The sequence below is a fragment of the Palleronia salina genome (assembly GCF_900141995.1).
Classification (GTDB): domain Bacteria; phylum Pseudomonadota; class Alphaproteobacteria; order Rhodobacterales; family Rhodobacteraceae; genus Palleronia; species Palleronia salina.
Genome location: NZ_FQZA01000003.1, coordinates 223463 through 279303 on the forward strand (window position 1 = coordinate 223463; position 55841 = coordinate 279303).

General features: G+C 68.2%; 56 protein-coding genes (2 of these 56 running past the window's edge). 24 read left to right on the forward strand and 32 right to left on the reverse strand.

What is annotated here, in order from left to right:
• Positions 1-2289, reverse strand: partial view of an ABC transporter permease gene (locus BUB76_RS06410; protein ID WP_073127921.1) — the 5' portion only. The gene continues 234 nt to the left of window position 1, outside the view; 2289 of the gene's 2523 nt are visible here — the first part of the coding sequence; its start codon is at positions 2287-2289; the stop codon falls past the left edge of the window.
• A 91-nt stretch (positions 2290-2380) separates the two neighbouring features.
• A complete protein-coding gene (locus BUB76_RS06415; RefSeq protein WP_073127922.1) occupies positions 2381-3073 on the reverse strand; it encodes an ABC transporter ATP-binding protein in 693 nt (230 codons plus the stop codon).
• On the opposite strand from BUB76_RS06415, the gene BUB76_RS06420 reads away from it, so the two are divergent.
• From BUB76_RS06420 to BUB76_RS06450, 7 genes are all read left to right on the forward strand, one after another.
• Entirely contained in the window at positions 3072-3770 is a 699-nt protein-coding gene (locus BUB76_RS06420) for an arylesterase (RefSeq protein WP_073127923.1), read from the forward strand. The genes BUB76_RS06415 and BUB76_RS06420 overlap by 2 nt on opposite strands.
• A 73-nt stretch (positions 3771-3843) precedes the next feature.
• A complete protein-coding gene (locus BUB76_RS06425; protein WP_073127924.1) occupies positions 3844-4719 on the forward strand; it encodes a LysR family transcriptional regulator in 876 nt (291 codons plus the stop codon).
• A 96-nt stretch (positions 4720-4815) separates the two neighbouring features.
• Positions 4816-5673 (forward strand): putative hydro-lyase, encoded by an 858-nt coding sequence (locus tag BUB76_RS06430; RefSeq protein ID WP_073127925.1) that lies wholly within the window; start codon positions 4816-4818, stop codon positions 5671-5673.
• Positions 5670-6701, forward strand: a complete 1032-nt coding sequence (locus BUB76_RS06435) for a TRAP transporter substrate-binding protein (protein ID WP_073127926.1) — start codon at positions 5670-5672, stop codon at positions 6699-6701. The genes BUB76_RS06430 and BUB76_RS06435 overlap by 4 nt, the downstream gene beginning before the upstream one ends.
• Before the next feature lie 27 nt (positions 6702-6728).
• Positions 6729-7280, forward strand: a complete 552-nt coding sequence (locus BUB76_RS06440) for a TRAP transporter small permease subunit (RefSeq protein ID WP_073127927.1) — start codon at positions 6729-6731, stop codon at positions 7278-7280.
• Positions 7277-8557 carry a TRAP transporter large permease gene (locus tag BUB76_RS06445; RefSeq protein WP_073127928.1) on the forward strand — a complete coding sequence of 427 codons (1281 nt, stop codon included), beginning with the start codon at positions 7277-7279 and terminating at the stop codon, positions 8555-8557. The genes BUB76_RS06440 and BUB76_RS06445 overlap by 4 nt, the downstream gene beginning before the upstream one ends.
• 62 nt (positions 8558-8619) lie before the next feature.
• Positions 8620-9246 (forward strand): hypothetical protein, encoded by a 627-nt coding sequence (locus BUB76_RS06450; protein ID WP_073127929.1) that lies wholly within the window; start codon positions 8620-8622, stop codon positions 9244-9246.
• Here the strand turns inward: BUB76_RS06450 and BUB76_RS17600 are convergent.
• Positions 9165-10031, reverse strand: coding sequence for a hypothetical protein (locus BUB76_RS17600; RefSeq protein ID WP_139250797.1), 867 nt, complete (start codon positions 10029-10031; stop codon positions 9165-9167). The genes BUB76_RS06450 and BUB76_RS17600 overlap by 82 nt on opposite strands.
• Positions 10032-10524: 493 nt before the next feature.
• Here BUB76_RS17600 and BUB76_RS06455 point away from each other — a divergent pair, with 493 nt between their 5' ends.
• The 12 genes from BUB76_RS06455 (at position 10525) to BUB76_RS06510 (ending at position 21472) form a co-directional block, all read left to right on the forward strand.
• Positions 10525-11109: a hypothetical protein gene (locus tag BUB76_RS06455; RefSeq protein WP_073127930.1), complete on the forward strand. Its 585-nt coding sequence runs from the start codon at positions 10525-10527 to the stop codon at positions 11107-11109.
• Complete coding sequence (gene ybgC, locus BUB76_RS06460) at positions 11106-11486, forward strand: tol-pal system-associated acyl-CoA thioesterase (RefSeq protein WP_073127931.1); 381 nt, start codon at positions 11106-11108, stop codon at positions 11484-11486. The genes BUB76_RS06455 and ybgC overlap by 4 nt, the downstream gene beginning before the upstream one ends.
• Before the next feature lie 112 nt (positions 11487-11598).
• Positions 11599-12294: a protein TolQ gene (gene tolQ, locus BUB76_RS06465; RefSeq protein ID WP_073127932.1), complete on the forward strand. Its 696-nt coding sequence runs from the start codon at positions 11599-11601 to the stop codon at positions 12292-12294.
• Between the two features lie 3 nt (positions 12295-12297).
• The gene (gene tolR, locus BUB76_RS06470; RefSeq protein WP_073127933.1) at positions 12298-12768 is read left to right on the forward strand and encodes a protein TolR; all 471 of its coding nucleotides are present in this window, start codon (positions 12298-12300) and stop codon (positions 12766-12768) included.
• An 8-nt stretch (positions 12769-12776) separates the two neighbouring features.
• Positions 12777-13934, forward strand: coding sequence for a cell envelope integrity protein TolA (gene tolA / locus BUB76_RS06475; RefSeq protein WP_073127934.1), 1158 nt, complete (start codon positions 12777-12779; stop codon positions 13932-13934).
• A gap of 98 nt (positions 13935-14032) precedes the next feature.
• On the forward strand, positions 14033-15364 hold the full coding sequence (gene tolB, locus BUB76_RS06480; RefSeq protein WP_084140570.1) for a Tol-Pal system beta propeller repeat protein TolB: 1332 nt from the start codon (positions 14033-14035) through the stop codon (positions 15362-15364).
• Positions 15365-15455: 91 nt separating this feature from the next.
• Positions 15456-15998, forward strand: a complete 543-nt coding sequence (gene pal / locus BUB76_RS06485; protein ID WP_073127935.1) for a peptidoglycan-associated lipoprotein Pal — start codon at positions 15456-15458, stop codon at positions 15996-15998.
• A 1-nt stretch (position 15999) separates the two neighbouring features.
• Entirely contained in the window at positions 16000-16836 is an 837-nt protein-coding gene (gene ybgF / locus BUB76_RS06490) for a tol-pal system protein YbgF (protein ID WP_073127936.1), read from the forward strand.
• 28 nt (positions 16837-16864) lie between these two features.
• Positions 16865-18106: a tRNA lysidine(34) synthetase TilS gene (gene tilS / locus BUB76_RS06495; protein WP_073127937.1), complete on the forward strand. Its 1242-nt coding sequence runs from the start codon at positions 16865-16867 to the stop codon at positions 18104-18106.
• A gap of 72 nt (positions 18107-18178) precedes the next feature.
• Positions 18179-20095 (forward strand): ATP-dependent zinc metalloprotease FtsH, encoded by a 1917-nt coding sequence (ftsH, locus tag BUB76_RS06500; RefSeq protein WP_073127938.1) that lies wholly within the window; start codon positions 18179-18181, stop codon positions 20093-20095.
• 115 nt (positions 20096-20210) lie between these two features.
• Positions 20211-20852, forward strand: coding sequence for a hypothetical protein (locus BUB76_RS06505; RefSeq protein WP_139250798.1), 642 nt, complete (start codon positions 20211-20213; stop codon positions 20850-20852).
• A 2-nt stretch (positions 20853-20854) separates the two neighbouring features.
• Complete coding sequence (locus tag BUB76_RS06510) at positions 20855-21472, forward strand: MOSC domain-containing protein (protein ID WP_073127939.1); 618 nt, start codon at positions 20855-20857, stop codon at positions 21470-21472.
• A gap of 3 nt (positions 21473-21475) precedes the next feature.
• On the opposite strand, the gene folD is transcribed toward BUB76_RS06510, so the two are convergent.
• The 5 genes from folD to BUB76_RS06535 form a co-directional block, all read right to left on the reverse strand.
• The gene (folD, locus tag BUB76_RS06515) at positions 21476-22366 is read right to left on the reverse strand and encodes a bifunctional methylenetetrahydrofolate dehydrogenase/methenyltetrahydrofolate cyclohydrolase FolD (RefSeq protein WP_073127940.1); all 891 of its coding nucleotides are present in this window, start codon (positions 22364-22366) and stop codon (positions 21476-21478) included.
• Positions 22367-22418: 52 nt separating this feature from the next.
• Positions 22419-24095: a formate--tetrahydrofolate ligase gene (locus tag BUB76_RS06520; protein ID WP_073127941.1), complete on the reverse strand. Its 1677-nt coding sequence runs from the start codon at positions 24093-24095 to the stop codon at positions 22419-22421.
• Between the two features lie 355 nt (positions 24096-24450).
• A complete protein-coding gene (locus BUB76_RS06525; RefSeq protein WP_073127942.1) occupies positions 24451-24855 on the reverse strand; it encodes a PaaI family thioesterase in 405 nt (134 codons plus the stop codon).
• Positions 24852-25520 carry a ligase-associated DNA damage response endonuclease PdeM gene (gene pdeM, locus BUB76_RS06530; RefSeq protein ID WP_073127943.1) on the reverse strand — a complete coding sequence of 223 codons (669 nt, stop codon included), beginning with the start codon at positions 25518-25520 and terminating at the stop codon, positions 24852-24854. The genes BUB76_RS06525 and pdeM overlap by 4 nt, the downstream gene beginning before the upstream one ends.
• A gap of 37 nt (positions 25521-25557) precedes the next feature.
• Positions 25558-28005, reverse strand: coding sequence for a ligase-associated DNA damage response DEXH box helicase (locus tag BUB76_RS06535; protein ID WP_073127944.1), 2448 nt, complete (start codon positions 28003-28005; stop codon positions 25558-25560).
• A 65-nt stretch (positions 28006-28070) separates the two neighbouring features.
• On the opposite strand from BUB76_RS06535, the gene BUB76_RS06540 reads away from it, so the two are divergent.
• Positions 28071-28721 carry an NAD(P)-dependent oxidoreductase gene (locus BUB76_RS06540; protein ID WP_073127945.1) on the forward strand — a complete coding sequence of 217 codons (651 nt, stop codon included), beginning with the start codon at positions 28071-28073 and terminating at the stop codon, positions 28719-28721.
• An 18-nt stretch (positions 28722-28739) separates the two neighbouring features.
• Here BUB76_RS06540 and BUB76_RS06545 read toward each other — a convergent pair whose 3' ends face one another.
• Positions 28740-30047 (reverse strand): DUF8689 domain-containing protein, encoded by a 1308-nt coding sequence (locus BUB76_RS06545; RefSeq protein ID WP_073127946.1) that lies wholly within the window; start codon positions 30045-30047, stop codon positions 28740-28742.
• A gap of 128 nt (positions 30048-30175) precedes the next feature.
• Between BUB76_RS06545 and BUB76_RS06550 the strand changes: the two genes are divergently transcribed.
• A complete protein-coding gene (locus BUB76_RS06550) occupies positions 30176-31828 on the forward strand; it encodes a hypothetical protein (RefSeq protein ID WP_073127947.1) in 1653 nt (550 codons plus the stop codon).
• On the opposite strand, the gene BUB76_RS06555 is transcribed toward BUB76_RS06550, so the two are convergent.
• From BUB76_RS06555 to BUB76_RS06625, 15 genes are all read right to left on the reverse strand, one after another.
• Positions 31804-32301, reverse strand: a complete 498-nt coding sequence (locus BUB76_RS06555; RefSeq protein ID WP_073128092.1) for a prepilin peptidase — start codon at positions 32299-32301, stop codon at positions 31804-31806. The two genes, BUB76_RS06550 and BUB76_RS06555, sit on opposite strands and share 25 nt — an antisense overlap.
• Positions 32302-32322: 21 nt before the next feature.
• Positions 32323-33177, reverse strand: coding sequence for a tetratricopeptide repeat protein (locus BUB76_RS06560; RefSeq protein ID WP_073127948.1), 855 nt, complete (start codon positions 33175-33177; stop codon positions 32323-32325).
• A 39-nt stretch (positions 33178-33216) separates the two neighbouring features.
• A complete protein-coding gene (locus tag BUB76_RS06565; RefSeq protein ID WP_373280046.1) occupies positions 33217-33759 on the reverse strand; it encodes a tetratricopeptide repeat protein in 543 nt (180 codons plus the stop codon).
• Between the two features lie 28 nt (positions 33760-33787).
• Positions 33788-34765 carry a type II secretion system F family protein gene (locus tag BUB76_RS06570; protein ID WP_073127950.1) on the reverse strand — a complete coding sequence of 326 codons (978 nt, stop codon included), beginning with the start codon at positions 34763-34765 and terminating at the stop codon, positions 33788-33790.
• A 10-nt stretch (positions 34766-34775) separates the two neighbouring features.
• Positions 34776-35741, reverse strand: a complete 966-nt coding sequence (locus BUB76_RS06575; RefSeq protein WP_073127951.1) for a type II secretion system F family protein — start codon at positions 35739-35741, stop codon at positions 34776-34778.
• A 5-nt stretch (positions 35742-35746) separates the two neighbouring features.
• Positions 35747-37222: a TadA family conjugal transfer-associated ATPase gene (locus tag BUB76_RS06580; protein WP_073127952.1), complete on the reverse strand. Its 1476-nt coding sequence runs from the start codon at positions 37220-37222 to the stop codon at positions 35747-35749.
• Positions 37223-37236: 14 nt separating this feature from the next.
• A complete protein-coding gene (locus BUB76_RS06585) occupies positions 37237-38496 on the reverse strand; it encodes a CpaE/TadZ family protein (RefSeq protein ID WP_073127953.1) in 1260 nt (419 codons plus the stop codon).
• 190 nt (positions 38497-38686) lie between these two features.
• Positions 38687-39355, reverse strand: coding sequence for an OmpA family protein (locus BUB76_RS06590; RefSeq protein WP_073127954.1), 669 nt, complete (start codon positions 39353-39355; stop codon positions 38687-38689).
• A gap of 5 nt (positions 39356-39360) precedes the next feature.
• Positions 39361-40809 carry a type II and III secretion system protein family protein gene (locus tag BUB76_RS06595; RefSeq protein WP_073127955.1) on the reverse strand — a complete coding sequence of 483 codons (1449 nt, stop codon included), beginning with the start codon at positions 40807-40809 and terminating at the stop codon, positions 39361-39363.
• A 198-nt stretch (positions 40810-41007) separates the two neighbouring features.
• The gene (cpaB, locus tag BUB76_RS06600; protein WP_073127956.1) at positions 41008-41859 is read right to left on the reverse strand and encodes a Flp pilus assembly protein CpaB; all 852 of its coding nucleotides are present in this window, start codon (positions 41857-41859) and stop codon (positions 41008-41010) included.
• A 152-nt stretch (positions 41860-42011) separates the two neighbouring features.
• Complete coding sequence (locus tag BUB76_RS06605; RefSeq protein ID WP_073127957.1) at positions 42012-42224, reverse strand: hypothetical protein; 213 nt, start codon at positions 42222-42224, stop codon at positions 42012-42014.
• Between the two features lie 107 nt (positions 42225-42331).
• Positions 42332-42529 carry a pilus assembly protein gene (locus BUB76_RS06610; protein WP_073127958.1) on the reverse strand — a complete coding sequence of 66 codons (198 nt, stop codon included), beginning with the start codon at positions 42527-42529 and terminating at the stop codon, positions 42332-42334.
• 218 nt (positions 42530-42747) lie between these two features.
• Complete coding sequence (locus BUB76_RS06615) at positions 42748-42942, reverse strand: hypothetical protein (RefSeq protein ID WP_073127959.1); 195 nt, start codon at positions 42940-42942, stop codon at positions 42748-42750.
• A gap of 107 nt (positions 42943-43049) precedes the next feature.
• The gene (locus BUB76_RS06620) at positions 43050-43247 is read right to left on the reverse strand and encodes a Flp family type IVb pilin (protein WP_073127960.1); all 198 of its coding nucleotides are present in this window, start codon (positions 43245-43247) and stop codon (positions 43050-43052) included.
• Between the two features lie 240 nt (positions 43248-43487).
• Positions 43488-43685 (reverse strand): pilus assembly protein, encoded by a 198-nt coding sequence (locus BUB76_RS06625; RefSeq protein WP_073127961.1) that lies wholly within the window; start codon positions 43683-43685, stop codon positions 43488-43490.
• 73 nt (positions 43686-43758) lie between these two features.
• Here BUB76_RS06625 and BUB76_RS17905 point away from each other — a divergent pair, with 73 nt between their 5' ends.
• From BUB76_RS17905 to BUB76_RS06635, 3 genes are all read left to right on the forward strand, one after another.
• Entirely contained in the window at positions 43759-43896 is a 138-nt protein-coding gene (locus tag BUB76_RS17905) for a hypothetical protein (protein WP_175550273.1), read from the forward strand.
• A 106-nt stretch (positions 43897-44002) separates the two neighbouring features.
• Positions 44003-44851, forward strand: a complete 849-nt coding sequence (locus tag BUB76_RS06630; protein WP_073127962.1) for a lytic transglycosylase domain-containing protein — start codon at positions 44003-44005, stop codon at positions 44849-44851.
• Positions 44844-46274, forward strand: a complete 1431-nt coding sequence (locus tag BUB76_RS06635; protein ID WP_073127963.1) for a UbiA family prenyltransferase — start codon at positions 44844-44846, stop codon at positions 46272-46274. The genes BUB76_RS06630 and BUB76_RS06635 overlap by 8 nt, the downstream gene beginning before the upstream one ends.
• Before the next feature lie 14 nt (positions 46275-46288).
• On the opposite strand, the gene BUB76_RS06640 is transcribed toward BUB76_RS06635, so the two are convergent.
• From BUB76_RS06640 to dprA, 8 genes are all read right to left on the reverse strand, one after another.
• A complete protein-coding gene (locus tag BUB76_RS06640) occupies positions 46289-47023 on the reverse strand; it encodes an SDR family NAD(P)-dependent oxidoreductase (protein ID WP_073127964.1) in 735 nt (244 codons plus the stop codon).
• Entirely contained in the window at positions 47020-48327 is a 1308-nt protein-coding gene (locus tag BUB76_RS06645) for an FAD-binding protein (RefSeq protein ID WP_073127965.1), read from the reverse strand. Before BUB76_RS06645 ends, BUB76_RS06640 begins: the two co-directional genes overlap by 4 nt.
• The gene (locus BUB76_RS06650) at positions 48308-49309 is read right to left on the reverse strand and encodes a lysylphosphatidylglycerol synthase transmembrane domain-containing protein (RefSeq protein ID WP_084140585.1); all 1002 of its coding nucleotides are present in this window, start codon (positions 49307-49309) and stop codon (positions 48308-48310) included. Before BUB76_RS06650 ends, BUB76_RS06645 begins: the two co-directional genes overlap by 20 nt.
• A gap of 95 nt (positions 49310-49404) precedes the next feature.
• On the reverse strand, positions 49405-49695 hold the full coding sequence (locus BUB76_RS06655; protein WP_073127967.1) for a GNAT family N-acetyltransferase: 291 nt from the start codon (positions 49693-49695) through the stop codon (positions 49405-49407).
• Between the two features lie 79 nt (positions 49696-49774).
• Positions 49775-50398 (reverse strand): 3-oxoacid CoA-transferase subunit B, encoded by a 624-nt coding sequence (locus BUB76_RS06660; protein WP_073127968.1) that lies wholly within the window; start codon positions 50396-50398, stop codon positions 49775-49777.
• Positions 50398-51114 (reverse strand): CoA transferase subunit A, encoded by a 717-nt coding sequence (locus BUB76_RS06665; protein WP_073127969.1) that lies wholly within the window; start codon positions 51112-51114, stop codon positions 50398-50400. The genes BUB76_RS06660 and BUB76_RS06665 overlap by 1 nt, the downstream gene beginning before the upstream one ends.
• A gap of 109 nt (positions 51115-51223) precedes the next feature.
• Complete coding sequence (gene topA / locus BUB76_RS06670; protein WP_073127970.1) at positions 51224-53959, reverse strand: type I DNA topoisomerase; 2736 nt, start codon at positions 53957-53959, stop codon at positions 51224-51226.
• Positions 53960-54584: 625 nt separating this feature from the next.
• Positions 54585-55841 carry the 3' portion of a DNA-processing protein DprA gene (gene dprA, locus BUB76_RS18130; protein WP_373280047.1) on the reverse strand. The gene runs 150 nt beyond the window's last position, so 1257 of the gene's 1407 nt are visible here — the last part of the coding sequence; the start codon falls outside the window, past its right edge; it ends in the stop codon at positions 54585-54587.

Here is a 55841-nt window from a genome sequence, read left to right on the forward strand (position 1 = left end):
GAAGCTGCGCAGGATCAGCGGGCGGCCCGCGCCCAGTGTCTTCAGCACCGACGCCTCGTAGACCCGCGCGCGCGTGCCCGCCGCCGCCGCGCCCAGCAGGACCACCCCGCCGGTCACCAGCGTCGCCCCCGCGCCATAGGTGACGGCCGCCGCGATCCCGGCCAGGATGTCGGTCACCCGGTCGATGGCGTCGCGCACCCGAATCGCGGTGATGTTCGGGTAGGCGTCGGCCAGGTCGCGCAGGATCGCGGCCTCGGCGTCGGGCTCGGCGTAGATGGTCGAGATGAAGGTATGCGGGGCGCCCCGCAACGCGCCGGGGTTCATCGCCAGCACGAAGCCGATCCCGGCCGTCGAGAAATCCACCTCGCGGAACGACGTGATCTCGCCCTCGATATCGCGGCCCAGGATGTTCAGGGTCAGCCGGTCGCCCAGCGACAGGCCCAGCTCCTCGGCCTCCTCGGCGGCAAAGCTGATCTGGTTCTCGCCCTGGTAGTCCGGGGGCCACCATTCGCCCGCGGTGATGACGGTGTCCTCGGGCGGGCGGTCGGAATAGGTCACGCCCCGGTCGCCGCGCAGCACCCAGTGCTCGCCTGCCACCTCGGTCGCGTCCTGCCCGTTGATCTCGGTGATGATGCCCCGCAGCATCGGCGCCGTGCGGACCTTCTCGACGCCGGGATCGGTATCAAGTCTCTCGCGGAACCCGTCGATCTGCGCGGGCTGGATGTCGACCATGAAATAGCTGGGCGCCACGTCGGGCAGATCGCGCGCGATGGCGCCGCGCAGGTTGGTGTCGATCTGGCCCACGGCCGCCAGCACCGTCAGCCCGAGCCCCAGCGACAGGACCACGGCCGTCGCCTCGCCCCCCGGCCCCCCCACGGCGCCCAGGGCCAGCCGCAGGGCAGGGTGCCCCCTGACGGCGCGCTTGCGGGACAAGGACCGGCCCAGCAGCCGGGCCAGCGCGGCGACCCCCACCAGCGCGGCGAAGGCGGCGGCCAGCCCGGCGGCGGCATAGAGGCTCAGCTGCGGCAACCCCGACAGGGCCGCGGCCGCGCCCACCAGCAGCGCCAGCAGCACGGCGCTGGCGGCGATGAAGGCGGGCCGCGGCAGACCGGCGGGCATGCCGCCCGTGGCGCGGAACAGGCTGGCCGCGCGAATGCCCTGCGCCTTGGCCAGCGGCCACAGGGTGAACAGCGCGGCAGCCAGCGTGCCGTAGAGGGCGGCCTCGGCCAAGGGGCGCCAGTAGATGCCGATATTGGCGGGCACCGGCAGCCGATCGGCGATCACCGGGGCGAACAGCAGCGGCAGGCCCGCGCCCAGCACCAGCCCGATCAGCAGGCCCAGGCCTGTCAGCACCGCGATCTGCAGCGCGTAGATGGCGAAGATCGTCCCGCCACTCGCCCCGAGCGTCTTCAGCGTCGCGATGGTGGCGGTCTTCTCGACCATGTGCGCGCGCACCGCCGACGCGACGCCGACGCCGCCCACCGCGAGGCCCGCAAGCCCGACCAGCACCAGGAAAGACGACAGCCGGTCGACGAAGCGCTGCACCCCGGGCGCGCCGTTGCGCCGGTCGCGCCAGCGATAGCCGGCCTCGGGCAGCGCCGCATCCAGCCGGGCCTCGGCGCGATCCAGGTCGGTCTCGGGCGGCAGGGCCAGCCGATACTCGGTCTCGAACAGGCTGCCCTCGGTCAGCAGCCCGGCGCCGTCCAGCGCCTCGGTCCGCAGCAGCGTGCGCGGACCCAGTCCGAAGCCGCCGCCGGCGCTGTCGGGCTCGGTCTCGATGGCGGCGCTCAGCCGGAACGTCTTGGTGCCGAGACGGAATTCATCGCCCACCGACAGGCCCAGCCGGTCGATCAGCACCCGGTCCATGGCCGCGCCCGGCACCTCGCCCGGGGCCAGCGCCTCGTCCAGCGGCATGGCGGGGTCCAGCACCACCGAGCCGTAGAGCGGATAGGCGTCGTCCACGCCCTTGATCTCGGTCAGGCCGCGGCGCGTGTCGTCGCCCTGGCCGACCACCGCCATGGAGCGGAATTCGACGATTTCGGACACCCGGCCGAGATCTTCCAGCGCGGCGCGCTCGGCGTCCTCGGCGAAGCGGTAGGTGAACTCGACCGAGGCGTCGCCCCCCAGGATGCGCGCGCCCTCGCGGCTCAGCCCGTCGGAAATCGCCTCGCGCACCGACCCCACCGCCGCGATGGCGGCGATGCCCAGCGCCAGACAGGCCAGGAACACCCGGAAACCCTTCAGCCCGCCGCGCAACTCGCGCCGTGCGATCGTCCAGGCAACGCTCATCGCGGCGCCCCCGGCTTCATCTTTCCGAAAATACCTCCGGGGGAGTCCGCGCAGCGGACGGGGGCGGCGCCCCCCGAAACGGTGCCGCCCATCATTCCGCCGCCTCGCGGGCGGGCCCTTCCAGCCGTCCGTCGCGCAGCCGGATGGTGCGGTCGCATTTCGCGGCCAGCGCGGGGTCGTGGGTCACCAGCACCAGCGTTGCGCCCCGTTCGGCGTTCAGGCCGAACAGCAGGTCGACGATGGCCTGTCCCGTAGGGCCGTCCAGGTTGCCGGTGGGCTCGTCGGCCAGCAGGATGGCGGGGCGCGGCGCGGCGGCGCGGGCCAGCGCCACGCGCTGCTGCTCGCCGCCCGACATCTGCGAAGGATAGTGATCCAGCCGGTGCGACAGGCCCACGCGGTCCAGCTCGGCCGCGGCGCGGTCGAAGGCGTCCGACGCGCCCGCCAGTTCCAGCGGGGTCGCCACGTTTTCCAGCGCGGTCATGGTCGGGATCAGGTGGAAGGATTGGAACACCACCCCCATATGGTCCCTGCGGAACCGCGCCAACGCGTCCTCGCCCATGGCGGTCAGGTCGCGGCCCAGCGCGGTGACGCTGCCGCCCGTGGCCCGTTCGAGCCCGCCCATCACCATGAGGAGAGACGATTTGCCCGACCCCGAAGGCCCCACCAGCCCGACCGTTTCCCCGGCCGCGACCTCCAGCGTGATGCCATGCAGGATGTCGACCCGCCCCGCGTTGCCGTCGAGGCTGAGCGCGGTGTCGGTCAGTCTGAGAACCGGGTCTGGCATGGCGGTGTCCTTGTTGCGTAGGGCGGCATATGGGGTGCGGGGCGCGCTTTCCAAGGCGGCGCTTTGCCTCGCTCTGGCCGTGCCCGCGGCGGCGCAGGAGGGTGATCCGGTGGTGATCGCCGCGCTGGGCGATTCACTGACGCAGGGCTATGGCCTGTCGCCGGACCAAGGCTTTGTCCCGCAGCTCGAGGCGTGGCTGGCGGAACGGGGCGTGGAGGCGCGGCTCATCAACGCGGGCGTGTCGGGTGACACGACCGCGGGCGGGCTGTCGCGGGTGGACTGGACCCTGGGCGACGAGGTCGACGCCATGATCGTCGCGCTGGGCGGAAACGACATGCTGCGCGGCATCGACCCTGCCACCAGCCGCGCGAACCTGGACGGCATCCTGGCGCGGGCCGAAGAGGCGGGGGTCGAGGTCCTGCTGGTCGGCATGTCGGCGCCCGGCAACTACGGCCCCGACTACAAGGCGGCATTCGACGGGATGTATCCTGCGCTGTCCGAGCGCTATGGCACGCTCTACGCCGACGATTTCCTGGGCGCGCTGGCCGACCTGCCGGACCGGCGCCAAGCCATGGCGGATTACATGCAGCCGGATGGCATTCACCCGAACGCCGACGGGGTGAGCCTGATCGTCGAGGACCTCGGCCCCGAGGTGGCTTCACTGGCGGAGCGGGTTCGCGACGGCGACGGCGACTAGCGTCTGGTCGCGCCCGGGACGCGCGGGTCTTGGCTTGGTGCGTCCGGCCGTGCAAACCTGACGCGGGCGGCGCATGAAAAACCTCAACCTCGACCAGCTTCGGACCTTTCTCTTCGTGGTCAACCACGGCGGGGTGAACCGTGCGGCCAAGCTTCTGAACCTGTCGCAGCCCGCCGTCACCGCTCGGATCAAGGGGCTGGAGCGGACGCTGGGCAAGGCGCTGTTCCAGCGCACGCCCACCGGGCTGCGCCCCACCCGCGATGGCGAGATCCTGTTTCGTCACGCCGAGCGGTTCGAACACCTGGCGTCGCTGGTCGAGCGCGACATCGTCGATCCGCGCACGCATGAGGGCTACCTCAGGATCGGCGCCTCCGAGACCGTGACCCAGACCTGGCTGCCCGATCTGGTGTCGCGTCTGCATCGCGACTATCCCGCGCTGATGGTCGAGATCACCGTCGACATCTCGCCCGACCTTCGCCGGTCGCTCTTGGAGCGCGAGATCGACCTGGCATTCCTGCTCGGCCCCATCTCCGAGCCCAGCGTCGACAATATCGCGCTGCCGGCCTTCGACCTGGCGTGGTACGTGGCGGCGGACGCGGTGCCGCCGAACGGCGACCCGGCATCCCACCTGACCCGCCCCGTCATCACGTACCTCCGCCAGACGCGCCCCTTCCGCGAACTGCGCGCAACGCTGATCGACCTCGTCGGCCCCGGGGTGCGGATCTTCACCTCGTCCTCGCTTTCGGCCTGTTTCAGGCTGGTCGAGGCGGGACTGGGCGTCGCGGCGCTGCCCCGCGCGATGGGCGCGCCCTATGTCGCGTCCGGCAACATCGTCGAGTTCGACCCGGGCTGGCATCCCGCGCCGCTGCAATTCACCGCGTCCTGGGTGGCCGAGCCGCCCGACCCGCTGGCCGCCATGGTGGCGCGATTGGCCCTGGAGGTCGCCTGAGGGGGTATAAAATTCCTCGATAGGCTGGGCCAAATTCATTCGATTTGATTTGATATCCGATCCTCGCAACACTCGATCCCGAGAGTGGAGGGTCCAATGCTCAACACCTATCAGGATCTCAGGCGGGCCACGCTGGCGGATGTGCGGGCCGAAATCCGCGCCGGTCGCTATGCCAAGCACACGGCCGGCCTTGGCGCCGGCTATCTCCAGGCCAACCTGGCGATCATGCGCGAATCCGCGGCACTGGACTTCATGCGCTACTGCCAGCGCAATCCCAAGCCCTGCCCGCTGGTGGGTGTCAGCGATACCGGCAACCCGATGATGACGACGCTGGGCGATATCGACATTCGCACCGACGTTCCCGCCTACAACATCTATCGCGACGGCAAGCTGGCCGGGACGGCCACCGATATCGTGGACCTGTGGGAAGACGATTTCGTGGCCTTCGCGCTGGGCTGTTCCTTCACCTTCGAAACGGCGCTGATCGACGCGGGCATCCCGCTTTGGCACATCGACAACGACACGACGGTTCCGATGTACCGCTCGGGGATCGAGACGGTGCCCGCCGGGCCGTTCGGCGGCCGCATGGTCGTGTCGATGCGCGCCATCGACGCCGGCCAGGTCGACCGGGCCCGCGACATCGCCGCCCGCTTTCCGCTGGCCCACGGCAAACCCGTCCATCACGGCCCGCCCGAGGAGATCGGCATAAAGGATGTGTCGCGTCCCGATTGGGGCGACCCCGCGCCGGTTCCGAAGGGACAGGTGCCGGTCTTCTGGGCCTGCGGGGTGACGCCCCAGGTCGCGCTGGAACGCGCCGGGCTGGACCTGTGCATCACCCACAAGCCCGGTCACATGCTGATCACCGACGTGGCCGAAGACGCCGAGGTTCCGGTGCTGGGCAACGGCACCCCCGCAATCAAGACCACCGAAAGCCAAACAGGGAGCAATCCATGAAACTTGCACTTACCCTCGCCGCCACCACCGCGCTCGCGGCGCCGGCCCTTGCCGAGAACCTGAACGTCGTCGGCAGCTGGTCGAGCCTGCCGCTTCACCAGCAATACGAGGCGCCGTTCTGGTCCGAGACCCTGCCCGAGGCGTCGGGTGGCGAAATCGAGGTGGCGCTGACCACCCACGACCAGATGGGGCTTGGCGTGGGCGACGTCTATCGCCTGCTGGGGCAGGGCGTCTACGACGTGGCCATGACCGTGGCCGATTACGCCGTGGCCGACGCGCCCGAACTGGAAGGGCTGGACGTGCCGCTGGTCGCCACCGATGCCAGCACCGCGCGCGAAATGGTCGAGGCCGCCCGCCCGATGGTCGACGATATCTATGCCGACCGCTTCAACTCCAAGGTCCTCGCCATCGCGCCCTATCCGCCGCAGGTCGTGTTCTGCAACGCCGAGATCGGAAGCCTGGAAGATCTCGAAGGGCTGAAGGTCCGAGCGTCGGGCCGCATGACCGCGAAGTTCCTCGAGGCGCTTGGCGCCGAGGGCATCAACGTGGCCTTTTCCGAGGTGCCGGGCGCGCTTCAGAAGGGCGTCGTCGACTGCGCCGTGACCGGTGCCGGCTCGGGCTATTCCGCCGGCTGGTGGGAGGTCTCGACCCACCTGATGCCGATCCCCCTGGGCGGCTGGGACTCGGTCGTCACCGCGATGAACATGGACAAGTGGAACAGTCTCGACGCCGAGACGCAGGAGCTGATCCAGACCCAGATCAAGACCGAGTTCGAGGATCCCGCCTGGGAAAGCGCGCAGGACGCGCTGGTGAATGACATCGCCTGCCTGACCGGCAACGGCGAATGCCCCTATGGCGACGCGCGCGACATGACCCTGGTCGAGGCCAGCGAGACCGACATCGCGAACGCCGAGGAGATCCTGATCAGCGAAGTGCTGCCGGAATGGTCCGAGCGGGCCGGCGACGACTGGGCCCAGCGCTGGAACGCCAGCGTCGGCGAGGTCGTCGGCGTGCAGATCGCCCAGTAACCGCAGCCGCGCAACCCGGAGAGCCCGATGACCGCCGAACGATTTCTCGCCTTCCTGCGCCGGTTGAACACCGGCGTCGCGATCCTGGTCGGCATCGGGCTTCTGGGCTGCGCCGCGTTCGTCCTGCTCGACATCGTGCTGCGCCAGGTGGGCACGTCCTTCGGCGGGACGGACGAGATCTCGGGCTACGTGATGGCCATCGCCACGTCCTGGGGGATGGCCTTCACGCTGCTGGAACTGGGGCATGTCCGCATCGACCTGTTGCGCACGCGCCTGCCGAGCCGGGGCCGCGCGGCGATGGACCTGTTCTCGATGCTGATCCTCGCCGCGGTCGTCACGCTGATCGCGTGGCAGTGCTGGCCTGTGCTGGCCAATTCGCTGCGCAACGGCTCGACCGCCAACACGCCGCTGGAAACGCCCCTGGCCTGGGTCCAGACGCCTTGGCTGCTGGGCTGGGTCTGGTTCGCGTTGGTGTCGTGGGCGACGCTGTTCGCCGCGGCGATCCTGGTCTTGCGCGGCGAGTTCGACAAATCCGAGGCCGCCATCGGCGCTTTCGCCGAGACGGAGACGCTGCAATGATCGCCTATGTCTCCATCGGCCTGCTGGGCCTTCTGACCCTGTCGATCCCGGTGGGGATCGTCCTGTTCATCCTGGGGATCGGGATCGACCAGTTCTTCACGCCCTTCCCGTTGCTGCGGGGGCTGGGCAACCTGGTCTGGTCGTCCTCGAACTCGGCCACGCTGATCGCGATCCCCTTCTTCGTGCTTTTGGGCGAGATCCTCGTGCGCTCGGGCATCGCCGAGCGGACCTATGCCGCGCTCGACAAGTGGATCTCGTGGCTGCCGGGCGGGCTGATCCACGCCAACATCGCAACCGCGACCATGTTCTCGGCGACTTCCGGGTCGTCGGTCGCCACCTCGGCCACCGTCGCGACCGTCGCCATGCCCCAGGCCGAGCGGCTGGGCTATGACCCCAAGCTGTTCTCGGGCGCGATCGCGGCGGGCGGCACGCTGGGCATCATGATCCCGCCCTCGATCAACCTGATCGTCTACGGCTTCCTGACGCAGACCTCGATCCCGCAGCTGTTCCTGGCCGGGCTCATCCCCGGCATCGCGCTGGCGCTGGCCTTCATCCTGGTGACGGTGCTGATCTGCATGGTCCGTCCCGACCTGGGCGGCGAGACGCGCAGCTTTCCTTTGGGCAAGATGATCCGCGCGCTGCTGGACCTGGTGCCGATCCTGCTGCTGTTCGCGGTCATCATCGGCACGATCTACAAGGGCTGGGCCACCCCGACCGAGGCCGCGTCGGTGGGCGTGGCGGGCGCCTTCGCCATCGCGCTGGCCATGGGCGGGGTGAACTTGCGTATGATGCGCGACAGCCTGACCGGCACGGTCAAGATCACGTCGATGATCATGCTGGTGGTGATCGGCGCGTCCTTCCTGAACTTCACCCTGTCCTCGGCCGGGCTGGGCGCGCAGCTGCGCGGGTTTCTCGAGGGGCTGGGACTGGGCCCGCTGGGCACCATCCTGGTGGTCGTGCTGATCTACATCGTGCTGGGCTTCTTCATCGAAACCCTGTCGCTGATGGTGGTGACGATCCCGATCATCGTGCCGCTGGTCGTCGCGCAGGGGTTCGACCCGATCTGGTTCGGCATCCTGATGATCGTGCTGATCGAGATGGCCCTGATCACGCCGCCCGTGGGGCTGAATCTCTACGTCGTGCAGGGCGCGCGCCGCAGTGGCAGCATGACCGACGTCATGCTGGGGGCGGTGCCCTTCGTGGTGGTCATGCTGCTGATGTCTGCGCTGCTGATCGCCTTCCCGCAGATCGCGCTCTGGCTGCCAAGCGTGCTCTAGCCGCCGCACGCGACCCGATTGCAACCTTGCCCTGCCGCCCGCCCATCGGATAGCGAGGCGGCATGACACCCGACGAGATCACCGAACTCTTCACCCGGTCGGATGGCAGCTACGCCTTCGCCCGCTGGGGCCGCCCCATCGCGCCCGTCGTCTTCGGCGTCGAGGACGCGACGCTGGGGGTGGTGAAGGGCGCGCTCGAGGCCGTGTGCCAGATGGCCGGACACACCATGGCCGAGACCGACCCCGAGCTGGGCGTCAATTTCATGGTCTTCTTCTTCCGCGACTGGGACGAGCTGCGCCACGTCCCCGACCTGGACCGGCTGATCCCCGACCTCGTGCCCCTGGTCGAGCGGCTCGAGACGGCGGACGCCAACCAGTACCGGATTTTCCGCTTCGACGAGAGCGGGGCGATCCGGGCGTGCTTCGTCTTCCTGCGGATGGATGACCACCTGTCGGCGGTGCCCGCCGATACCCTGGCGCTGAGCCAGGTGGTGCAGTCGATGCTGCTGTGGTCCGACACCGCCTTCACCGACCGCTCGCCCCTGGCCGTCACGCCCGGCGGCGCGACGGTCCTGCGCCCCGAGATCGGCGCCCTGATCCGCGCGGCTTACGATCCGGTGATGCCCGCCTGCGCCGACGACCCCAGCCACGCCCTGCGCCTCGCCGCACGGGTCGGGCAGGCGCAGTGAGGACGCGCCTCGCCGATTTCGAACCGCTCGACGCCGTGCAGAAGCGGCTGGTGGAAGAGATCGGGCTGGGCGAGGAGATCACCTTCGGCAAGGCCGCGGGGCAATGGGACTCCGGCGAAGGCAAATACACGCCCGCCCGCGACGATCGCACACCGCCGTCCGTGTCGGCGGAGTTTCTGCGCTACCTGATCCTTGGCGGTTGCGACGATCTGCCAAGGCCCGTGCCCGCCAAGGGCCTTCAACTGGCCGGGTTGCGGATCGAGGGCGCGCTGGACCTGGAAACCGAAACCGTCACCCGCGATTTCGCGCTGGTCGACTGCCTGTTCGACGCGCCGCCGGTCCTGCGCTCGGCCAAGCTGCGCAGCGTGTTCCTGAGCGGCTCGACCCTGCTTGGGCTGGTGGGCGACCAGCTTCGGGCCGAAGGCGGCCTGTTCCTGCGGCATGTCCGGTCCGCTGGCACGCTCCGGTTTTCCGGCGCGCGCCTCGGCGGGGATCTGGATTGCTGCGATGCAACGCTGGAAGGCGCAAAAGACCCCGGATCGGACGGCATTGGCGAGGCGTTCTCCGCAGACGGGATGGAGGCGGGCGGTAATGCGTTCTTCCGGTCGGCGACCGTGTCGGGGGAGATCAGCCTGCTCGGTGCAACGCTTGGCAGGGGGCTGGTTTGCCATGATGCAAAGCTGACGGCCGGCACGACTGGCGATGCGCTGAGCGCGGACAGGCTGCGCGTGACCGGCAACGCGGATTTTCGGGATGCGACGGTGGCGGGCGAGATCCGGCTTCACCGGGCTACGCTGGGTGGTGGGCTGGTCTGTAACACTGCAAAGTTGACGGCGGGGGAGACTGGCTACGGGCTGAGCGCGGACGGTGCGCACGTGGCTGGGGACGCGGATTTTCGGAATGCGACGGTGGCGGGTGCGATCCGGCTTCCCGGGGCGGATATCAGTGAGGATGCATATTTTTCACAGATGATACGCCCGGAGGTCAGCGCGGCGGACCTGATTGGTCAAGGGATGGAAGTGGGGTCTGTCCTCTGGCTCGACACGGCACCGGGCGTTTGGCGCGGAGTTGATCTGAGAAGTGCGAAAGCCGGATCGCTCCTCGACGGTCCCGAGGCTTGGCCAGAGCACGAGACACTTATCGACCGCTTCACCTACGGCGCCTTCGGCGGCAACGCATCGACGGACGCGAAAACGCGGATCGCGTGGCTGGACCGGCAGTATCCCCCCCCATCGGCACGCGGATTTCAGGCCCCAGCCATGGGAGCACTGCGCCAGGGTGCTGCGCGAGAGCGGGCACGCCAAGGCGGCGCGGGAGGTGCTGATCGCCAAGGATCACCGGCAGCGCTGGGCGCGGTACGACCAGTTGCGGGCCGTTCATCTTTACGAGGACGCGATGCTGTTGGGTCTGGCCAACCGGGTGCTGCGCGCGACGACCGCCTATGGGCGCAAGCCTCTGCGCGCGTTCTGGTGGCTGGCGGGCCTTGTCCTGTTGGGCTGGTGCGTCTTCGGCTGGGCCGGATCGCAGGCGCAGATCAAGCCCAACGCGGTCGTTGCCCTGCGCAGCGCCGAATGGACGGGCTGCGTGGCCGACGCGGGGGAGAAACCCGACGGCGTAGAGTGTTTCGAAACGTCCAAACAGGGCGCGTCCTATCCACGGTTCAATTCCTTCATCTATTCGGTGGACACGCTTCTGCCTATCGTGTCGCTGGAAATGCAGGGCTTCTGGCTGCCGGACGAGACCGCTGGGAGCATCGGCAAGCTGGCGCGGATCTATCTGTGGATCCATATCGCGCTGGGCTGGGCACTGTCGCTGTTGGCGGTCGCCGGATTCTCAGGGTTGATCAAGCAGGACAACACATGACCCACCGCTTCCCCGTCACCGTCTACTACGAAGACACCGACATGGGCGGGATCGTGTACCACGCGAATTACCTGAAATTCATCGAGCGGGCGCGGTCGGACTGGGTGCGTGGGCTTGGCGTCGACCAGAACGCCCTGCGCGAAGCCGGCGTCGTGTTCGCCGTGCGGCGGATCGAGGCGGATTTCCGCGCGCCCGCGCGACTGGACGACCGGCTGGAGGTGACGACCGAACTAGCCGAGAGCGGCCGGGCGCGGCTGACGCTGGCGCAGGCCGTGGCGCGCGGCGAAACGGTTCTTTTCACCGCGCGGGTGGAGCTTGCGGCGCTTGCGACGGCGAGCGGGCGGCCCGTGCGGCTCCCGGCGGAATTGCGCCGATAGCGCAGTGCTCACCGCATCGTGCGGCAGTGGTGGCTTTTGCCGCCGCGATCAGCTAAATATGACGCAACGAGGCCCGGAAAGCGGCCCGACCGAGGCATGAAAGAGCAGTCTAATGGAAACCGAGACCCTGGCGGCCGCGTCGCAGATGGATTTCTCTTTGTGGGGACTCTACGCCCGCGCCACGATCACCGTGAAACTGGTGATGCTGATGCTGATCCTCGCGTCCTTCTGGGCCTGGGCGATCATCATCCAGAAAGCCATCGCCTTCCGCGCCGCGCGGCGCGAGGCGGCCCGCTTCGAAGCGCAGTTCTGGTCGGGCGAGCCGCTGGATGATCTCTACCGCACGCTGGGGCCCGACCCCGACGGCCACGCCGCCCGGGTGTTCGCCGCCGGGATGGCCGAATGGCAGCGCTCGCACCGCGACGACGGCGCGATGATCCCCGGGGCCCAGTCCCGCATCGATCGCTCCATTGACGTGGCGATCCAGCGCGAGGCCGAGGATCTCGAGCGTGGGCTGCCCTTCCTCGCCACCGTGGGCGCGACCGCGCCTTTCATTGGGCTGTTCGGCACCGTCTGGGGTATCATGAACGCCTTCATCGAGATCGCGGCGCAGCAGAACACCAACCTGGCCGTCGTGGCCCCCGGCATCGCCGAGGCGCTGCTGGCCACCGGCCTTGGCCTTCTCGCCGCCATCCCGGCCGTCATCTTCTACAATAAGCTGTCGACCGACGCGAACCGCATCGTCGGCGGCTACGAGGCCTTCGCCGACGAGTTCAACACCATCCTGTCGCGCCAGCTGGACGCCTGAGCCATGGGCGCAAACGTAATCCAAAAAACCAGCGGCGGGCGCCGGGGCCGGCGCCGGGGCCGCGCGCGGCCCATGGCCGAGATCAACGTCACGCCCTTCGTCGACGTTATGCTGGTGCTGCTGATCGTGTTCATGGTGGCCGCGCCGCTGCTGACCGTGGGCGTGCCCGTGCAACTGCCCGAGACGGCGGCCGAGGCGCTGCCCACCGAGCAGGAAGAACCGCTGTCGATCACGTTGACCGCCGACGGCCGCACCCTGCTGATGGATAACGAGACGGAAAGCGCCGACCTGATCGCGCAGCTGCGGGCCATCGCCGCCGAACGCGAGAGCCGCAAGGTCTACGTGCGCGCGGACGGGGCGATCCCCTATGCCGACGTGGTGCGCGTGATGGGCGCGCTGAACGCCGCGGGCTTCAACGATATCGGCCTGGTGACCGACTCGGGCGGCCCGCGTCTCGACGGGTCGGACGGCTGAGCGCATCCATGCAGCCCGGGACCATCATATCGGGCGTGGCGCACACGCTTCTGATCCTGTTCGCCCTGTTCGGCGGGCTGTTCGAGCGTGATCCGCTGCCGCCCCCAGACGTGGCCCAGGTCAGCGTTCTGAGCGAAGAGGAATTCGCCGCCCTGACGCGCCCAGAGATGGGCGAGCAGCAGGCCGAAACCGAGCCGCCCACCGCCGCGCTGGAGATCCCCGAGCCCGCCCCGGCCCCCGAGCCCGAGCCGGCCCGGGAACCCACGCCTGAGCCGGACCCCGCACCCGCGCCCGAGCCGACACCGCCCGCGCCCCAACCCGACCCGGCCCCTCCGGCGCCCGAGGCCCCGCCGGCGCCGCCCACCCCGCAGGTGCGCGACGACCGGCCCGTGGCGCCGCAGGATGTGCCGCGCCCCGCGCCCCGCGTCTCGACCGAGGCGACCCCGCCGCCCCCGCCCGAGGCCGAGCAGGCGCCCGAGGTGGTCGAGGCCCCCGCGCCCGAGCCCGAGCCGGAAGAGCCCGCCGAGGTTGTCGAGGACCAGACACCGACCGCACCGCCCGAGACCGCGGACCAGATCGTCACCGAGGCCGAGCGCCCGTCGCAGCTGACCAACGCCGCGCCGCTGGGCACGCCGCGCCCGCGCGGCCGCCCCGAGCGTCCGGCCCCCGCGCCGCAGACCGAAACCGCGCGGGATCAGCCCGCGCCGACCGAGGCACCCCGCACCGAGGCCGACACCCAGACGGCGGCGTCCGACAACGTGAACAGCGCCGTGCAGGATACGCTGGCCGGGCTCGAGCAGCTGATCGAGCAGGCCCCGCAGCAAGGCATTCCGGCCGGCCCGCCGCTGACCGATGGCGAGAAGGAGGCGTTCCGCCTGTCCGTACGCCAGTGCTGGATCGTGGATACCGGCTCCGAGGCCGCCAACGTCACCGTCTCGATCCGCTTCGGCCTGAACCGCGACGGCAGCGTGCAGGCGGACACTCTGCGCCAGACCGGCGCGTCGGGCGGATCCGACGCGGCCATCCGCTCGGCCTTCGACGCCGGGCGCCGGGCCATCCTGCGCTGTGCCGCGCAGCAGGGCGGCTACAAGCTGCCGCCCGAGAAATACGGCCAGTGGCAGGAGGTCGAGGTGACCTTCAATCCCGAGGGCATGCGGCTGAGATGAGCCTGTGTTATTGCATATCCACGGGCGCCCGCGCACGGGAACCCCGGCGCCCCGCCGCCATTGACCACCCATCGCTGAAAGCAACCATCGGATTTCCCATGACCCTTCTGCGTTTCCTGATCGCGGCCATCCTGGCCACCGCGGCTTTTGCCCAAGTGACCGCGCCCGCGCGGGCGCAGGACGGCCCGCTGCGCATCGAGATCACCGAGGGCGTGATCGAGCCGCTGCCCTTCGCCCTGCCGACCTTCATCGCCGAGACACCCGAGGCGCAGAGCTGGGCACAGCGCATCACCGACGTGGTGGCCGCCGACCTGACCGGCACCGGGCTGTTCCGGCGGATCCCGTCCGACGCCTTCGTGACCCAGGTGACCGAGTTCACGCCCAGCGTCACCTACGCCAACTGGAAGGCGATCAACGCGCAGGCCCTGATCACCGGCGCGGTCAGCGTCACCGGCGGTCAGATCAACGTGAAGTTCCGCCTGTTCGACGTTTTCTCCGAGGCGCCGCTGGGCGAGGGCCTGCAATTCGGCGGGACCGAGCAATCCTGGCGCCGCCTGGCGCACAAGGTCAGCGACGCGGTCTATTCCCGCATCACCGGCGAGACGGGCTATTTCGACAGCCGCGTGGTCTTCGTCAGCGAGCAGGGGCCCAAGAACGCCCGGCAGAAGCGGCTGGCGGTCATGGATTACGACGGCGCCAACGTGCAGTACCTCACCGACAGCGGGTCGCTGGTGCTGGCGCCGCGATTCTCGCCCACCGGCGACCGCGTGCTTTATACCAGCTACGAAACCGGCTTCCCCCAGATATACGAGCTGAACGTCGGCTCGGTCAGCCGCACTCAGCTGCCCGTTCCGGCCGAATCGATGACCTTCGCGCCGCGCTACGCGCCCGACGGGCGGACCATCGTGTTCTCGGCCGCGATCAACGGCAACACCGACATCTATACCCTCGTGCCCGGGGCCGCGCCGCGGCAGCTGACCAACGCGCCGTCGATAGAGACCGCGCCGTCCTACAGCCCCGATGGCAGCCAGATCGTGTTCGAATCCGACCGATCCGGCAGCCCGCAACTTTACGTCATGCCCGCGGGCGGGGGCGAGCCGCGGCGCATCAGCTTCGGCGAAGGGCGCTATGGCACCCCGGTCTGGAGCCCGCGCGGCGACCTGATCGCCTTCACCAAGCAGAACGCCGGCCGCTTCCATATCGGGGTTATGCGCACGGATGGCAGCGAGGAGCGCCTGCTGACCGCGTCCTTCCTGGACGAAGGCCCCACCTGGGCGCCCAACGGCCGGGTCATCATGTTCACCCGCGAAAGCGCGGGCGCGGGCGGGCAGCCCGGGCTGTTCTCGGTCGACGTGTCCGGGCGCAACCTGAAGCAGGTGCCCACGCCCAACGCGGCATCGGACCCGGCATGGTCGCCGCTGCTGCCGTGAGGATGACGTGTTTCCTTGGGGCGTGCCCCCTGCTAGAATCGCCACAGCCAGACCCGCTCCAGCGGGCGTTCGCCCATTCGAGGATTGAGCCATGACCCTTCCCCGCGCAGCCCTGCTGCTGAGCCTTGCCCTTGGCCTCGCGGCCTGTTCCAGCCCGGCGCGCTTCGGCGCGGGCGGCCCCGGCGCCGATGGCGCCCCGCTTAGCGCGGGCGGTGGTTTCGGCTCGGGCGCCGACGGCGTGACCAGCGGCCCGCTGGATCCCGCCTCGCCCGAGTATTTCAGCCAGACCGTCGGCGACCGCGTCCTGTTCGCCGTGGACCAATCCACGCTGAACGACGAGGCGCGCCGCGCCCTGTCGGCCCAGGCGCAGTGGTTGATGTCCAATCCCGGCTACACCGCCATCGTCGAAGGCCATGCTGACGAGCAGGGCACCCGCGAATACAACCTCGCGCTGGGCGCACGCCGCGCGGCCTCGGCCCGCGATTACCTTGTCGCGCAAGGCGTGGCCGCAAGCCGGCTGCGCACGGTGACCTATGGCAAGGAACGCCCGATCGAGGTCTGCTCGACCGAGGCCTGCTATGCCCAGAACCGCCGGGCGGTCACGGTGATCGCGGCAGGCGCGGCGGTCAGCTGACATGCGCCGCCTTCTGCCGCTGATCCTGGCCGCCGGCCTTGCGCTGCCGCACATGGCTGCCGCGCAGGACACCGAGACGCTGGCCGACATCCGCCAGCAGCTTTCGGCGCTGTTCTCCGAGGTCGAAAGCCTGCGGTCCGAGCTGCAGACCACCGGCGCGACGGGAATCGACCTGTCCGGCACCTCGGCGCTTGAACGGGTGGACGCGATGGAGGCCGAGCTGCGCCGTCTGACCAGCCTGACCGAAGAGCTGGAATTCCGCATCAACCGCGTGGTCGCCGACGGCACCAACCGGGTGGGTGACCTGGAATTCCGCCTGTGCGAGCTGGAAGAGTCCTGCGACATCGGCAGCCTGGGCGAGACCCCGACTCTGGGCGGCGATAACGGTGCCGCGCCCCCGCCGCGCATCGCGCCGGCCCCGCGCCCCGCCACGGGCGGCGGCGGGGCCGAGCTTGCGGTGGGCGAGCAGGCCGCCTTCGACGCGGCGCAACAGGCGCTTGACGCGGGCAACACGCAAGAGGCCGCCGACCTGTTCCAGCAATTCGCCCAGACCTACACCTCGGGGCCGTTGACGACCCGCGCGCATTACCAGCGCGCCCAGGCGCTGCAGCAGCTCGGCAACCAGGCCGAGGCCGCCCGCGCCTATCTCGAAGCGTTCTCGGGCGCGCCGCAGGGGCCGATCGCGCCCGACGCGCTGCTGAACCTTGGCGTCATGCTGAACGAACTGGGCCAGCGCGAGGATGCCTGCGCCACCCTGAACGAGGTGACGGTCCGGTTCCCCGACAGCCCCGCCTCGATCGCCGCGCAGACATCGCGCGGATCCATCGGCTGCGGCTGATGCCCGCCGCGACCGACCTGCCGGGAATATGGCGCTCGAAGGACTTCGCCAGCGCCTGACGGATCTGCCGCAGGGTCGATTCGGTGTCGCCGTGTCGGGCGGCAGCGATTCCATGGCGCTTCTGCACGTGGCCGCCGAGACGCTGGCTCCCGCCCGCCTCTGCGCCGTGACCGTCGATCATCGCCTGCGGCCCGAGGCGGCGGACGAGGCGCAGATGGTCGCGCGGTTCGCCGAGGGGCTTGGCGTATCGCACGATGTTCTGAGCTGGGCGGATGGTCCGTTCGCCCGCGAGACCTCCGGCAACCTGTCCGAGCGGGCGCGCGAGGCGCGGTATCGCCTGATGGCCGACTGGGCGCGCGAGCGGGGGGTGGTCGGGGTCCTGCTGGGGCACACGGCGGATGACGTGGCCGAGACCTTCGTCATGCGCCTTGGCCGGCGCGCGGGGCTGAAGGGGTTGGCGGCAATGGCGCCGGTCACGCATTTTCACGGCGTCCCGTTTCACCGCCCCGCGCTCGACGAGCGGCGCGCAGCGCTGCGCGGCCACCTGTCCGGGGCAGGCCTGCACTGGATCGAGGACCCCAGCAACCGGGACCCGCGATACGACCGGACGCGGGCGCGGGACGCTTTGCGGCACCTGTCAGCGGCCGGCCTGGACCCGGACGACATCGCCGCAGCGGCCACCCATCTGCGGGCGGCGGAGATCGGCTTGCAGCATCTGTTGTCGGACTGGGCGACCCGCCACGCCCGGACGCACCGGGGGGCGAACCTGATCGACGCACCGGCCCTGTTCGATCTGCCGTCCGACCCGGCGCTGCGGGTTCTTGGCGGGGCCTTGCGCCATGTCACGGGCGTGGCCCATCCGCCCCGGGCCGCCGACCTGTCGCGTTTGCTTGCCGCTTTGCGTTCGGGCGATACCCGCGCGACGTTGCACGGCTGTCTCGTGACGCGCGACCGAACGGGAATCGCGGTCCTGCGCGAACCCGCGATGGCCGAGGCAAGCGTGCCGGTTCCGCTGGGCGCCACCTGGGACGATCGCTGGATCGTGATCGGCCCCGGGGAAAGCGGGATGAGCGTGAAAGCCGTCGGTGCGGCCGGGCTCTCCCAGCTCGGGAACTGGCGTGAGGCCGGCCTGCCGCGCGCGCAGGCGATGTCCGGGCCCGGCGTCTGGCGGGGCGAGACCCTGATCGCGGCGCCGGAACTGCTGCCGGATGGTCCATTTGCCTCAAAATTCGCCCGCGACGATTTTCCCGCATGGCTTGCCTCGCATTGAAGACGCTGGCCTGATACCTATGTGCAAACCATGCCGGCGAAGCCGGACGAACCCACGAATAGGGAGATTTCCTTGGGCAACGCGCGCAACATCGCCTTCTGGCTGGTGCTTTTCTTCCTGCTGCTGGCGCTCTTCAACCTCTTCTCGGGCGGCTCGTCGACCATGTCGTCCCGCACGCTCAGCTATTCCGAGTTCATCGAGCGCGTCGAGCAGGGCGAAATCTCGTCCGTCACGCTGGACGGTGAGCAGGTCATCTTTCGCGGCGCCGACGGTCAGGATTACACCACCGTCCGCCCCGATACCGGCGACCGGCTGACCGAGCGTCTGATCGACAACAACGTCACCGTGAACGCCCGTCCGCAGGAACAGTCCGGCTTCACCACCGTGCTGATGACGTTCCTGCCGTTCCTGCTGCTGATCGGCGTCTGGATCTACTTCATGAACCGGATGCAGGGCGGCGGCAAAGGCGGCGCCATGGGCTTCGGCAAGTCGCGCGCCAAGCTGCTGACCGAGAAGCACGGGCGCGTCACCTTCGACGATGTCGCCGGCATCGACGAGGCCAAGGAAGAGCTGGAAGAGATCGTCGAATTCCTGCGCAACCCGCAGAAATTCTCGCGCCTGGGCGGCAAGATTCCCAAGGGTGCGCTGCTGGTGGGCCCTCCGGGCACAGGTAAGACGCTGCTGGCCCGCGCCATCGCGGGCGAAGCCGGCGTGCCGTTCTTCACCATCTCGGGTTCGGACTTCGTCGAGATGTTCGTGGGCGTCGGCGCCAGCCGCGTGCGCGACATGTTCGAGCAGGCCAAGAAGAACGCGCCCTGCATCGTCTTCATCGACGAGATCGACGCCGTGGGCCGGTCGCGTGGCGCGGGCTACGGCGGCGGCAACGACGAGCGTGAGCAGACGCTGAACCAGCTGCTGGTCGAGATGGACGGCTTCGAGGCGAACGAGGGCATCATCATCGTCGCGGCCACCAACCGCCCCGACGTTCTGGACCCCGCGCTTCTGCGTCCCGGCCGCTTCGACCGGCAGGTGCAGGTGCCAAACCCCGACATCAAGGGCCGCGAGAAGATCCTCGGCGTTCATGCCCGCAAGGTGCCGCTGGGCCCCAACGTGGACCTGCGCATCATCGCGCGTGGCACGCCCGGCTTCTCGGGCGCCGACCTGGCGAACCTCGTGAACGAATCGGCGCTGATGGCGGCCCGTGTCGGCCGGCGTTTCGTGACCATGGAGGATTTCGAGAACGCCAAGGACAAGGTCATGATGGGCAGCGAACGGCGCTCGATGGTCATGACCGAGGACGAGAAGAAGCTGACGGCATACCACGAGGCCGGTCACGCCATCGTCGGCCTGAACGTTCCGCAGCACGACCCGATCCACAAGGCGACGATCATTCCGCGCGGCCGTGCGCTGGGTCTGGTGCTGTCGCTGCCCGAGCGGGACCAGCTGAGCGTCAGTCTGACGAAATACACCTCGAAGATCGCCATGGCGATGGGCGGCCGCGTTGCCGAGGAGCTCATCTTCGGCAAGGAGAACGTCACCTCGGGCGCGGCGTCGGACATCCAGCAGGTGTCGAAGATCGCGCGCGCCATGGTCACGCAATTCGGCTTCGCCGAGGAACTGGGCTACGTCGATTACGCGAACGAGCAGCAATCCTATCTCGGCGGCATGTCGGGCGGGACCAGCCACTCGGCCGCGACGCAGAAGGTGATCGACGACAAGGTCAAGGAAATCATCGACGAAGGCTACAACACGGCCAAGCGGATCCTGACCGAGAAGCGCGAAGACCTAGAGCGGCTGGCCCAGGGCCTGCTGGAATACGAAACGCTGACCGGCCCCGAGATCCAGAAGGTTATCAACGGCGAGCCGCTGAGCCGCGGGGATGACGACGACCGGCCCGACCAGGGCAACACGCCCTCGATCACGTCGATCCCCAAGACCAAGCCGAAGCCCAAGTCCGACCCGGGTTTGGAGCCCGAACCGTCGACCTGAGCCTCAGCGGTCACGCGGGGCGGGGACCCTTAATCCGCCCACAGCGTTAAATCCGGGCCGTGCCAAGCAGTTGGCGCGGCCCTTGTCTTTCATCCTCGGACACGGTGCCGAATACATGCCCCGAACGACAGCCACCCATCGCCATACCACCCTGCGCCTGGTCGTCTGGGCGCAGGCGGTGATCCTGGCCTTCGTCTTCCTGGACTTGCTGGTCAGCGACAGCGCCGATTGGCTGCTGCGGGAAGGGGGCAGCATCGAGACGGTCAGCGCGGTGCTGCTGGCCATGGCGGCGGTGGCCCACGCGCGGCTGCACGACCTGCGCCGCGACTGGCACGTCCCGGTCGGCCTGCTGCTGCTGTCGCTGCGCGAGCTGGACGCCGACAAGGCCTTCACGACCGAGGGCATCCTGCAAAGCAACCTCTACACCGATCCCGCGCCCTGGCCCGAAAAGGTGATCGGCGGCGCCGTGGTGCTGCTGGCCTTGGTCGTTCTTTACCGCCTGGCGCGCTACCAGCTGGTGCCGTGGCTCCGCGGCCTGTGGGCCGGCGATGGGTGGGCGTGGACCTTCACGCTGGCCGGTGTCCTCGTGGTTGTGGCCAAATCGCTTGACGGGATCGCCCGCAAGCTGGCACCGCTTGGTATCGACGTTTCTAACGACCTGGCCCGCTTCAGCGGACGGGTCGAGGAAAGCTTCGAGCTGATCTTCGCGCTGTGCCTGATCGCCGTGGTCGGGCTGTCGCGCCCGAGGGAGACCTGAGAATGCCCGTTCTGGAACCGACCGATCACTCCTGCACCGTCGTCTGGCTGGGCCGCGTGGCCCATCGCGACCGGCCCGCCGTGGACGGCGCCCCGGTGGACATCATGCCGCTGGATTTCGGTGGCATGGCGGGCGAACACCACGCGGGCGTGACGCGCGCGTCTTGCTCACGGGTCACCGCGCTGCATCCCAAGGGCACCGAGATCGCCAACGTGCGGCAGCTGTCGATCCTGTCGCAGGAAGAGCTCGACGCCATCGCCGCCGACATGGGCACCGCGCCGCTGGACCCCGCCTGGCTTGGTGCGTCACTGGTGGTGAAGGGGATCGACGATTTCACCCACCTGCCGCCATCCTCGCGGTTGCAGGGGGCGGATGGCGCCACCCTGGTCATCGACATGCTGAACCAGCCCTGCCAGTTCCCGGCCATGTCCATCACCGAGGCCCGGGGCGATGTGGGCAAGACCTTCAAGCGGGCCGCCGACCTGCGCCGCGGCGTCACCGCTTGGGTCGAGCGTCCGGGCACCCTGCGGCTGGGCGATACGCTGCGGCTGTTCGTTCCCGGCCAGCGGGCCTGGCGCGGCGGCCGGCAGGCGGCACCCGCCACGCGCGCCGCGGGCTGACGCTCAGGCGGTCAGGCCCTCGGGCTCGGGCAGGTCATGCGCGCGGCAATAGGCCGTGACCGTGTTGGCCAGCAGGCAGGCGATGGTCATGGGGCCGACTCCGCCCGGCACCGGCGTGATGGCGCCGGCAACCGACGCGCAGCTGTCGAAATGGCAATCGCCCACGAGGCGGTTCTTGCCGTCCCGCTCGACCCGGTTGATGCCCACGTCGATCACGGTGGCCCCGGCCTTCAGGTAATCGCCCGTCACCATCTCGGGCCGGCCCACGGCCGCCACCAGGATATCGGCGCGGCGCGTCACGTCCTGCAGGTCGCGGGTCCGCGAATGGGCGATGGTGACCGTGCAGCTTTCGCTGAGCAGCAGTTGCGCCATGGGCTTGCCCACGATGTTTGACCGGCCCAGCACCACGGCGTTCAGCCCCGACAGCGATCCGCAATGTTCGCGCAGCATCAGCAGGCAGCCCAGGGGCGTGCAGGGCACCATGGAGCGTTGCCCGGTCGCCAGCCGTCCCACATTCGAGACGTGGAACCCGTCGACATCCTTGGACGGGTCGATCGAGTTGATGACGAGCTCGGCGTCGATCTGCGCGGGCAGGGGCAGCTGCACCAGGATGCCGTGCACCGCCCCGTCGGCATTCAGCTTGGCGATCAGCGCCAGCAGCTCGGCCTCGCCGGTGGTTTCGGGCAAGCGATACTCGAACGACTCCATCCCGCATTCCTTGGTCATCTTGCCCTTGGAGCGGACATAGACCTGGCTTGCGGGGTCATCGCCGACCAGCACCACGGCCAGCCCGGGCGTGACGCCCCGTTCGTCGCGCAGGCGCGCCACGTGGTCGGCCACGCGGCCGCGGATGCGGGCGGCGAAATTCTTGCCATCGATGGTCTGTGCGGTCATGGCGTGGTCTCCTTGCGGGGGCGTGCGGCGTCGGGGTAATCCCGCCCGCCGCCTAGAACAAGCCTTCGATATCGCCTGCGTCGTTCAGGCCGATCGCCTCGGCCGAGGGCACGCGGGGCAGGCCGGGCATGGTCATGATCTCGCCGCAGATGGCGACGACGAACCCCGCGCCGGCCGACAGCCGCACCTCGCGCACGGGGATGGTGAACCCGGTGGGCGCGCCGCGGGCCTCGGGGTCGGTGGAAAAGCTGTATTGGGTCTTGGCCATGCAGACCGGAAGGTGGCCGTGGCCCTGGTCTTCCCATTGCTTCAGCTGGGCGCGGATCTTGCTGTCCATCTGGGCGCCGTCGGCGCGGTAGATGCGGCGACAGATCGTGTCGATCTTGTCGGCCAAGCCCATCTCGTCGGGATAGAGCGGCGCGAAATCCGCCCCGCCCGCCTCGATGGTGGCGACCACCTTCGCGGCCAGGTCGCGCGTCCCGTCCGAGCCGTTGGCCCAGTGCTTGCACAGGATGGCCTCGGCGCCCTGGCCGGCGATGAAATCCTGCACCGCCGCGATCTCGGCCTCGGTGTCGCCGGCGAAGTGGTTGATCGCCACGACCACTGGCACGCCGAAGCCGCGCAGGTTTTCCAGGTGGCGGCCCAGGTTGGCACAGCCCGCCTGCACGGCATCCACGTTCTCGGCCCCCAGGTCGGCCTTCTTCACGCCGCCGTTCATCTTCATCGCCCGCACCGTGGCGACCAGCACGACGCAATCGGGGGCAAGACCCGCCTTGCGGCACTTGATGTTCATGAACTTCTCGGCGCCCAGGTCGGCGCCGAACCCGGCCTCGGTCACCACGTAATCGGCCAGCTTCAGCGCCGTGGTGGTGGCGATGACCGAGTTACAGCCATGAGCGATGTTGGCGAAGGGGCCGCCGTGGACGAAGGCGGGATTGTTCTCCAGCGTCTGCACCAGGTTGGGCTGCATCGCGTCCTTCAGCAGCACCGTCATGGCGCCGTCGGCCTTGATGTCGCGTGCGTAGACCGGTGTGCGGTCGCGGGTGTAGGCCACGATGATCGCGCCCAGCCGATCCTGCAGGTCCGCCAGGGACGAGGCGAGGCACAGGCAGGCCATGACCTCGGACGCCACTGTGATGTCGAACCCGGCCTCGCGCGGGAAGCCGTTGGCGACGCCGCCCAGCGACGTGGTGATCTGGCGCAGCGCGCGGTCGTTCATGTCCATCACCCGCCGCCAGGTCACGCGGCGGGTATCGATCCCGAGCTCGTTGCCCCAGTAGATGTGATTGTCGATCATCGCCGACAGCAGGTTGTGGGCGCTGGTGATGGCGTGGAAATCGCCCGTGAAATGCAGGTTCATGTCCTCCATCGGGACCACCTGCGCGTAGCCGCCCCCCGCGGCGCCGCCCTTCATCCCGAAGCATGGCCCGAGCGACGCCTCGCGGATGCAGATCGCGGCCTTCTTCCCGATGGCGCTCAGCCCGTCCCCCAGGCCCACGGTGGTGGTCGTCTTGCCCTCACCGGCGGGGGTCGGGTTCACGGCGGTCACGAGGATCAGCTTGCCGTTGGGCCGGTCGGCGAGGCTGTCGATGAAGGGCTGTCCGATCTTGGCCTTGTCGTGGCCGTAGGGCACGAGATCGTCGGCGCCGATCCCCAGCTTGGCGCCGATTTCGCCGATGGGCCGTTTCTTCGCCGCCCGCGCGATCTCGATATCCGATGTGAATGCCATGGCCCGTGCCCTCCCCTGCGCAATGCCTGCCCAAGGTGTAGCGGGCCGTTTCCGACCCGGACAGCGGGTTTGCGACGCCTGCCCGGACGGTTGCGGCGGGGGCGGCGGGAAAATCACGCTTCGGTGATGGACCCGAATGCGCCCGGCGCAGTTGTTTGTGCAGACCCTGACGGGAGCAAGACAATGACGAGTGTAAGCATGGCAATTTATGGCGGGATGATGCTGGGGATGACCCTGGCGACCTTCGCGCTCATCTGATCCATTTCCAGTAACGGTCGTGAAAGCGGCCGAAATGAAAGGCCGCGCCTTCCCTTTCCCTCGGGCGCGGCCTTTTTCATGCCCGAAGACCGGGTTGTCAGACCGGCAGCATCGTTCCCTGGAGAAGCGCGATCTCGACGCGCCGGTCGTCCGTTTCGGCCCAGACCGTCGCCCGTACGACGGTGATGCGGCGTCCCGGCTTCACCACCTCGCCCACGGCAACCAGGCGGTCCCCCTGTGCGGGGCGGAGCAGGTTGATCTTCATCTCGGTGGTCAGGACGTCCTGACCGTCTTCCATCATCGACAGCGCTGCGTAACCGGCTGCCGAGTCGCCGATCGCGAAGGTCAGGCCGGCGTGGCCGAAACCCTGCTGCTGTCGGGATCCGGGCAGGATCGGCGCGGTGATCGTCACGCGGCCCGGCGCGACCTCGGCCAGGTCCGCGCCCAGGGTCGCCATCATCGACTGGCGGTCGAAATTGGCGCGGATGTCCTCGGGGCTCACGCGGCCATCCGGGGCAGGGGCACCTGCGCCGGGTGCGGCCCGGTCAGCACGGCCCGCGCATCGGCGCCCATCAGGCCGCGCAGATGCGGGGTCCGCCAGCACAGCCCGCCGGTGAACGTGCCGTAGGCGGGCAGGATCATGTGCCGCCGGTCCACCAGGAAACAGGGCCGCGACACGGCCTTGCCGCGCAGGCCCAGCCGCGCCTTCGGGTGGTAGTGTCCGGTGACCTCGCCCCGCGCGGGGGTGGCGATGTGGCGGAACATCAGCGGCCCGATCTGCACCATCTGCGCGGCAGTGCCGCCCAGGTCGCTGGGCGCGGGGTCATGATTGCCCGCGATCCACGTCCAGTCGCGCCCGGCCTGCATGCGGGCGATGGCCGCGCGGTCGGAGGCATCCAGCCCGGCGGTCGCCGCGTCGTCGTCGAGCGAGTCGCCCAGGCAGATCACACGGGCGGGGTCCAGTTGCGCCACGTCCTCTTCCAGCCGGGCGAGCGTGTCGCGCGTCTCGTAGGGGGGAAGCATCTGGCCGGCGCGGCGGGCGATCCGCTCGGACTTGCCAAGGTGCAGGTCCGACACGACCAGCAGCCCCTCGTCGGGCCAGTGCAGCGCGCCCGAGCCATGGGCGTGCAGCCGCGCCCCGCAAAGATCGATCTGGATGAAGTTCATTCTTCGTTCTTAGCCAAACCGGGGCGGGTGCGGCAAGTCAGTATGGCACCCGCCAGTGCCGTTTTTCCGCCCCCGGATCCATGTCGAGCCCGGCGGTGTCCATGAGCCGTGCGGCCTCTTCCGCCAGCAGCCGTTCGGTGGCGGCGCCTTCGACAGGGACACGTCCCGCTTCGAGGAACAGGGGGGCGGCCAGCGGCGTCACCCGGTCCAGCACCACGTGGTCGACCCGGCCGGCCGTGCGCATGAGCATGTCCTCGATCCGGCCGAAATCCACGAGACCCTTCAGCGCCTCTTCGCGCGTGATGTCCATCAGCAGGTGGTCGGGATCGTATTTCAGCAGCACGTCGTAGAGGATGTCGGCGCTAAACGTGGCCTGCTTGCCGGACTTGCGCTGGCCCCGGGTCGTGCGCTCGATCAGCCCCGAGATCGCCGCCGACTGCTTGAACGTGCGCTTCATCACGGCGTTGCCGGCCAGCCACGTCTCGAACGTCTCGTGCAGGTCGTCGCGGTCGAACAGCGGCTCGGGGTGCACCAGCGTATCCAGCCCCCAGATCAGCGTGGCGTAGTCGGTGGCGACGAACCCCATGGGATGCAGGCCCTGCTGCTCCATCCGGGCGGTCAGCAGCAGGCCCAGCGTCTGCATCGCGTTGCGCCCGGCGAAACCGTAGACGCAGGTGTGCTCACGCCCGTCATGGGGGAACGATTCGATCAGGATCCGGTCGGTCTGCGGCAGTTGGCTGCGCTCGCGTTGCAGATGCAGCCAGTCGCGGGTGTCCTTCGGCAGGTCGGGCCAGTCGTCCTGCCGGAACATGCGCAGGATGCGCTCGCTCAGCTGGGTCGATGTGGCGAACTTGGTGCCCATGAAGGTGGCGATCTTGGGTTCGCGATCCGCGCGGCGGGTGACCTCGACCACCATTTCGCGCAGGCCCTCGTAGCGGACGATCTGCCCGCCCATGAGGAACGTGTCGCCGGGGGTCAGGGTGGCGGCAAAGCCCTCCTCGATCTCGCCAAGGGGCGTGCCGCCGCGCCGGTTCTTCAGCCGAACTTTCAGCAAATCGGTGTCCATGATGGTGCCGATATTCTGCCGGATGCGCTGGCCCGCGCGCGGGTCGCGCAGGTGCCACAGGCCATCCTCGTCCTGCTTCAGCCGCTTCCACTGGTCGTAGGCGCGCAGGGCATAGCCGCCGGTCGCCACGAAATCGAGACAGGCGTCGAACTGCGCGCGGCTCAGACCCGCGTAGGCCCCCGCGCTGGAGACCTCGGCATAAAGATCATCGGCCGCGAAGGGGCCGGCCGCGGCGCGGATCAGGATGTGCTGGCACAGCACGTCGCGCGGGCCGGGGCCACGCGGGTCGCCGTCGAGATCGCGTTCTTTCACCGCCTGCAGCGCGGCGACGCATTCCACCACCTCGAACCGGTTGGCGGGCACCAGCAGCGCCTTCGACGGTGCATTGTAGCGGTGGTTGGCCCGCCCGATCCGCTGCACCAGCCGCTTGACGTTCTTCGGTGCGCCGATCTGGATGACCAGGTCCACGTCGCCCCAGTCGATGCCGAGGTCGAGCGAGCCTGTGCAGACGATGGCGCGCAGTTCGCCCGCGACCATGGCCTGCTCGACGCGGTTGCGCTGCTCGCGCGAGAGGCTGCCGTGGTGGATGCCGATGGGCAGCGCGTCCTCGTTCTGCAGCCAGAGCTCGTGGAAGAAGATCTCGGCCTGGGCGCGGGTGTTGTGGAAGATGAGCGTGGTCTTGTGCTTGCGCACCTGCTCGAGCACCGCGGGAATGGCGTAGCGCCCGCCGCCGCCGGACCAGGGCGGGGCGGCATCCGTTTCCAGCATGGCGATGTCGGGGTCGGGGCCGGGGTCGGCATAGAGGATCTCGCACGGATCGGGGTGGCGCGCGAGGAAGCTGGCGATGGCGGCGGGGTCTTCCACGGTTGCGGAAAGCCCCACGCGGCGCAGCCCCGGGCACATGGCCTGCAGGCGGCTGAGCGCCAGCATCAGCTGGTCGCCCCGCTTCGATTCGCTCAGCGCGTGGATCTCGTCCACCACGATGCGCTTCAGCCCCGCGAACATGCGCGGCGCGTCCTCGTAGCTGGTCAGCAGGGCCAGGCTTTCGGGCGTGGTCAGCAGGATATGCGGCGGGTCGGCGCGCTGGCGTTTCTTGCGCGTGGCCGATGTGTCGCCGGTGCGATCCTCGATCCGCACGGGCAGGCCCATCTCGGTTACCGGGGTCGTCAGGTTGCGCTTGATATCGGTGGCGAGCGCCTTGAGCGGCGAGACATACAGCGTGTGCAGCCCCTCATGCGCGCCCTCGGACAGCTCGACCAGCGTGGGAAGGAATCCCGCCAGCGTCTTGCCGCCGCCCGTCGGCGCGATCAGCAGCAGCGCGGGATCGGCGGCGCGGTCCAGCATGTCCTGCTGGTGCGGGTGGATCTGCCAGCCGCGCGAGGCGAACCAGTCGGTGAAACGGGGGGGCAGGGCGGTCATGAACGGAACCTAGGGGCGAACCGGGTCATTCGCCATGCAGCACCCTGCGGCAAAAGGAGAACGCGGTGAAGATATTGGTCATTGGCGCCACCGGCGGCGTCGGATCGCGGCTTCTGCCCATGCTGACCGAGGCCGGGCATGAGGTCCACGGGCTGTGGCACAGCGACGGCGACGACAAGCGGTTGCAGCGGCAGGGTGTGACGCCGCATTTCGGCGACCTGACCGAAATGGGCCCGCGTGACTTCGCCGATCTCGTGACCGGCATGGACGCCGCCGTGTTCTTGGCCGGCGCCGGTGGCGCGGGCAAGGACCTTGCCACTGCAATCGACGGCGACGCGGCGATCGCTCTGGCCCGGGCAATGGAGGCGCAGGGCGTTCGGCGGCTGGTCGTGGTGTCCGTCTTCCCCGAAGCGGGCCGCAACCGTGACCTGTCCGAGACGTTCGAGCATTACATGGCCGAGAAGAAACGCGCCGACGTGGCGATCACGGCCACGGACCTGGACTGGGTGCTGATCCGGCCCGGCACGCTGCAGAACGAGGACGGCGACGGTCAGGTGACGGCGGGACGCTGCATCACCTATGGCGACGTGGCGCGCGGCAACGTGGCCCGCGCGATCCACGCCGTGCTGGACCGCCCCTGGCTGACCAGGGAGATGATCGAGCTGACCGATGGCCCGGTCGCGGTCGGTCGGGCGATGGACGCGCTGGGCCGGTAAGAACGTCCCGCGCTGGGATCAGTGCTGGATGTCGGATTCCTCGACGAACATGTTCGCCCAGGCCCGGTCGATCAGCTCGGGGCTCATCTGGTTCGGGATACCCTCGAAATTGCAGATCGAGATCATCTGGTCGATGAGGAAGATCGGCTGGTAGTTGGCGTAGACGTTGTCGATCTCGGGATACTTGTTCTTCAGCAGGTGGATCAGCGTGGATTCGTCCAGCGGCATCTTCCGCTTCTTCGCGACCATGCTGAAGATCTTGAGGAAGTCCTTCTGGTTCGGTCCGTCGATCTTGATCTTGTAGAAGATCCGGCGCAGCGCGGCCTTGTCGAAGATCTTGTTGGGGTGGAAGTTGGTCGAGAAGATCACCAGCGTGTCGAACGGGACCTCGAACTTCTCGCCGGACTGAAGCGCGAGGATGTCCTTGTTTTCTTCCAGCGGGACGATCCAGCGGTTGATCAGCGGCTGCGGCGGATCCTCCTGCCGGCCAAGGTCGTCGACGATGAAGACCCCGCCGGTCGACTTCAGCTGCAGCGGTGCCTGGTAGGTGCGCGCGACCTCGTTGTAGTTCAGGTCCAGCATGTCCAGCCGCAGCTCGCCCCCGGTGATGACCGTGGGGCGGTCGCACATGACGTAGCGCGTGTCGAAACGGGTCTTTCGGCGCAGCGAGGTCGGGTCGTCCTCGTGGTCTTCCGCGGCGGTGTGCACGATCGGGTCGTAGACGGTGATGACCTGGCCCGCGTACTCGATGGCGCGGGGCACGTAGATCTTGTCGCCCAGCGCGTCGCGGATACCGTTCGAGATCGAGGATTTACCGTTGCCCGGCGGGCCGTACATCAGGATCGAGCGGCCCGAACCCACCGCGGGGCCCAGGTTGTCGATCAGGTCGTCGGGCAGCACCAGGTGCCCCATGGCGCCCAGCAGCTGCTGACGGGTGATCGCGATGTTGCGAATCGACTGGCGCTTTACCTGTTCGCGATAAACTTGGAGCGGCACGGGCATGGCCCCGAAATACTCGGACTGGCCCAGCGCCTCGAGCGCGCGGGACTTGCCCGCATCGCTCAGCTGGTAGGCCATCTCGCCCGAGCCTCCGGCGTGCAGGCTGCCCATGGCCTCGATCAGCTTCTGCCGGCGCGCGATGTCGATCAGCTCCTGCGTCACGGCCACGGGCAGGCAGATGCGCTTGGCGATTTCCGACGTCTCGGCCGCGTTGGTGCGGAAGATGGTCTTCAGCAGGATGTCCCGCATCATCACCGGCGACAGCAGCATGTCGTCCAGCGTCTTGGGGACGGGGGGCGCCATCACGCCGGGCGTGGTCATGTTCATTTGCTCGCGTGCCTCTTTTCTCGGGGCCGCCCCATCGTTTCCATATTTCGGACAATAGGGGGCGCTATGACTTGATCCGACACGGAGCATCGCCGCCCATTGTGGCGAAGATAGGGAGAGGGATGGGAATGACTGGCGCACACACCGTAAAGCTGGCGCTGTGGTGCGCGGGCCTGATCGCGGTGATGGCGGGGCTGTCGCTGCTGAAGGGCGGCCTGTTCGCAGACCGCTACGAAGGCGACATGCTGCACCTGACCGAGATCATCCTGCGGGTGGCCGACGGGCAGTGGCCGCATCTCGATTTCATGACGCCCATCGGGATGTTGGCGTTCTGGCCCATCGCGGTGTTCGTGAAGGCGGGGGTGGGCTTCGGCACGGCGGTGCACCTGGGGCAGCTTTCGCTTGCCCTGGCGCTGGCGCCGCTTGCGGTCTGGGTCGCGCTCAGCCGGTTTCGCGGCCCGCTCGCCTATCTCTACATCCTTCTGGTGATGACCTTCGCCCTCGCGCTGGTGCATGGCGAGTCGATCCCGAACATCTCGATCTCGATGCACTACAATCGCTGGGCCTGGGCGCTGGCTTTCATCATGCTGCCCGTGGGCATGCTGCCGCCGCTGCGCCGGTCGGTGGCGTGGGACGCCGCCGCGCTGGGCCTGCCCATGGCGGCGCTGGCGCTGATCAAGGTGACCTACGTGGTCGCGCTCGCGCCCGGTCTGATCGTGCTGCTGATCGCGCGCGGGCAGTGGGCCGCGCTGGGCTGGGGCGTGGCGGTGACCCTGGCCGCGCTGGCGGTCTTCACCGGCATCGCGGGGGCCGGCATCTGGCCCGCCTACGCGCAGGATGTCCTGACCACCGCCAGCAGTGACATCCGCACCAACCCGGGCCTTGCGCTGGACCAGGTTGTGACCGGGCCGCTGTTCATCGGCGGGCACCTCGCCGCGCTGGCCGCGGTGGTGTTCCTGCGGCAATCGGGCTTCGCGGCGCTGGGGCTGGGGCTTTTGTGCCTGGTCCCGGGCTTCGTCTATGTGACTTACCAGAACTTCGGAAACGATCCGCAATGGATGCTGGTCACCGCGCTGGTGGTGCTGATGACCCTACCCGCCGCCGGAACGCGCAACCCGTGGGGCTGGGACCTTCGCCTGTCGCTGGGCATGGTGGGGGCCGCGCTGCTGGTCGCGTCGCTGCCCTCGTTCTTCAATCTGGCCTACAGCCCGCTGCGCCATTTCTCGGAAACGACCGAGGACTTCACCACCGTCTTCCCGCGCTCGGACCAGCACGACGATTTCTTCACCGACACCCGCCGCGTGTTCCAGGTGAACCTGCAGATCGCGGGCGAGGACGTGTCCGAGGATCTTCAGAAATTCGCGTCGCTTGCCGAGCGTCCGGACCTGACCATCGTCGGGGGCGAAGAGATCGCGGAATGCTCGCTGCACAACGGCTTGGTGGCGTGGTTCGACACCGCCGCGCGGCAACTGGAACAGGCCGGGATCGGGCCGGACGCGCGGGTATTGGTGGCCGATCTGCTCAGCGCGCTTTGGATGTATTCCGACGACCTGCTACCGCTGAAGGGCGGAGCGCCGTGGCGCTATGGCGGGGCGCCGGGGATCGAGGACGCGCAGATGGTGCTGGTCCCGCTCTGCGCCGTGAACTCGCAGACCCGTGCGGATATCGTGAAGGCGATCGACGAGATGGGATACGCGCTGCGCGAACGTCTCCGGACCGACCTGTTCATCCTCTACGACAAGCAGGCCGAGGCCGATCAGATCGCGGCCAATACCAAGTAGAACAACAGCGCGGGCGCGAGGGCGAGCCCCATGGGAAACTTCGCCGATGTCCAACTGACCCATTCGGGTGTGCGGGACCGGATCGCGGGGGTCGCGCGGGCCAGGCGGTGGGTGGCGAAGGCCGCCAGGGTGATCGCCGCGAACAGGTAGAGCAGCGTCAGCGCGTCGGGCAGCAGCACGAAGGGCGCGGCGGCGGCGGCGAACTTCGCGTCGCCCGCCCCCAGCGCGCCGCCCATGTTCAGAACGAACCCGGCGACCAGCACGACGGCCAGGTGCAGGAACTGCCAGGCGTAAAGCTCGAGCGGCAGGACCAGCGGGCCGATCAGCAGGTAGACGAGGAACAGCGCCATCACCGCCTTGTTCGGAATCTTCATCCGCGCCATGTCGGACCACGCCACCCAGATGCAGATGGGCGTGACGAAGGGGAGGAAGGCCAGCGCCGCCCGGTCGGGCAGCATCAGCGCCTCGGCGATGTCGGCCAGCCCGTTCACGGACTAGTTGGCGACGTTCGAGTCCAGCGCGGCCAGCGCGCGGGCGGCCACGTCGAAATGCTGCGGATGGGTGTCCACCGCCTCGCGCAGAAGCCCCGCCCCGATCGAGACGTCGCCCTGCTTGACCGCGGCCAGCCCCAGGGTGTGCAGAAGCTGGGCCTTCTCGGTCTGGGTCATCTGGACCACCGGCAGCTCGTACTTGCGCTGGGCACCGCGGGCCAGCGTAAGGTTGTTCTTCGCGGTGAAGAGGCTGCCGTCATGGCTCAGCGCCTCGGAGAACAGCTTCTCGGCCTCGCCGTAAGATCCGCGGGTCAGCTTGGAGTAGCCCCAGTTGTTCAGCACGCCCGCCGGCTTCGACGTCAGGTTCACGGCCGTCTGGTAGAAGCTGTCGGCCTTGTCCCACTGCTTGTGTCCGTCGGCGATCATCGCCTCCAGCCGGTAGCGGCGGAAGGTCTCGACGGTGGGGGGCAGCTGGTTCAGCTGCGCCTCGGCCGCGTCCCAGTCGCCCGCGCGGATCAGTGCGTCGGCCAGCGACAGCCGGTCCTCGTGGGTGGCGCCCTTCATCTCGGCCACGCGGGCCCAGACGGCGGCGGCCTGGTCGGGCTTCTTGGCCCGGATCAGGGACGAGGCCAGGCCCCGCTGAAGATCGATGCGGTCGGGATTCGCGCCCGCGGATTTTCGGAAATAGGCGACCGCCTCGTTCGGGTCGGCCACGGTCAGCATGATGTCGCTGAGGTTGCTTTCGTCGATGACGTTGACTTCTTTCAGCGCGCGCTCGACTTCGGCCTTGTCCGATCGCGCGCCACAGCCCGCCAGCGCCCCGCAGATGCAGAGCGACAGAATAATGGGATGGCGCATGGTGCCTGCGTCCTTGTTTTACCTGCTCTTGCCGTTCCGCTATCCGTCCGTCGCGATGATCCGGTAGGATCCGCCACCGCGTCGCACCAATGCGAAATCATTATTTTCCGGAGCAGAATAGGACGACTGTTCCATCTTTGCGAGCGCCAAGGTCAGATTTGCGCGGATGTCGTCACTTTGGCCACTATCGGCTGCGAAGGCGGCGCGGAAGATCTGGCTGGCCTCGGCCACCTGGCCGGTTTCCATCAGCACCACGCCCAGGTTGTTCAGGGCCGGCACATGCGTCGGGTCCTGATCGACGGCCTGGCGCAGCAGGCGCTCGGCCTGGCCCAGCCGCCCCAGCCGCAGGTTGGCCGAGCCCAGGGCGGACAGGACCTCGACCGTAGTGCCCCGGTCCGCCGCGCTGCGCAGGTAGGCCTTCAGGGCCAGCTCGTATTCGCCGGCCGCCATCAGGCGGTGTCCGACCACGAGGCCATCGACGCTGTCGGTGGACCGGTCCACGGCATCGGGCGCAAACACCTGTCCGCCAAACGGCGACTGGCCGCCCGTATCGGAACAGGCGGCCAGGAAGATCAGTGGCAAAATCGCCGATACGCGCGTCAAGTCATCCTCAGAGGCTCATCTTTCCCAGCGTCTCGACAATGTTATAGATCGACGGTCCAAGCAAGATGATCAGCAGCGGCGGCACCGTCAGCATCATGGTGGCCAGCGTCATCTTGGTGGGCAGGGTGTTGGCCTTTTCCTCGGCCCGCATGACCCGCTTGTCGCGCATCTCGGATGCGTAGACGCGCAGCGCCTCGGCCACCGACGTACCGAAGGCGGCGGACTGGATCAGCACCGTGACGAAGTTCGACACGTCCGACACGCCGGCCCGTTCGCCCATGTCCTTGAGCACGGTGGTCTTGTCCTTGCCCGCCTTGATCTCGTGGCTGACCATCGCGTACTCGTCCGCCAGCGCAGGGTAGCCGGCGCGGATTTCCTTGGAGACGCGCGCGATCGAGTGGTCCATGGACTGTCCCGCCTCGACGCAGACCAGCATCATGTCCAGGCTGTCGGGGAAGCCGTTGACGATCTGCTCCTGCCGTTCCTGGATGCGCTTCGTGACCCAGTATTTCGGCGCGTAGTAGCCCACGAAGCCGGGGATCAGCGTGGACAGCACCATCGACCGGGTCGTGACCTCGGCGCCCATGCCGTTGTTCACCACGGTATAGATCACGCCCAGGATCAGCAGGCCGATGCCCAGCGCGAACTGCGCGAAGTGGAAGGTGCGCACCGCGTTCTTGCCGCGATACCCGGCGCGGATCAGCTTCATCCGGATGGCCGAGTATTCTTCCTCGTTCTGCGGCTCGAGGAAGTTCGAGTATTTCTCGAGCTTGTCGTGCTTGCCGCCGATGCGCAGCGCGGGGCCGTTTTTGCCGCCCGATTTCGACGCCTTCACGCTGTCGCGGAACTTGTCCATCGGGTCGGACTTCTTCTGCAGCAGGAAGGGCAGGGTCAGCAGGATCAGCAGGAAGCCAAGCCCCCCCACGGCGAAGAGCGGCCCCATCGGCCCGAAACGCTGCACCAGCATGTCCATGACGAATTCCATGGCGGGTTCCTCAGACCTTGATGTTCACGAGCGCCTTCATCACGAAGATGTTGGCGACCAGGAAGGCGGCGACGACCAGGCAGGCGGGGATGAAATACGCCGTCTCCTTCACGTCGTCGTAGTAGTTGGGCTGGATCACGTTGATCATCACCAGCGCGCCCAGCGGGAAGACCGACAGGAACATGCCGGACCACTTGGCCTCGGCGGTGATGGCCTTCACGCGGCGGAACAGCTTGAAGCGCGACCGGATCACCTTGGCCAGGCCGTAGAGCACTTCGGCCAGGTTGCCGCCCGATTGCTGCTGGATGGTGACCGCCACGGCAAGGAAGCGAAGGTCCTGCATGTCCAGCCGTTCGGCCATGGCCTTCAGGGCCTCGCCCACGTCGCGCCCGTAGGCGGATTCGTCCGCGATGACGCCCATTTCGGACCCCAGCGGGTCGGGCGTTTCCTTGGCCACCGCCGCCAGCGCGCTGCTGAACGGGTGGCCCACGCGCAGCGACCGGACCATCAGCTCGACCGCGTCGGGCAGCTGTTCCTCGATCAGGGCCATGCGCTTCTTGGCCTTGTTGTTCACCCAGACGAAGACGCCGCCCACGCCCATGGCGATGGAGACGGCGATGCGGATGGGGGTCGAGGCCTCGGTCGCCTGCGTCAGGCCGACATAGGCCACGGTCGCCAGGACCACCATCACCATGACCAGCTGCGTCGGCGTGAAGGCGATGTTGGCCTTCTGCGCCTTCACCGCCAGCAGCGAATACAGCGGCACCTTCTGGCTTTGCATGTGCTGGCTCATCTCCTTGCGGAGCTGATCCAGGACCTGTTCGCGGGCCTTGCCCTTCTCGAGCATTTCCAGCCGGCGGTTCACCCGGCTGTTGAGGCTGATCGACTTGCCGAAGACGGTCAGGTAGATCCCTTCGACCAGCACGAGGACGGCGACGAAAATCAGGCCGTAGATGACGGGTTCAGCGCTGAGCATCTTGTCTATCCCTGAAAAGGCTCGAAAATCTCGTGGGGCAGGTTGTAGCCCCACATCTTGAAGCGATCCGAGAAATGCGAGCGCACGCCGGTCGCGGTGAAATGTCCGATGATCTTGTTGTCGGGGGTCAGGCCGACGCGCTTGAAGCGGAAGATCTCCTGCATCGAGATGACGTCGCCTTCCATGCCCGTGATCTCGGTGATCGAGGTCATGCGGCGTGAACCGTCCTGCAGGCGGCTGGCCTGCACGATCAGGTTCACGGCCGAGCTGATCTGCGAGCGCACGGCCTTCAGCGGCATCTCGATCCCCGCCATGGCGATCATGTTCTCAAGGCGGCTGACGCCGTCGCGGGCGGAGTTCGCGTGGATCGTGGTCATGGACCCGTCGTGGCCGGTGTTCATGGCCTGGAGCATGTCGATGACTTCCTCGCCCCGCGTCTCGCCGACGATGATGCGGTCGGGGCGCATCCGCAGCGCGTTCTTCAGACAGTCGCGCTGGCTGACCGCGCCCTTGCCCTCGACGTTCGCGGGACGGCTTTCCATCCGGCCCACATGGGTCTGTTGCAGCTGGAGTTCGGCGGTATCCTCGATGGTCAGGATGCGTTCGGAATTGTCGATGAAGGACGACAGGGCGTTCAGCGTGGTCGTCTTGCCCGAGCCGGTACCGCCCGACACGATCACGTTCAGCCGAGTGCTGACCGCGGCTTCGAGATACAGGGCCATTTCCTCGGTGAAGGCGCCGAACTTCACCAAGTCGTCGATGGCCAGCTTTTCCTTCTTGAACTTACGGATCGAGACCAGCGAGCCGTCCACCGCGATGGGCGGGACCATGGCGTTGAAACGCGACCCGTCGGCCAGGCGGGCGTCGACGTAAGGGTTCGATTCGTCGACGCGCCGGCCCACGGCGCTGACGATCTTGTCGATGATGCGCAGCAGGTGACGTTCGTCCTTGAAGGTGATGTCGGTCAGCTGCAGCTTGCCGTTGCGTTCGACGAAGATCTGCTGCGGCCCGTTCACCAGGATATCGTTGACCGACTCGTCCTTCAGAAGCGTCTCAAGCGGGCCGAGGCCCTTCACCTCGTCGAACAGGTCCTGGTTCAGCGTGGTGCGTTCCTCTCGGTTCAGCACGACGCCCATCTCGTTCAGCGATTCGCTGACAATCTCGTTGATCTCGGATTTCAGATCCTGGTCCGACGCGGTTTCCAGCGCCGACAGGTTCAGGTTGTCCAAGAGCTCCTTGTGGAGGCTGACCTTGATGTCCGATAGCCGTTCCTTGCGCCGCTTTTCCTTGTCCACCGGCTCGGCCCGGGCGGGCGCGGCCTTGGCGGGGCGGTTGGCCGCCGTCTTGGCCTGCGGCTTGGCCGCGGCGGGCGCATCCACGGGTTCGAGCTTGGCCAGCTTGGTCGCGGCCTTGGCCAGCGGCGCGGGCGCCGCGTCGCTTTCGACCTTGGTGGCGGGGGTTTTCTTGTAGCGGGAGAACATCGGTCAGAGCCCCTTCAGTTTCCGGTGGCCGCGCTGCGGCTCAATTCATGCGCCGACGCCGCGAGCTTCTGGATTTCGCGGCGCATCGGGTTCTTCTTCGCCGTTTCGGCCAGGGGCGTTCCCTGGTCGTTGGCTTCGGTCACGGGGCGGCCGCCATCGGGCAGCTGCACCTCGAACGAGATGTCCAGGCTTTCGGCCAGCCGCTTCATCCGGCTCTTGCCGGACAGGTCGGTGAATTTCGGCGCGCGGTTCAGGACGAAGCGCAGCTTCTCGACCGGCAGATCCTCGGCCTTCAGCGCCCGGATCAGGCGCAGCGCGTTCTGGGCCGAGCGCATGTCCAGCTCCATCAGCGCGAAATAGACATGGGCCTTCGACAGGACGGTTTCGGTCCACATCACCACGGTCGAGGGCATGTCGACGATCACGTAGTCGAAGTTCGACGCGGCCACGTCGACGATGCGTTCGATATCCTCGGGGGTGACCAGGTCCAGCGGCAGCATCTCGGCCGGGGCCGGCAGGACGTGCAGCTTGTCGTTGAAGGGCTGAAGCGCCTGCATGAAGCTTTCGCTGTCCATGCTTTCGGTGTTCTGCAGCAGCTCGAAAACCGCTTCGCGTGCGGGCAGGTCGAGATAGGTGGCGACGGCGCCCATCTGCAGGTCGAAATCGATCAGGCAGACGCGCGGGGCGTTGTCCTTGTCGACGTTCGCCAGCTCCCACGCCAGGTTGACGGCGAATGTCGACGCGCCGGTGCCACCGGCCAGCGACTGGACCGGCATGATGACGCCTTCGCGGTCGCCGGTGGCCTTCAGGCGGGTGACGTTCTCGGCCGGTGCCTCGGGCGCCGCAGCCTCGGCGGGCGGCGCGGGCGGTGTGCGCAGACGCTCGATCGCCTCGTGCAATGCGCCTTCGGGCAGGGGGTAGGGCACGAATTCTGCGGCACCGAGCTTCAGCAGCTGGTGCAGGACCATCGGGCTGACTTCCTCGGCGATGACGATGACCTTCACCTTGCGCTCGGCGGCGGCGGTCACGAGATCGGCGATCGCGCCGATCTGGTCCTCGTCCTCCTCGTCCATCGCGATGGCGATGAACTCGAGCTGCTCCGCTTCGGGTTGGTTCAGGAATATCGCGGCGTCGGCATAGGACAGATCGCCCCAGGCCTCGCCCAGTTCCGCTTCCATGTCCTCGATCAGCAGGTCGAAATTCTGAACGTCTCGACAGACGGTACAGGCCTGGATCGGGGCAGGCTCGGCGGCTTGCGCTGTTGCGGTCGTCATGAACTCACGTCCCTTACCAAGATCCGGGCTGACACCGTCGCGGCCGTGGCGCACGAGGGTGCCGGTCTTTGCCCTTTGCCACCCGAAAGACGTGGTGGCTCCTTGGTTAGGGTATGCCGTTCAAGTGGGGCGACATTGAGACGGAAATATCGTAATTATCCGACTTGCGAGAACAGACGCCCGGCGCTGTTTACTGTCCCGCACCTTCGATCGACTCGAGGCCCGAGTCGTTATAGGCGAAGTCCGGCTCGGCGCTTTCCACGTATTCGCGGAAGATTACCTCGGCATATTTGCCGTTCATCAGGGTCGAGCGGCCCCCGGCGAAGCCCGAGACCTCGGTCACCGTGCGGCGGTTCGCCCGCTCGCGGCCCTGGGTCACGATCAGGGGCTGTGTTTCCCCGAAGGATACAAGCGCGGCCAGCCGATCGCCGTTCACGCCATTGCGAACGAGCTCTCGCACGACGGCCTGGGCGCGGCGCAGGCCGAGCGCCTTGTTGTAGGCGTCCGATCCCACCAGGTCGGTGTGACCGTAAACGCGGAAGGTGACCTCGGGGAACTGGCGGATCCACACGGCCTGCCGGGCGACGGTGGCTTGGGCCTGCGGGCTCAGCGTCGCGCTGTCGAAACCGAAGTTCACGACCGACGCGACCTCGTTCGAGAAGCGGTTGTTCAGCCCCTCGATCTGGCTGATGTCGCCGGACTGGACAGCCATGTTGTTGACCACGGCGTTGCCGAAACGGCCTTCGTCCAGGTCCGCGCCCGCGGGCGTGGCCCAGAGGGTGCGGGCCTTGTAGCCGACCTCGCCGCAGGCGGTGAGCGTCAGTGCAGCGGCCGAGGCCAGGAGGATCGTGCGCGTCATCGGGGTCACTCCATCACGTATCCGTAGGACCCCGAGAAGTCCTGTTTCGCCACTTCGGCCGCGGGGCCGGCCTTGGGCGCGTTGGTGGCGCGGCGCTTGCCGCCCACCACGTCGCCGAAGAGGAACAGCTCGCGCTCGGACGGGACCACCACGCGGTCGGTGGGCAGGGCCAGCGCCTCGCCCCGGACCGGCGTGACGAGGTGCGCGGTGATGATGATCACCAGCTCGGACTGCTCGCGTTCGTATTCGGCCGAGCGGAACAGCGCGCCCAGCACCGGAACGTCGCCCAGCCAGGGCACCTGGCCCTTGAGGTCGCGGAAGTCGTCCTGCAGCAGGCCGGCGATGGCGAAGCTTTCGCCGTCGCGCAGTTCGATCGTGGTCTTGCTCTCGCGGCGCGAGAAGCCGTTGATCGAGAAGCCCGATTGCTGGATGCCGATGGTCGGGTCCAAGCCCGACACGGCGGCCGTCAGTTCGATGTTGATGGCATCGTTGCCCAGCACGCGCGGGGTGAAGTCCAGCTCGACGCCGAAGGGCTTGTACTCGATGCGGATGGCATTGTCGCCGCTGGCCACCGGGATCGGGTATTCCCCGCCCGCCAGGAACGACGCCCGCTGCCCCGAGAGGGCGACGAGATTCGGTTCGGCCAGGGTGCGCACGACGCCCTTGCTTTCCAGCGCCTCGAGCAGGACGGCGAACCGCAGGCTGCCCGCGCCGAAGCCGATGGCGAACGATCCCTCGGCGTTGTCGTCGCCGACGAAGCCCTGGCCGGTCAGGATGTTGGTTGCATTGTTGCCGTCGTTTAGGACGCCGTTGGAGCCCAGGATGCCCACGTCGCCGCCCGAGACGTCACCGCCCAGCGCGACCGAGCTTGACAGTTCCTTCGAGACCGATCGGCTCATCTCGGCGAAGCGGACCTTCAGCATGACCTGCTGCGTGCCGCCCACCATCATCAGGTTCGATACCCGGTCGGGGGCGTACCGGTTGGCGAGGTCCAGCGCCCGGTCCAGCGCGGTGACGGACGACACGGTGCCCGACAGCACGATGCCGTCATTTGCGGTGCGCACCTCGATCTGTTCGTTGGGCAGGATCTGGGTCAGCCGCTCCTTGAACTCGCCCACGTCGGGGATGACCTGCACCTCGACATTGGTGATCAGCCGACCCTCGGCGTTCAGCAGGGTCAGCGTGGTGCGACCCGGTGCCTTGCCCAGCACGTAGATGGTGCGGTCCGACAGGGTCGAGATATCGGCGATGGCCGGGTTCGCGATGGAGAGCTCGGCGAAGGGCCGGTCCGATTCGACGACCACCGCGCGGTTCATGGGCACCCGCAGCTCGGACGCCGCCGTGCCCTGCATGACGCGCAGCGCCTGGGCGTGTGCGAATGTGGCAAGAAGAACCGGCGACAGGGCCACCAGGCCCACGACGCACGCCGCCTTGCAGATTTGTCTGATGCTCATGTGACCTGCCTCTCTGAGTCACGGATGGGACAGGTCTTTTTGCCCGTCTTTTGACGCACCATGCGCGCAAAGCCATTCTCGATCAAGAATCAGGGCTTTGCGCGAAGGTCTTGATGTGCGAAAGGCGCAACACCTGTGACCGGGTGCCGCGCCTTTGATCTGTTGTCTGATGCGCGCCGCCGGGCGCCGCCGTATCGATCAGTTGGTGCAGGGGATCGGGATCTCGATCACCTCGGCGCCGCGGCGGGTGCGGATCGTGCAGACCTGCTCTTCCTTCACCTCGACCCGCTTTTCTTCAACGATGCCAAGCAGTTCACGCTGGTCGATCTCGACGGCCTCGGCCACGCTGTCATCCTCGGCCCCCAGCAGGGCCAGCGACAGCCGCCCGGTGCTCTGGGCCTGGGCCAGGGCCGCGACATCGCGCGGGGTGGCCTCGACGGTGACCGTGCGTGCCACGGTGGCGCCCGAGCGGTCTTCGTCCGAGGATTGGTCGATGGCGACCAGTTTCACGCCGCTCTGGATCAGCTTGGTGACGTCCTGACGCTCGGGACCCGAGCTTTTCACGGTGCCGGTCCAGTAGACGTCGACGCGGTCGCCGGGGCGCAGGAAACCCGAAACGCCCGAGGACACATCGACGCTGATCGCGAAGGCACGCTTGCCGGGGGACAGCCGGGCGGACACGCCCGCATCCTCGCCGGGTTCGGTGACCTTGACGGCCAGGACGGCTTCGCCCTGTTCCATGGAGCGCAGGACGCTGCGTTCGATGTTCACGCCCTGGGGAAACATCTCTTCCGCGGTGCTGAACGCGCCTTCGGGGACCGCTTCCTGGGGGAAGGCCACGAGCTTGATGTCTTCCTGGGTCAGCCGCTCGCCGTAATTGACGGCGCGCGTGGTGACGAAGACCGGCTGCGTCTGGATCGCGGGGCCCTGGTTCGCCCGCTGCGCGTCCAACGCGGCCTGGTTTGCCGCCATGTAATCCTTGGCCATGTAGACCGCGAAGCCGGCCAGGCCGAGGCCCAGCATCAGCACCAATCCGAATACGAGTCGCATGGGAAACCCCCCTTTTCGTCGTCTGGCCCCCGGCGCGCGGTTCTGCGGGCGGGTGACCCAAATACTGTCTCAGTGTCGCGTGGGATTGCGGCGAAATGATGCCATTCGTGCATCATTAAGGCGATTGTCGCGGTCCGGGCGGGATTGTTTCTTCAGTCGATGGCCCGGCCCGGGAAGATCTGGTCGGGCAGGCTCTCGTCCGACAGCGTTGCCTGGATATCTTCGGACGGCGCTTCGGCGCCGTCGTAGACCGTGGCGCCCACGGCAATGCCGACGCCGCAGATCAGGGCGGTCAGGACTTTCCAGTCGAGGCTGGCGCCGCCGAACTCGTCGCGCGCGAATCGATTGGTGGTAGGGAGAGGCATGGTCGTCTTCCTGCTCTGCTTCTGGATTCCGTCGAACGTGACGGGGCCGCGCCCCCGAGCTGGTGGGCGCGGCCCCGGTTCGGCCGGCGAGCCGCGTGGGCCGCGCCTTACGGGAAGGTCGTGGTGACGGTGGTGCCGTTCAGGTGCGTGGACACGGCCTGGGTCACCGTCTTGGTGCCGCTGGTGACCGACGACAGCACGGCAATGCCGAGGCCGACGATGGCGGCGGTCAGCACGACCCAGTCGACGGTCACGGCGCCGTCTTCGTCGTCGCGGAAGGTCTTGGTCAGCTTGAAGAATTTCATTTCATGGTCCTTTCGGGTTTGGCTTGGCGGTCGTCGCCTGTTTACCGAGATTGCCGGCCGAATCTGTCCAAACGGGGGCCGAACGCCGCCCGGGCCATGACCTTTGCAAGGGCTTTGCGGGACAGGCTCATCCGTTGGTTGCGCGCCGCAACGGGGGGCTGTGCAACGAAAATGGCCGCCCTGGGGCGGCCGTTTTCGTCTTGTCCTGTCGGCTCGGCTCAGAAGGCCTTGCTCACACTGGTCGAGGTCAGCTTGTTCGAGACATTGTGCGTCGCCGACTTGGTTCCGCTCGTAACCGAGGCCAGCACGGTGACGCAAAGACCCACGACGGCGGCGGTCAGAACCACCCAGTCGACGGTCACGGCGCCGTCTTCGTCCTCGCGCAATCTCGAGATCATCTTGAAGGCGGTCATGGGGTTCGTCCTTTGCGGGTTGACGGTCGCGGCCCCGGCGGCGTGGATCGACCGAGCCATGGCGGCAGCCCGTTGAACCGCCGCCATGGAAATATCGGCTGGAAACCTTACGGGAAGGTCGTGGTGACGGTGGTGCCGTTCAGGTGGGTCGACACCGCCTGGGTGACCGTCTTGGTGCCGCTGGTCACCGAGGACAGAACGGCGATGCCGAGGCCGACGATGGCGGCGGTCAGCACAACCCAGTCGACGGTCACGGCGCCGTCTTCGTCGTTGCTGAAGTTTTTCGCGAGCTTGAAGAGTTTCATGGTGTAATCCTGCTTTGATGCTCTGGTTTCTTTGTCCCGACCAGAACATCCGCTCTGTTCGAGTAGGGGCACCATGACTGTTGCGCAGGGCAGCATTATGACCGCGGCGGTGGTATTTTGCGGCAAATCTGCGAAGGGTGCCGCAGCATTTTACGACAGTTGGCAACATGAGAAGGCCACCGACCCGACGGGTCGGCGGCCCATGGAATTCATTTCGCGGGCGATGCGCCCGCGCGTGCCTTACGGGAAGGTCGTGGTGACGGTGGTGCCGTTCAGGTGGGTCGACACGGCTTCGGTCACCGTCTTGGTGCCGCTGGTCACCGACGACAGCACGGCGATGCCGAGGCCGACGATGGCGGCGGTCAGCACGACCCAGTCGACGGTCACGGCGCCGTTTTCGTCGTTGCGGAAGTTTTTCGCGAGCTTGAAGAGTTTCATGGTAAAAAGCCTCACTGGTTGCACGTTTCGATAGACCCGTTGCGGCGGACGCCGCTGCGGTTGATCGTGGTTAATGCTGGAAGAGTTCGGCGGGAATCTGGCGCGGGCGGGTCCATTTCTTGATTTCACCTGCCACAATTATGAACTGAGCAACCTGCCGTTTCGCGGCAAAACCGGCGAAAGGGCCGGGGACCTTGGGGCAAAATGGTGACGCCCGGGCTAAAATGACCCGAACGGGGCGCGCCACGCTTTTCCCGGGGCGATAGGCCCCTCAGACTGCGGTCAAAGAAAAATAATCGACCCAGGCAGGTTCGAGCATGAGAGTTTCCGTGACCGCGGCGCTGATGGCGGCGCTTTTCATCACGTCGCCCGTCCATGCGGGCGATCCGGCGCCGTTTCCCGACTTCACGTTCAAACGGGTGAAGCCGCCCGCGCCGGGCACGAAAAAGCGCATCACCGTGCAGATCGACCCGTCGGAGCAATGGCCGCCGCCGGCGCCCGCGACGCCCGCGAAACCCGAGACGCCCCCCGACGCCGCGCCATCGGCGCCGGAGGCCCCCAAGACCCGCGCCTATGCCTGGTTCTGGGACCAGGTGCCGCCGGGCGGGGCAGGGGCCGCCGGTCTCGACAGCGCGCTGGCCGTGTTGGCGCGCCCGCCGTCGGGCGTGCGGGCACCGCAATACCGGCTGGACCACCTTCGCAAGCTGGCGCAGCGCCACGGGCGTGACATCCTCGCGGCCAGCGTCGGGACCAAGGTTTCGCCCGCGCTGGCGCTTGCGGTCATGGCGGTCGAATCGTCGGGCAAGGTCGACGCCGTCAGTTCGGCCGGCGCACAGGGGCTGATGCAGCTCATGCCCGACACCGCGCGCCGCTTCGGGGTGCACGACAGCACCCAGGCCCGGGACAACATCCGCGGCGGGATCGCCTATCTCGACTGGCTGATGGGTGAATTCGAGGGCGACCCGCTGCTGGTCCTGGCGGGCTACAACGCGGGCGAGGGCGCGGTGACCCGCCACGCGGGCGTGCCACCCTATTCCGAGACGCGCGGCTACGTGCCCAAGGTGCTGGCCGCGTTCCAGGTGGCCCGGGGGCTGTGCCTGACGCCGCCCATGCTGGTCAGCGACGGCTGCGTCTTCGTCGACAACCGCGTGGCCAGCAATGGCTGACGACCCGCCGCTGGTGCTGGACGTCGACGGCACCTACCTGCGCACGGACCTTTTGCTGGAGTCGTTCTGGGCGGGGATGGGCCGCGACCCGGTGTCCACGCTGGGTGCGCTGCGCCACTGGCGCGACCGCCCCCGGCTGAAGGCCGAGCTGGCGCGGATCGGCCAGCCCGACCTGGCGCTGATGCCGCGCGATCCCGAGGTCGCCGCGCTGGCCAGCGCGGCGCGGTCCGAGGGGCGCGCGGTCGTGCTGGCCTCGGCCGCCGATGCAGACTTGGTCGGCGCGCTGGGCCGGACGGATCCGACGGTCACCGATACGCTGGGCAGCACGCCGGGACGCAACCTGAAGGGGGCCGAGAAGGCCCGGGCGCTGGTCGACCGCTACGGTCGCAGCGGGTTCGACTACGCCGGCGACTCGAACGCCGACGCGGCGGTCTGGGCCGAGGCGCGCAAGGCGATCGTGGTGGGCGGGCCCGCGCGGCAGGCCGCGCATTTGCGCGGCGCGGGGCAAGACGTGACCGAGATCCCGGGCGGCTGGACCTGGCGCGCGGCCCGGCGTGCCTTGCGCCCGCATCAATACGTGAAGAACGTGTTGCTGTTCCTGCCGGTGATCGCCGCCCATGCCTTCCAATGGCAGCCCTTCGCGCTGGTCCTGCTGGGCATCGTCGCGTTCTCGGCCGCGGCCTCGTCGATCTACGTGGTGAACGACCTGCTGGACCTGGCCGCCGACCGCCAGCACGCGACCAAGTGCAACCGCCCGCTGGCCAGCGGCGCGCTGCCCATCGGGGTCGGCATGGCGTTGGGGCTTGGCGCGGGCGCGCTGGCGCTGATCCTCGGTGCGCTGCTGGGCCCGGCCTTCCTGGCCGTGATCTGCGTCTATATCGTTCTGAGCCTCGCCTATTCGCTGAAACTCAAGCGCATGCGCTGGATCGATGTCTTCTGCCTCGCCGCGCTCTATACCCTGCGCGTGGTGGCGGGGGCGGCGGCCAGCGGTGTCGAGGCGACGCTGAGCATGCTGGTCTTCATCTTCCCCGTGTTCCTGACGCTCGGCTGCGTCAAGCGCCTGACCGAGCTCGCCAAGGCGACGGGCGAGGCGCGGTTGCCCGGGCGCGGCTACGCGCCCTCGGACAAGGGCGACATGCTGAACATGGCGGGATTGGGCGTGGTCGGCGCGCTGGTGATCTTCGCGCTCTACTCGGTCAGCGACCAGGCCGCGGCACTATATGAGACGCGCTGGATCCTGTGGCTGGCCCTGCCGCCCATGGCGCTGTGGCTGATGCGCATGGTGGCGCTGGGCGCGCGGGGGCAGATGGACTATGACCCGATCGTCTTCGCGCTGCGCGACAGGACGGGCATCGGCCTTTTGCTGATTATCCTCAGCCTGATGTTCTGGTCCGCCGGGCTGTGGGCGGAGTGGCTGGGATAGGGCGCGAACCGCACCTAGATCGACAGCTTCTTGAACACCCGTTCGGGGATCGCGCGGATGATCGCCATGATGAAACGCCAGAAGAACGGCGTGTAGATCACGTCGCGCTTGCGATCCACCGCGCGCAGGATGGACCGGGCCACGGCCTCGGGCGGCGCGACCAGGAACATCCCCTCGATCCCCCAGGTCATCGCGGTGTCGACGAAGCCCGGCTTGACCGTCACCACGTGCCCGCCCGCCCGGGTCAGGCGATTGCGCAGGCCCGACAGGTAGGTGGCGAAGCCGGCCTTCGCGGCCCCGTAGACATAGTTGCCGAGACGCCCCCTGTCGCCCGCGACGGACCCCACGCCGACGATGGTGCCCGCTCCGTTGGCCTCGATCCGCGGGGCGAGCATTTGAAGGAACCGCGCGGGGCCGGTGAAGCTGTCCATCACCACGCCGTCGATGAGAGACGGGTCGGCGTCGATCCTGTCCTGCGGCGGCATGGAGCCCACGAAGACGGCGCAGTTCACCGTGTCGTCGCCATCGGTCGCGTCGATGATGGGCTGAAAGCTCTCGGGATCGCGCGCGTCGAACCGCATCGCGCGGGCCGATACGGCGCCGCGGGCGGTGCAGTCTGCCGCGGTGGCCCGCAGGTCGTCCATGTCGCGCCCGGCCAGGATCAGCGTCGCGCCCGCGCCGGCCAGTTCGCGCGCCATGGCGCGGGCCATGGACGATGTCGCGCCGAGAAGGATCCAGGTGTCGCTCATGCCGCGTTCCTCAGTCCCAGCCGGCGCACGAGGTCCGTCGTCATGGTGCCTTCGGGATCGACCCGCTCAACCTCGCGCAGCCATGCGCCGTGGTCAGGATACATGGACCGCACGGCGGCGCCCGTCGCGAGCGCGTCCTTGGCCAGGTAGATCCGCCCGCCGGCGTCCTGCGTCGCGTCCTCGAGCGTTTCGATCAGGGCCACGGCGTCGGGCGTGTTCCGGAAATCGCAGGCCAGGGTATAGCCCTCCATCGGGAAGGACAGGTGACCGGCGCGGCCCGGCCCCATGCGCTTGAGCACGGCCAGCGGCGAGGCGAGCCCCGAATGCGCGATGCGTTCCAGAATCCGGCGCAGGGCGGGCGCGGCCGCGACCGGGACCACGCATTGGAACTGGTGGAACCCGCGTTTGCCGTAAAGGCGGTTCCAGTCGTGTATCCGGTCCAGCGGGAAGAAGTACTCGCCGATCCGGCGCACCACCGTGCGGCCGCCGCGCGGGACGCGGTTGTAGTACGCGGCGTTGAAGGCCCGTACCACCGGCGGCGACAGCGCGGCTGCGGGCGCGTCGAACGGCACGCTGCGGGCGCGCCCGGGTGGCGGGATCAGGCCCGCGCCGGTCTCGCCCTCTTCCAGGATGCCCCGGCCCAGCCGGTCGCCCGTCGCGGTGGCGTCGATCCAGCCCACGCAATAGCTGGCCTCCGATCCGTCGAGTGCCGCCAGAAAATCATTCCAGCCGGGCACGCGGCGTTCGGTCACCACCATGACGTCGCCCTTGCATTTCAGAACGCGCAGCGTGGCCTCGGCGATGATGCCGGTCTGCCCCAGCCCGCCCACGGTCGCCGCGAACAGGTCCGAGCCGGGCGTGACCTCGACCGGGCCGCCGGGCGTCAACAGCCGCAGCGACAGCACGTGCTGTCCGAAGGATCCCGCGTGGTGGTGGTTCTTGCCGTGCACGTCCATGGCGATGGCCCCGCCCACGGTGGCGAAGCCGGTGCCGGGCAGGACGGCAGGCAACAGCCCCCGGGGTGCCAGCAGCCGCGTCAGATCGCCCAGGGTGACGCCCGCCTCGACCGTGACCGTCGCGGCTTCGGGATCGATGGACAAAACGCGGTCCAGCCGGGTCGTCCGCACCGCCCGGCCACCATCGTTGAGGCAGGCATCGCCGTAGGACCGGCAGCCGCCGATGGCGGGGGCGGGCGTGTCGCGCATCAGCGCGGCGAGGGTCGATTGACGCTCGGGCCGGGCCAGTTGCCCGCTGGCCGTCAGCGCGCGGCCCCAGCCCGACCAGTCAGCCTGTTTCCACGACATGGGCACCCTTTCGTGACCGGGCCTCGGCGTGCGGGAACACGACGAGACCGATGAGGATCGCGAACCACAGGGTGGTCACGCGGATGACGGCGGTGGCGGGCAGCGCGATTTCCAGCGGCACGCCACGCGCGACCAGAAGGGCGATCATCGCGGCCTCGGCCCCGCCGATGCCGCCCGGCGCGCCGGTCAGACCGCCGGCGAGCGTGGCGAAGACAAAGATCGCCATGGCGGTCCACAGGTCCATGTCCGCGCCCATCCAGCCCAGCAGCAGCCAGAAGGCATAGCCCTCGGCCACCCAGCCGATCAGGCCCAGCACGGAGGCGAAGATCAGGGTGGCGGGATGGCTGAACCGGGCCAGCGACTGCGCGGCGCGGCGCATCCGTACGAACAGGCGTGGCAGGATGCCGGTGGCGCCGTAGGCCCAGATGGCCAGCCGGGCCAGCAGGGCGGGCCGCGTGACCACGACGGCCGCGGCCACGGCCAGCGCCGCGACCGGCAGTGCGCCCGCGATCATCCCGGTGGAGAGCGTCAAAGCCAGCGCCAGCAGCAGGCCCATCGCCGCCAGGTCGGAGGCGCGGTCGATCAGCACCAGCGGCGCCGTGCGCTCCACCGGCCAGCCGGTTTCGCGGCCGATCCAGCGCATGCGCACCAGTTCGCCCACGCGGCCGGGCGTGACCGACATGGCGAAGCCGCCCAGGAAGTGCCGCAGGTTCTGACCGAAGCCGGTCCCGAGTCCCAGGCGCCGCGCGAAAAGGTGCCAGCGCATTCCGCGGAACAGGTAGTTCACGAGGCTCAGCGCCAGAAGCCCGGCCAGCTGCGCCGCGCTCAGTCCCGCGATCTGGGCGCGCACCTCGTCCCAGCCGGTGGCGCGTGCCAGCCCGATCAGCCCGATGGCCACCACGACGAGGCAGACCAGCAGGATGGCGCGGTCGCGTTGGCGTCTGGTCAGGCGGACGCGGGATATGGGGGTGGTGCGGGCCATGTTCATGGTCGCGGTATAGGGGCAAATTCAGGCGATATTATGGAACCGTTTCGCACCCGTGAACGATAGCCAAGTCTTCGTGAGCGCCCGGATCCTCAGACGGCGAAGACGTCGGCCCAGTCGGGATGGCGCCGCCGTTGCGCGTTCACGAAGGGGCAGAGCGGGGTGATCTTCACGCCCTCGGCGCGGGCGTCCTCGACCAGCCGCGTGACCAGCGCGACGCCGGCCCCCGTACCGCGCAGCGCGTCGGGCACGCCGGTATGGTCGGCGATGATGTGCGTGGGCGACAGGATCGAGTAGGTCAGTTCGGCCTCGTGCCCCTCGTGGTGCAGGACGTACCGGCCCTTGGTGCCCTCGACCTCGCGGCGGATGTCGAAGCCGCTCATGTTGCGACCCGGCCGTCGGCCACGCGCCGCGCCGCCGCCAGCCCGCGAAGGTCGGGGCCCGGCGGCGGCGCAAGACGCATCAGACGATGGTCGCTTCGGTGGCGTCGCGGATCTGCTCCTCGGTCACGCCGTCGGCGCATTCCACGATCTTCAGGCCGCCCTCGACCACGTCGAGCACGCCGAGATTGGTGATGATGCGGTCGACCACGCCCGTGCCGGTCAGCGGCAGGGTGCATTCCTTCAGAAGCTTCGACTCGCCCGCCTTGTTCTGGTGGTCCATGACCACGACGACCTTGCCGACACCGGCGACCAGGTCCATCGCGCCGCCCATGCCCTTGACCAGCTTGCCGGGGATCATCCAGTTCGCCAGGTCGCCGTTCTCGGCCACTTCCATCGCGCCGAGGATGGCGGCCGCGATCTTGCCGCCGCGGATCATGCCGAAGCTGGTGGCGCTGTCGAAATAGCTGGTGCGCGGCAGTTCGGTGATGGTCTGCTTGCCGGCGTTGATCAGGTCGGGGTCCTCTTCGCCGTCGATGGGGAAGGGGCCCATGCCCAGCATGCCGTTCTCGGATTGCAGCGTGATGTCCTTGTCGCCCACGTAGTTGGCGACCAGCGTCGGGATCCCGATGCCGAGGTTCACGTACATGCCGTCTTCAAGCTCTTCCGCCGCGCGGGCGGCCATCTGGTTGCGGTCCCAGGGCATCAGGCTTTCTCCCTCACGGTGCGTTGTTCGATCCGCTTCTCGTGCTCGCCCTGGATGACGCGATGCACGTAGATGCCGGGCAGGTGGATGGTGTCGGGGTCGAGACTGCCGCGCGGGACGATTTCCTCGACTTCCGCCACGCAGACCTTGCCGCACATGGCGGCGGGCGGGTTGAAGTTGCGGGCGGTCTTGCGGAACACGAGGTTGCCGGTGTCGTCGGCCTTCCACGCCTTCACGATGGACAAATCGGCGACGATGCCGCGCTCCATGATATAGGTCTCGTTCGCGCCGTCGGGGCCGGTGGGGAAGTCCTTGTGCTCTTTCCCCTCGGCGATCTGGGTGCCGACGCCGGTTTTGGTGTAGAAACCCGGGATGCCGCTGCCGCCGGCGCGCATGCGCTCGGCCAGGGTGCCCTGCGGGTTGAACTCGAGCTCCAGCTCGCCCGACAGGTACTGGCGCATGAATTCCTTGTTCTCGCCCACGTACGAGCTGATCATCTTCTTGACCTGCTTGGTCTGCAGCAGGATGCCGATGCCGAAATCGTCGACGCCCGCGTTATTGGACGCGAAGGTCAGATCCTTCGTGCCCGCGTCGCGGATGGCGGCCAGCAGAAGCTCGGGAATGCCGCAGAGACCGAAGCCGCCCGCCGCGATGAACATGCCGTCGTGAAGAAGACCGTCGAGCGCTTCGGCCGCCGATCCATAGACCTTTTTCATGGGATACCTCGTGCGATGCGGGGGCGCGGACACCCCGATTGCCCGAAGGTATGCAGCGCGGGCGATGGTGTGTCAAACCACCGCGCGGGACCGCCCGCGCGGCGATGGCTCAGTCCTTCTTGGCCTTGGACGCGGCTTTCTTCGGCGCGGCCTTCTTCGCCGTCGTCTTCTTGGCCGTGGACTTCTTCGGCGCCGCCTTCTTGGCGCGGGTCAGCTCCTTGCCGGACTTTGCCGCGCGTTCCTCGATCAGGACCACGGCCTGGTCGATGGTGATGTCCTCGGGGTCCATCGTGTCGGGGATGGTCGCGTTGATCTTCTCCCATTTCACGTAGGGGCCGTACTTGCCCTTCATCACGTTCACGGGACCGCCGGCCTGCGGATGCTCGCCCAGCTCGCGCAGGGGCGCCGCCGCCTGGCCGCGCCCGCCGCGGCTGGCCTTCTTTTCGGCCAGAAGCTGCACGGCGCGGTTCATGCCCACGGTCCAGACATCGTCGAGCGTTTCCAGGTTGGCGTTGGTGCCGCCCCGGTCCGACGTGCTTTCGGCGTGTTTGAGGTAGGGGCCGTAGCGGCCGATATTGGCCCAGACGGTCACGCCATCCTCGGGGTGCGGCCCGATCTCGCGCGGGAGCGACAGCAGCATGACGGCGCGCTCGAGCTCGAGCTCTTCCGGGGGCCAGTCCTTCGGCACCGACTGGCGCGGTGGCTTCTTGTTCTCTTCGGTCACCTCGCCGCGCTGGACGTAGGGGCCGAACCGGCCCTTGAAGACGCGGATCTCGTCGCCCTGATCCTCGCCCAGCAGCTTGCCCTCGGGCGGGATCGCCGATTTCTCGGCCTCGGGGTCGGGCGGGCCGAAGGGCCGGGTGTAGCGGCATTCGGGATAGTTCGAGCAGCCGATGAACGCCCCGCCCGACCGCGCGGTGCGCATCGAAAGCCGACCGGCCCCGCAATTGGGGCACAGGCGCGGATCGCTGCCATCGGGGTTCGGCGGGAACAGGTGCGGCTCCAGCACCTCGTTGATCTTCTCCAGCACGTCGGTGATGCGCAGTTCGGACGTCTCGGCGATGGCGGCCGAGAAATCGCGCCAGAACCGCGACAGCAGATCCTTCCAGTCCTGGTCACCCGCGCTCACGTGGTCGAGCTGGTCTTCGAGGTCTGCGGTGAAGTCGTATTCGAGGTAGCGGCGGAAATAGTTCTCGAGGAAGGCGATCACCAGCCGGCCCTTGTCCTCGGGGATCAGCCGGTTGCCATCCTTGCGGACATACTCGCGGTCCTGGATCGTGGTGACGATCGACGCGTAGGTCGACGGCCGCCCGATCCCGAGCTCCTCCATCCGCTTCACCAGCGTCGCCTCGGTATAGCGCGGCGGCGGCTGGGTGAAGCTCTGGGTTGCGAGCACGGCGGCGTTCTCGGACAGAACCGCGCTGCCGTTTTTTCGCATGCCCTGGGCCTCGTCCGCGACCACGTCATCGCGCTTGTCGGCCTTGGCGAAATCGCCCTGCAGGCCGGTATTCGAGAACGCGGCGGTCTCGCCCTCCATGATCTGAGGCAGGCGCTTGTCATCCTCGTCGGTGACGTCGTCGCGGCCTTCCTCGTAGACGCGCAGGAAACCGTCGAACGTGACGACCTGGCCGGTGGCGCGCAGCACGACCTGGCGGTCGGAATCGGCGATGTCGACGGTCGTGCGCTCCATCTTGGCGGCTTCCATCTGGCTGGCCAGCGTCCGCTTCCAGATCAGGTCGTAAAGCTTGCGCTGGTCGCCGTCGCGGATGTCCAGATCGTCCACCGACTTGGTCATGTCGGTGGGCCGGATGCATTCGTGCGCTTCCTGCGCGTTCTTCGCCTTGTTCTTGTAGATGCGCGGGCTGCCGGGCACGTAGTCCTTGCCATAGCGCTGGGCGATGGCGTCGCGCGCGCCGGTCACGGCCTCGGGTGCCATGTCGATGCCGTCGGTCCGCATGTAGGTGATGTGCCCGGCCTCGTACAGCCGCTGCGCCGTCGACATGCAGGCGCGCGCGCCCATGCCGAACTTGCGGCTGGCTTCCTGCTGCAGGGTCGAGGTCATGAAGGGGGGCGCGGGGTTGCGGGTCGTGGGCTTCGCCTCGACCGAGTCGATCTTGAGCTTGCGCGACGTCACCGCCTGCACGGCCATTTCGGCCTGCGTCTCGTTCTGCAGGCTGAAGCGGTCCAGCTTGTTGCCGGCGAGGGTCGTGAGGCGCGCTTCGAAATCCTGGCCGCGGGGCGTCGTGAGAAGGGCCTTCACCTGCCAGTATTCGCGCGGCCGGAACGCCTCGATCTCCATCTCGCGCTCGACGATCAGGCGCAGGCAGACCGACTGCACCCGGCCCGCCGATTTCGCGCCGGGCAGCTTGCGCCAGAGCACGGGGCTGAGATTGAAGCCCACGAGATAGTCGAGCGCCCGGCGGGCAAGATACGCCTCGACCAGCGGCTCGTGCACCTGGCGCGGGTTCTTCATCGCCTCGGTCACCGCGGACTTGGTGATCGCATTGAAGACCACCCGGCTGACGGGCGTGTCCTTCTTGATGGCCTTGCGGTTCTTCAGCGCCTCCTGGAGGTGCCAGCTGATCGCCTCGCCCTCGCGGTCGGGGTCGGTGGCGAGGATCAGCGCGTTGTCGTCCTTCAGCGCGTCGGCGATCGCCTTGACGTGCTTCTTGCTGTCGCTCGCGATCTCCCACTTCATGTCGAAATCGTGCTCGGGGTCGACGGATCCATCCTTCGGCGGCAGGTCGCGAACGTGCCCGTACGAGGCCAGCACGGTGTAATCGGGACCGAGATACTTGTTGATGGTCTTGGCCTTGGCAGGCGATTCGACGACGACGACCGGCATGAAATTTCCTTGCTCACGCAACGCGGGATGTGGCGGCGCAAAATGTGGGGTCGGCCCACGGCTTGTCAATCGGCCTAGGCCCGGGGGCGGCGCGGCGCAAGTCGCAATCCAGTGTGCGGCGGCCGGGCGGCGGAGGACCGGGAGGGTCCGAAGGGGATTGCGGGGCGGCAGCGTTTGAGCTTCGCCGACAGGCCGCGGCCCTCCTGCGAACCGCATCTTTTCGGCCCAGTTTGTCACTGCGATCGCGGGTCCCCGGGGCCTCGCGTGTTGGGGCACGCAAATGGCCTGAGCGACCGGGGCGTTCAGCCCGGCGGGTCAGGCGACCTCGCGCCATGCCGCAGGCGCGCGTATGCAAGCTTTGGCCGCAAGGTGGTTCATGGTCGGCCTCGAAGGATCGATAAACCGGCTCATATAGAGCCACTCGACGCCGATGGCCTGCGCGCCTGTCGGAGGTCGCTCTTTCAGACCTGCTCCGTCGCCATGGCCGGTGCCCGCTGCACGCCGATTATGGCTTGTACGACCTCGCGGCTCGCGCGCCCATTGACTGGAGAGCCTGTTGCCCTGCGCCGTTTCGTTTACGCGCCGAAACCATTATTCGCTGAACGGGCACCTTGGCCCTGGTCGGTCAGACCCGGCTCAGCAGCCCGCCGGGTTGCCGCAGGATGCGACCGTCGAGTTCCAGGGTCACGATCTCGGCGGTGACGCGCGACGTGGATTGGCCGAGATCGCGGATGAGCTGATCCTCCGAGGTGGGTGACGGCCCCAGCCGGTCGAGGATCTGCTGGTGGAGGGCCGCGGTCTCGGACAGGCTTCTCGGCGCCGGCCGGTTTTGCGGTATCTCCGCGGCGGTGCGAGCGTGTTTCGCCTTCCGATCAGCTTGCTGAGCACCCAGCGAGGCGTCCGGTCGCGGTGCCGTGTCTTCCGATGTTGCCTTTCCCGTCGCTGCCGGGGAGATCGCCCGTTCAGAGCGATCAGGATCCGCAGTCGCGCGCTCGTCGGCACCGGAGCCATTCGATGCGGATCGTGGCGCCTCCTCCGTGTTGGATTGTTCTGTCTGAGCCCGGGCGTTCCGATCCACCGCTGTCGCCCCCGCCACAACGGGGTCCGTGGTCCTGCGCGCGTCTTCATCGGCCGGTACCGCCGCCGCCACGCTTTGCGCGGGCAAGGCAGCCAGCGCTTCGGCAATATCACGTGGACCGCGTACCAGCGTGGCGCCGTCCCGGATCAGCATGTTGCAGCCGGCGGCGCGGGCGTCGAACGGGTGGCCGGGCACCGCCCAGACCTCGCGGCCCTGGTCCAGGGCGTCGCGCGCGGTGATGAGACTGCCCGATTTCGCCGCCGCCTCGACGACCAGAACGCCGCGCGACAGGCCCGCGATCAACCGGTTGCGGCGCGGGAAGTGCCGCGCCTGCGGCTTCAGGCCGATGGGCTGTTCCGACAGGATCAGGCCATGCTCCTCGATCTCGCGTGCCAGCACCGCGTTCTCGGGCGGATAGACCACGTCCACCCCGCCGGCCATCACGGCGATCGTCCCGGTGGCCAGCGTGGCCTTGTGAACCTCGGTATCGATGCCACGGGCGAGGCCGGAAACGGTCACGATGCCCTCGCGCCCCAGCCCGTCGGCCATCGACCGCGCCATGCGCAGCCCCAGCGACGACGCGTTGCGCGCGCCGACCATGGCCACGGTGGCCTGTGCCATCATCGCGGGTCGGCCCAGTGCCCAGAGCAGGGGTGGCGGGTCGGGGATGTCGGCCAGCGCAGGGGGATACGCGTCACTGCCCCAGGCGATCAGTCGCGCACCGGCGAGACGGCCGCGCCGCAGCTCGTCCGCGGCGCTGTCGCGGCCGACGGGCGCATAGTCCGACACACCGGCGGCCGTGGC

What these genes read in the sequence shown, in the direction of transcription:
- BUB76_RS06620 (WP_073127960.1), bottom strand. Translation starts at nt 43,247, where the DNA reads ATGAAACTCTTCAAGCTCGCGAAAAACTTCAGCAACGACGAAGACGGC.
- BUB76_RS06440 (WP_073127927.1), top strand. Translation starts at nt 6,729, where the DNA reads ATGACCGCCGAACGATTTCTCGCCTTCCTGCGCCGGTTGAACACCGGC.
- BUB76_RS06595 (WP_073127955.1), bottom strand. Translation starts at nt 40,809, where the DNA reads ATGAGCATCAGACAAATCTGCAAGGCGGCGTGCGTCGTGGGCCTGGTG.
- tolA (WP_073127934.1), top strand. Translation starts at nt 12,777, where the DNA reads ATGCAGCCCGGGACCATCATATCGGGCGTGGCGCACACGCTTCTGATC.
- BUB76_RS06650 (WP_084140585.1), bottom strand. Translation starts at nt 49,309, where the DNA reads ATGGCCCGCACCACCCCCATATCCCGCGTCCGCCTGACCAGACGCCAA.
- BUB76_RS06625 (WP_073127961.1), bottom strand. Translation starts at nt 43,685, where the DNA reads ATGAAACTCTTCAAGCTCGCGAAAAACTTCCGCAACGACGAAAACGGC.
- BUB76_RS06520 (WP_073127941.1), bottom strand. Translation starts at nt 24,095, where the DNA reads ATGGCATTCACATCGGATATCGAGATCGCGCGGGCGGCGAAGAAACGG.
- BUB76_RS06545 (WP_073127946.1), bottom strand. Translation starts at nt 30,047, where the DNA reads ATGAACATGACCACGCCCGGCGTGATGGCGCCCCCCGTCCCCAAGACG.
- tilS (WP_073127937.1), top strand. Translation starts at nt 16,865, where the DNA reads ATGGCGCTCGAAGGACTTCGCCAGCGCCTGACGGATCTGCCGCAGGGT.
- BUB76_RS06580 (WP_073127952.1), bottom strand. Translation starts at nt 37,222, where the DNA reads ATGTTCTCCCGCTACAAGAAAACCCCCGCCACCAAGGTCGAAAGCGAC.
- BUB76_RS06645 (WP_073127965.1), bottom strand. Translation starts at nt 48,327, where the DNA reads ATGTCGTGGAAACAGGCTGACTGGTCGGGCTGGGGCCGCGCGCTGACG.
- BUB76_RS06435 (WP_073127926.1), top strand. Translation starts at nt 5,670, where the DNA reads ATGAAACTTGCACTTACCCTCGCCGCCACCACCGCGCTCGCGGCGCCG.
- ybgC (WP_073127931.1), top strand. Translation starts at nt 11,106, where the DNA reads ATGACCCACCGCTTCCCCGTCACCGTCTACTACGAAGACACCGACATG.
- BUB76_RS06655 (WP_073127967.1), bottom strand. Translation starts at nt 49,695, where the DNA reads ATGAGCGGCTTCGACATCCGCCGCGAGGTCGAGGGCACCAAGGGCCGG.
- tolB (WP_084140570.1), top strand. Translation starts at nt 14,033, where the DNA reads ATGACCCTTCTGCGTTTCCTGATCGCGGCCATCCTGGCCACCGCGGCT.
- pdeM (WP_073127943.1), bottom strand. Translation starts at nt 25,520, where the DNA reads ATGAACTTCATCCAGATCGATCTTTGCGGGGCGCGGCTGCACGCCCAT.
- pal (WP_073127935.1), top strand. Translation starts at nt 15,456, where the DNA reads ATGACCCTTCCCCGCGCAGCCCTGCTGCTGAGCCTTGCCCTTGGCCTC.
- BUB76_RS06605 (WP_073127957.1), bottom strand. Translation starts at nt 42,224, where the DNA reads ATGCCTCTCCCTACCACCAATCGATTCGCGCGCGACGAGTTCGGCGGC.
- cpaB (WP_073127956.1), bottom strand. Translation starts at nt 41,859, where the DNA reads ATGCGACTCGTATTCGGATTGGTGCTGATGCTGGGCCTCGGCCTGGCC.
- BUB76_RS06665 (WP_073127969.1), bottom strand. Translation starts at nt 51,114, where the DNA reads ATGAAAAAGGTCTATGGATCGGCGGCCGAAGCGCTCGACGGTCTTCTT.
- BUB76_RS06430 (WP_073127925.1), top strand. Translation starts at nt 4,816, where the DNA reads ATGCTCAACACCTATCAGGATCTCAGGCGGGCCACGCTGGCGGATGTG.
- BUB76_RS06660 (WP_073127968.1), bottom strand. Translation starts at nt 50,398, where the DNA reads ATGCCCTGGGACCGCAACCAGATGGCCGCCCGCGCGGCGGAAGAGCTT.
- BUB76_RS06535 (WP_073127944.1), bottom strand. Translation starts at nt 28,005, where the DNA reads ATGACCGCCCTGCCCCCCCGTTTCACCGACTGGTTCGCCTCGCGCGGC.
- tolR (WP_073127933.1), top strand. Translation starts at nt 12,298, where the DNA reads ATGGGCGCAAACGTAATCCAAAAAACCAGCGGCGGGCGCCGGGGCCGG.
- folD (WP_073127940.1), bottom strand. Translation starts at nt 22,366, where the DNA reads ATGACCGCACAGACCATCGATGGCAAGAATTTCGCCGCCCGCATCCGC.
- BUB76_RS06630 (WP_073127962.1), top strand. Translation starts at nt 44,003, where the DNA reads ATGAGAGTTTCCGTGACCGCGGCGCTGATGGCGGCGCTTTTCATCACG.
- BUB76_RS06450 (WP_073127929.1), top strand. Translation starts at nt 8,620, where the DNA reads ATGACACCCGACGAGATCACCGAACTCTTCACCCGGTCGGATGGCAGC.
- BUB76_RS06590 (WP_073127954.1), bottom strand. Translation starts at nt 39,355, where the DNA reads ATGACGCGCACGATCCTCCTGGCCTCGGCCGCTGCACTGACGCTCACC.
- topA (WP_073127970.1), bottom strand. Translation starts at nt 53,959, where the DNA reads ATGCCGGTCGTCGTCGTCGAATCGCCTGCCAAGGCCAAGACCATCAAC.
- tolQ (WP_073127932.1), top strand. Translation starts at nt 11,599, where the DNA reads ATGGAAACCGAGACCCTGGCGGCCGCGTCGCAGATGGATTTCTCTTTG.
- BUB76_RS06550 (WP_073127947.1), top strand. Translation starts at nt 30,176, where the DNA reads ATGACTGGCGCACACACCGTAAAGCTGGCGCTGTGGTGCGCGGGCCTG.
- ybgF (WP_073127936.1), top strand. Translation starts at nt 16,000, where the DNA reads ATGCGCCGCCTTCTGCCGCTGATCCTGGCCGCCGGCCTTGCGCTGCCG.
- BUB76_RS06425 (WP_073127924.1), top strand. Translation starts at nt 3,844, where the DNA reads ATGAAAAACCTCAACCTCGACCAGCTTCGGACCTTTCTCTTCGTGGTC.
- BUB76_RS06635 (WP_073127963.1), top strand. Translation starts at nt 44,844, where the DNA reads ATGGCTGACGACCCGCCGCTGGTGCTGGACGTCGACGGCACCTACCTG.
- BUB76_RS06570 (WP_073127950.1), bottom strand. Translation starts at nt 34,765, where the DNA reads ATGGAATTCGTCATGGACATGCTGGTGCAGCGTTTCGGGCCGATGGGG.
- BUB76_RS06510 (WP_073127939.1), top strand. Translation starts at nt 20,855, where the DNA reads ATGCCCGTTCTGGAACCGACCGATCACTCCTGCACCGTCGTCTGGCTG.
- BUB76_RS06615 (WP_073127959.1), bottom strand. Translation starts at nt 42,942, where the DNA reads ATGACCGCCTTCAAGATGATCTCGAGATTGCGCGAGGACGAAGACGGC.
- BUB76_RS06585 (WP_073127953.1), bottom strand. Translation starts at nt 38,496, where the DNA reads ATGACGACCGCAACAGCGCAAGCCGCCGAGCCTGCCCCGATCCAGGCC.
- BUB76_RS06445 (WP_073127928.1), top strand. Translation starts at nt 7,277, where the DNA reads ATGATCGCCTATGTCTCCATCGGCCTGCTGGGCCTTCTGACCCTGTCG.
- BUB76_RS06560 (WP_073127948.1), bottom strand. Translation starts at nt 33,177, where the DNA reads ATGCGCCATCCCATTATTCTGTCGCTCTGCATCTGCGGGGCGCTGGCG.
- BUB76_RS06505 (WP_139250798.1), top strand. Translation starts at nt 20,211, where the DNA reads ATGCCCCGAACGACAGCCACCCATCGCCATACCACCCTGCGCCTGGTC.
- BUB76_RS17905 (WP_175550273.1), top strand. Translation starts at nt 43,759, where the DNA reads ATGCTGGAAGAGTTCGGCGGGAATCTGGCGCGGGCGGGTCCATTTCTT.
- BUB76_RS06575 (WP_073127951.1), bottom strand. Translation starts at nt 35,741, where the DNA reads ATGCTCAGCGCTGAACCCGTCATCTACGGCCTGATTTTCGTCGCCGTC.
- BUB76_RS06415 (WP_073127922.1), bottom strand. Translation starts at nt 3,073, where the DNA reads ATGCCAGACCCGGTTCTCAGACTGACCGACACCGCGCTCAGCCTCGAC.
- BUB76_RS06420 (WP_073127923.1), top strand. Translation starts at nt 3,072, where the DNA reads ATGGCGGTGTCCTTGTTGCGTAGGGCGGCATATGGGGTGCGGGGCGCG.
- BUB76_RS06640 (WP_073127964.1), bottom strand. Translation starts at nt 47,023, where the DNA reads ATGAGCGACACCTGGATCCTTCTCGGCGCGACATCGTCCATGGCCCGC.
- BUB76_RS06610 (WP_073127958.1), bottom strand. Translation starts at nt 42,529, where the DNA reads ATGAAATTCTTCAAGCTGACCAAGACCTTCCGCGACGACGAAGACGGC.